The following is a 57,671-nucleotide window of genomic DNA, read 5'->3' on the forward strand; positions in this document are numbered from 1 at the left end:
CCCGGCCGCCCCGGCACCCGCCTGTCCGACGCGCGGGCGCCCCGGCCGAGCCACACCATCGCCCTCCCAGGAGCACCATGACCAACGTCATCCCGGCCCCCGGCACCCAGGGGACGTACACCACCGAAGTGTGCCGACTGACCGTCGCGGGGCCCGCGGGACGCGCGGATCTGGCCGTACCGGCCAACGCGCAGGTCTCCGCACTGCTGCCGGTGCTGTTGCGCCACATCCCCACCGATCCGGCCGCCCCTGTCGGCAGCTGGACGCTGCAGCGCCTCGGCGAACCGCCGCTGGAACTGGACGCCACCCCGCACACCGCGGGGCTGCTCCACGGCGACGTCCTCTACCTGCGCCCCGCCGACGACACGATGCCCGAGCTGGAGTTCGACGATGCCTCGGAGGGCGTCGCGCACGCCGTCGGCGCGCGCGAGGACCGGTGGCGCGCGCAGACCACCCGCCGGCTGTTCCTGGCACTGGCGGCTCTGGCGCTCCTCGCCCTCGCCGCCGGTGTGCCACTGGCCGGCAAGGGGGCGGTCGTGCCGGTGCTCTACGCGGTCGCCGCGGCCGGCCTGAGCATCGGCTGCCTGCTGGAGCGGCGGTGGTCCATCGACCGCGGCGTCGCGGTCGTCACCGGCCTGGGCGCCTGCGTCTTCGCCGCGCTGACCGGGCTGACCGCGCCCGACCGGGACATGTGGCCCACCGTGCCGGGACCCGGCGCCATCGCCCTCGGCGCGGCCTGCGGTGCCCTGGTGGTCGTGGCGGTCCTCCTGCCCACGCGGCGCATGCCCGCGGCGGTGACCGGGACGGCGCTGTTCGTTCCCGCGCTCGCCGCGCTCACGGCGGGGCTGGCCGCGGTGACCGGCTGGGACGCCGCGCACAGCGTGAGCGTGGTCGCGGTCGCCGCCTTCCTCTTCGGGCACCTCGCGCCGCGCACCGCGCTGCGTCTGGCCCGGGTGCGGGTGCCCCTGCTGCCGCACAACGCGGTGGAACTCCAGGAGGCCGTGGACCCGCACCCCGAGCAGTCGTTCAGATCGCGAGCCGCCGCCGCCGACGCCTTCCTGACGGTGTTCACCGTGTCCGTCGCCCTGCTGTGCGCCGCCGACTTCGCCGTGCTCGCCTTCGCCGGCGGATGGATCGCCCGCGTCTTCCCCCTCGTGTTCTCCGGGGCCGCCCTGCTGCGGGCCAAGGGGCTGAACGGCGTGTGGCAGCGCATGCCGACCGCCTTCTCCGGGGGGCTCGGCGTGCTGTCCGTCGTGCTGTCGTGGACCGCCTCGGCGAATGCCACCGGCACCCGCTGCGCCATCCTGCTCGGTCTGCTGGCCGCCGCGGTACTGCTGCTGGCCGGTGCCTGGCGGCTGCCGCACACACGGCTGCTGCCGGTGTGGGGACACACCGGTGACGTCCTGGACGTGCTGGTGCCGCTCGCGCTGCTGCCCCTGCTCCTGCAACTTCTGCACGTCTACGCCCACGTGCGCGCCGCGGTCTGAGGAGAAGCCATGCAGACCCGACGCGACCACCTGCACGCGTACCAGTTCGCCACCGGGCGGCTGGCCTCCGCGCTGATCTCCGCCGATCCCGGCAACGGTGACACGCCCCTGCGCAAAGCCGGTCTCGGCGCCGTGTTCGGCGTACTGCTGGCCGTCCTGCTGGTGCTGGGCGCCGCGGTCTACGGTTTCCTCAAACCGGCCCCCGACAACCATGCCTGGGCCACCAACGGCGCCCTGATCGTGGAGAACGGGACCGGCACCCGGTACTTCTACGCGGACGGACAGCTCCATCCCACCGCCAACTACGCCTCCGCGCTGCTCGCGTCCAACGGCGCCGACGTCCGCGCCGTCGACCGGGCCGCGCTCGCCGACGTGCCCCGCGGAGCCACCCTCGGCATCCCCGGCGCCCCCGAAGACGTCCCCGGTCCCTCGGCGTTGCTGACCGGCAGCTGGACGGACTGCCTGCGGCCCGGCGCGCACGTGGGCGAAACACTGGACTTCGCGCCGGGCACCGTACACGCGCTGACCGGCTCCACCCACGTCCTGGTGGCCGGCCCGGACGGGAAGCGGTACGTGCTGGCGCACAACACCAAGTACCCCATCGACGACCGCTCCGCGGTCCTCGCGCTCGGCATGGACACCGATCGGCCGGTCCTGGCCACACGGGCGTGGCTGGACGCCCTGCCCACCGGGCCCGCGATCGCGGCGGCCCGGATCTCCGGGGCCGGTGGGGCGGGACGCACCGTGGCCGGCAGGCCGAGGAAGGTGGGCGCCCTGTTGCGCACGGTCGTCTCGGGCGCCGACCACTACTACGTACTGGAATCCGACGGGGTCGCCTCCCTGACCGCCACGGAGTCCGCCCTCCTGTCGGCCGCGGGCAGCGGGGAGCCGCTCCAGGTCGACTCCGGTGTCATCGCGGCCCTGCCCTCCTCCGCCGACACATCCCTGCTGCACCGCATCCCGGACCTGCTGGCGGGTAACGACGCGACCGGCGGCCACTCCGCGCTGTGCCTGCGGCAGTACATGAAGGGCTCCGAGCGCCACAGCTCGCTGGTCCGCGAGAGCGGCCGGGCGGCCGCCACCACTGCCGCCGTGCTCCTGCGGCCCGAGGCCGGGGTACTGGCCACTTCCCCCAAGGGGCCGCACGACACGCAGTCCCCGACGCCCTACCTGATCACCGACCGCGCGGTGAAGTACCCCCTGAGCAGCGACGCGCTCGGGGCGCTCGGATACTCCGGCCAGACCCCCCGGGTGCTGCCGCGGGCGGTGCTCGACCAGATCACCACCGGCCCGGGGCTGAGCCGGTCCAAGGCGCTCGTCGCGGTACCCGGAGTCAACTGACGTGAACGGTGCCTCCGACGAGGGTGCCACCGCCCGACGCGACGTCGCCCACCGGCTGTCCGCCCGGCTGGCGCGCGCCGCGCTACGTGCGGCCGGGCCGTCGGTCGAGTCCAGGAGCGTGGGCAACGCACTGCTGGTCCACCCGCGCGGGTTCGTCGACAGCCGGGCGCTGGCCTTCGTCCGGGGGCTTGCGGCCGACCCGCAGCACACCCTGGTGGTCCTGGATCTCCCGGCCAGTCCCGAGGACTCGGTGTGGGAGAGCGTCGCACGGGTCATGGACCGCAGGGGCGTCAGTTTCCGGATACTGCCCGGCCGCGGCACCCGCGACGACGTCCGGCGCGCCGCGCAGTGGCTCGCCGACCGGCTCGACCGGGTCGTGCTCGCCCCGGACGGCTCCGTCGTCCCGGTGGCCGGTGGCGCTCTCTTCGTACCGGCCGACAACGGCGCCGGCTGGCTGCGCTTCCGCCCTGGGCTCTCCGCGGCGCCGGACTCCCGGCGGTTTCCCAAGCCGCAGTGGGAGTACTCGGTGCCCGACCGCCCGCAGCGGATCGGCGCGGGCGCCGTGGCGGAGCCGTTGCCCGGCGGTGTGTGGATCAGGAGCGGCTGGGACGACCCCGCTTTCCCCGGGGACCGGCAGCGCCTCTTCGAACTGCTGGCCGGCGACCCCGAACTGCTGGACATCGTGCTCGGCAGCCCGGGCGTGTCCGGCGCCCTGGCGCTGGAGGAGATCGCGGCGTTCTGGAACACCGTCCCCGGCAGCGCCCGGCATCTGGTGCGGTTCGTCTCGTACGGCCCGGTGGAGGTGCCCGGCGGTGAGTCGCTCGGCCAGGCTCTGGCCGACCGGCTCGGCCAGCGGGTCGTCGTGCACGCGGGCCTCCCGGCGCCCGGCGGCGACGGCGCCTCCCGCGAAATGCGCACCCTGCGCGGCGACGGAAGCCTCGGCTGGCGCCCCTACGCGGATGCGTTCGGTTTCACACCGCGCCCGGCGGCCGGGGACCGCCCGGTGCCACCGGTGGCGCTCGGCACGCGGAAGCCGTCGGCGGCCGTCGCCGACGCCGCCGCGCCCGGCGTCTACCGGTACGCGCCGGACGTGCTGCTGGAGGTGGTGCAGAGCGGGCTGTGGGTCCGGCCGCCCGCCGAGCCCTTCGACGGGTACGCGGTGCGCGCCGCGGCGGCCGATCCCGCGTACCCGGCCATCCTCTACGACCAGGGCGATCCGGCGGCGGCCGACCGCATGCGGAAGGTTGCCCACGACCTGGTGACCGGTCTCGACCCGGCGTTCGCCCAGAGCGGCCGGGTCATGCCGGCCGACGCGGTGGAGCGTGTTCCGCCGGGCGGCGTCATCCCCTACCCCGCGCCGGCGCCCGCACCCTCCGCCGTACCAGCGGTGCCCGTCGTACCGGTGGTGCCCGCTCCGGCGGCCGAGGCCGCGCCGTGCGGACCCGCGATCGCCACGGAGCCGGTGGACGGCCCCGCGCGGGGGCGGCCGGGTCCCGCGGGCGACTGGTCCCTGGAGGGCGGCCCGGCGGCGGCGCGGCCGGCGCCCGCGCCCTCGGAACCCCTGCCCGACTGGACGCCGTACCCCTCGTCACCGCCCCGCGGCGGTGCGAGCGGACCGGGGCCCGGCACGGAGGCCGCGCCCGACTGGACGCCGTACCCGTCCCCACCGCACCCCGGGCCGGGGAGTGCCGCGCCTGGCGTGCCGCCCCGGCCCGGCGCCGCCGCGGCCCGGGGCGCGGCCCCGCCCCGGGCGGGGGGGGGGGGGCCGGCCGGGGGGCCCCCCCCCGGCGCCCCCCCCCGGGGCCCCCCCCCCCCGGGGCCGCACCCCCCGCTTCGCCGGGAGAGACCGCGCCGCACGGAGCCGGCGCGGCCGGACCGGAGCGGCCCGGCACCCCGCCTCCCTCGCCGGGGCAGCCGCAGGGCACCGCCTCGCCCTCCTCTCCGGCCCCGGTGTCGCGCATCCGCCTGGAGGCCCCGGACCCGCAGCACCCCGCCGCGGACCGGGCCGGGACCGAGGGCACGGGGACGGACGCCGGCGGCCTCGCCGCGCCCCCCGAACCGTGGCCGCGGGGCGGGACCGGCCCGATGGACGCCGCCATGCCACCGGAGACGTCGCTGCCCCCGGCGCCGGAGGCGTCCCCGGCGGCACCGGCGCCCGCTCCCGCTCCCGCGCCTACGACCGAGCCCGCGGCTGCGACCGAGCCCACGCCTACGACCTCGCCCGAGGCCGTGCCTACACCCGCCCCCGCGCCAACGACCGAGCCCACGCCCACGACCGCGCCGCGCGACGGCGGGCCGGTCCGGGTGCAGCCAGAGCCCGCGCCCGGCGCCGACGTGCTGCCCCCGGCGAACGGCGTCGACCGGGAACGCGACTGGCTGCGGCGCAACCTTGGCGCGCCCTACGACACCGCGGCGGCCTTCGTCTCGCGTGTGCTGTCGGAGGCACCGGGCCTGCACAGCGGCCCGCGCAGGCCGGTGGGTGACGCCCTGACCGACCTCGCCGCCGTCCGCCTGTACCTGACGGGGAGCACCGCCGCGATGGACGCCGCCATCCGGGCGGCCACCACAGGCCCGCACGTCCCGCTGGCGCGCTGTGTCGCCAGCGGACTGCGCCGCCTGCCGTCCCACCGGGGCGGCGCGGTGCTGCGGGCCGCACTCTCTCCCGCCGAACGCGCCTGGTACCGCGAGGGCTCGGTCGTCGTCGAACGGTCCTTCCTCGCGGCCCTGTCCGCCCTGCGTCCCGCCCTGCCGGGTGACACGGACATCCTGCTGTGGTCGCTGACCGCCCGCAGGACCGCCCTGGTGGTGCCGGAGCTGCCCGACCGGCTGCTGTTCACTCCTGGCACCCGGTTCAAGGTGCTGCGCGCCGTCGGCGGCGACCGCCCGGCCGTGCTGATGCGGGAGATGGCCGCGTCGGAGCTGGACGACGAGGGGCAACCACGCGAGGAGCGGGCGCCGTTGGACGAGATCGCGCTCACCGGACTCGACCAGTTGCACGCCCTCTGGCAGCGGGCCGAGGACCCCGCGGGCGACGGCGCTGTGGGCGATCCCCTCCCTCCGGAGCACGTGAACTCCTTCCGCGCGGCCCCCGGGCTCTTCCAGCCGCCACCCGGCGTTCCGCCCGTGCCGGCCGCCACGTCCCATCCCGGTACCACGCCAGAACGAGGGGGAAATCCGTGAACCGGCAGATCCTGCACGTCTCCGCCACCCGGCCAGGCGCCTACCGCACTGTCTCCCAGGCGCTGGCCGCCGCGGCGGACGGTGCGGTGATCGCCGTCGCGCCCGGCACCTACACCGAGGCACTCACACTCAGCCGGGTGGTCACCCTGTCCGCGGACGGTGAGCCCGGCAGCGTACGGCTCGAATCGCCGATGGGCAGCACGGTCGTGGTGGACGCCGAGGCGGTGCGGCTTTCCGGTCTGACCCTGTACGGGTCGGACACCGGCGCCGCGGTCCTCGACATCCGGCGCGGGCAGGCCACCGTCGAGGACTGCACCGTGGCGGGCGACCGGGCGTGGGCCGCGGTCATCGCCTGGCAGCGGGGCCAACTGGCCGCCCGGGACTGCACGGTCACCAACCCCGGCGGCGCCGGCGTCGTGGTGACGTCCGAGGCAGACAACACACTGGAGGGCACCACCGCGCGGGACTTCGACTCCTCCGCTGTCGTCGTCGCCGAGAACGGCCGCCTGACCGTACGCGGCTGCACCGTCGAACGCTCAGGCGGCAACGGCATCTGCGTCAACGGCCAGGGCGTTGTCACCGTCGAGAACACCACGGTGTCCGACAGCCACAAGCCCGCCGTGGTGGTGGAGCAGAACGCGAGAGCCGAACTGATGCGCACCACGGTGACGTCGTCCACGAGCCTGGACGCGTATCTGACGAGCAAGGGCATGACCACGCTCACCGAATGCCGGCTGACCGGCTCGGGCGGGCAGTCGCTGCACATCGGCGGCGGCGCGGCCCCCGTGCTGCGCGGATGCACACTGGACTCGGCCGCCGCCAGCGGCCTCCAGGTGACCGGCGGTTCCACCCCCCGGCTCGAGGACTGCGAGATCACCGGCACCCCGCTCGCCGTCCTCGTCGAAGAGGGCAGCCAGGCCGTGTTCCACCAGCTGCGGGTCCGGGGCGCCAAGCGGGCCGCCGTACAGCTGAGCGGGGAAGCGACCGCGGAATTCAGGGAGTTGTCCGTCGAGGACGGCTCGGCCGGGCTGCGCGTGTCCGGCGCGGCCCAGCTCACCCTGCGCTCCGGCGAGATCGAGTCCGCGCACGGCGCCGGCCTGGAACTGAACGAGGGCGCGGGCGCACTCCTCACGGACGTACGGCTGCGCGCCACCGGTGACTGGGGCGTCGCGGTGTCGGGAGGAGCGCGCGCCGAGATGTCGGGCTCCACCGTCGCGGGAGCGGGCGTCCTGGTCGGTACCGACGGCGAGGCGCTGCTGCGGGACAGCGAACTGACCGGCGCGGTGGGGGACGGCGCGCGGGTGCTGGGCGGGGGCACCCTCATCGCCACCGGCTGCCGGGTGCACGAGGCCCAGGGGCACGGTGTCAACGTCCAGGTGTCCGGGCGGGCCGATCTCAGCGAATGCCTGATCACCAGCAACGCGGGCGACGGGGTGCGCAGCAACTCCGAGGAGCCGGTACTGGTCCAGTACTGCGACGTCAGTGGGAACGGCGGCTCGCAGGTCAACCGGCTGCGTACCGAGGGCGGCGAACCGGACGCCGTCGGTGTGACGGAGCCCGGCAGCGGACCGGCCGCCGGACCGCACGCCGTGTCGGCGGCCGTGAGCGGAAGCGGGAGCACGGACGGCACCCCCGGCCCGCTGGGCGAACTCAACGCCCTCGTGGGCCTCGAAAGCGTGAAGCGCGAGGTCACCGGCCTGATCAACCTCAACAAGATGGCACAGCGCCGGCAGGAACTGGGCCTCCCGATGCCACCGATGAGCCGGCACCTGGTGTTCGCGGGACCGCCCGGCACCGGCAAGACCACGGTCGCCCGGCTCTACGGCGCGGTGCTGGCCGAACTCGGCATCCTGGCCGAGGGACACATCGTCGAGGTCTCCCGGTCCGGACTGGTCGCACAGATCATCGGCGGGACGGCGATCAAGACCAGCGAGGTGTTCACCAAGGCCATCGGCGGTGTGCTGTTCATCGACGAGGCGTACACACTCACCAACCAGTCCAAGGGCAGCGGGCCAGACTTCGGCCAGGAGGCCGTCGAGACACTGATGAAGCTGATGGAGGACCACCGCGACGAGATCGTGGTCATCGTCGCCGGCTACTCCGAGCAGATGGACCAGTTCCTGGAGTCCAACCCCGGCATGGCCTCACGCTTCGCGCGCACGGTGGAGTTCCCCAACTACGAGGTCTCCGAACTCGTCACCATCGTGCAGGGCCTGTGCGCGAAGCACTACTACGAGATGGACGACTCCGCGCTGGAAGCCCTCACCCGCTACTTCGAGGTCATTCCCAAAGGGGCGACGTTCGGCAACGGCCGCGTCGCCCGCTCGCTGTTCGAGACCATGATCAGCAATCAGGCGTCGCGGCTCGCCTCCGCGCCGGCGTCGGACGACAGCATCGCGCTGAACCGGCTGCTGGCACCGGACGTGCCGACAGCGGACCCCGCGGACACGCCGGACGACCCCGGCCGCGGCGCCCCCGGGACGCAACAGGTGGCCGCCGCGCCGCCGCGCCCCGTCGCCCCGCTGTCGGCCGACCCGCCTCCCGCGATGCGCCGCCTCGCCGGGCTGTGCGGCCTGGGAGAGGTCCGCGCGGCCCTGCTGAAGCGCGTCAACGAACTCGTCGTGGCGGGCCGGGACCCCGTGCCGCCGGCCTGCGCGGCGAACGTCGTACTGGCGGGCGAGACGGGCAGCGGCCGTACCGCCGTGTCGGCGCTGTACGCGAAGTGCCTGGCCGAGGCCGGAGTACTGCGCAACGGAGCCGTCCACCGGGTCGCGCTCTCCACGGTGTACGCACGCCGCGACCAGGAGGCCCGCGCCTACACGGCGGCCCTGTTCGCCGACGCCGACGGCGGTGTACTCGAACTCGACCTCGACGCCTCCTTCACCGCGCGCCCGGCAGCCGAGCAGGAGGCGGTGTGGGGCGCGATCGTCGCCGAGGCGGCCGGAAACACGCAGACCGCGCTCGTACTGCGCGGCCCGCGCGCCCGGCTCGGCGATCTGCTGCGCGAACGCCCCGACCTCGCCGACTGCTTCGCGCTGTTCCTCCGCTTCCCCGCGTACAGCGCCCAGGAGTTGACCGAGTTGATCCGCCGCCGCCTCAAGGCCAGGGGACACGAGGTCGACGAGGCCACCCGCGACGCCCTGGCCGCACGGCTGGCCGACCGGCCGCTCACCGACGGGGCACGCGGAGCACACCGGCTCGCGGACCGCATGGCCGAACGGGCGCCGTCCGGGTCCGGCGGCGGACCGGTGGCCGCTCCGCGCGCGGTGGCTCCGAAGGACCCTCAGGCCAACCCCGCGGCCAGCACGGCGCCCACGCGGACAACACTCCCTGTATCCCCAGGCAACAACGGACCCGCTCCGTTCCGCGAGGCCGGGGCGCCCGTGACGATGGGTTGAGGAATCAGCCGAGAACAGTGCCGTGACCTCCCGTACGGCACCTCAGAGCGAAAGGACAGACCATGGCGGCTACAGGACAGGCCGGACTGACCGGCGTCGACATCCAGGGCATGAAGGCGCTGTTGCCCGACTTCGAGAAGACGCTCAGCGACACCAAGACGGCGATCAACCGCATGACGGATCAGCGCCAGACCCTGGCGGCCAGCTGGACCGGTGACGCGGCCTCCGGGTACATCAGCTCCCTGGACCAGTGGCTTGAGCAGCTTCAGCAGGTTCAAACGCAGCTTCAGTGGGTCACCGAAACCTTCCAGTCCAACACCAACTCCTACGAGCAGGTGCACGGCAACACCGTGGACACCGCGCATGCCATGAGCCAGGCCGTGTCGGCCGGCCTCCCCGGCTTCTGACACCGCCTCGACCGCAGCCTCCCCCGGCACATCCCCATCCAGTGAAGGAGCAGCGCACATGACCACCTATCAAGTAAGCCTTGAGCAGATGTCTTTCGTCGAAGGTGAGATGCAGTCCATCACCACCAGCCTCGGGACTTCCCTCGGTGAGTTGGAGGACGGCGTCAAGACGAAGCTCGCCGGCTGGGAGAACAGCTTGGCGGGTGCGGGGTACCGCCAGCGGCAGGCGAGGTGGCAGGCCGCCTACCAGCAGATGTCGGCGACGCTCGCCAAGGCGCAGGCCGCGATCGGCACCATCGGCGAGTACTACAACAGCGGCGAGAAGTACGGCGCCGGCCTCTGGGACCAGTGAGACAAGTGCATCACGCGCGCACGAGGTGCGGGGGAGGTGAGAACGGGTGAACGGCGCCAGCCCGGTGGAAAGCCCCTATGAGAACGCCGACGGTTCCATGGACACGGGGGGCGACGACTCCGAGGTGCAGCCGTACTCGGGCGACACCTACGATCCCAGCACCCAGGGCACGGTCGACACCGGCCAGAAGATGCCGGAGATGCCCGACACTCCCCGCGTGACCGGTGGCAGCACGACGCACCTGTCCGTGTCCACCTCAGCGCTGAAGGTCTTCGCCGACAACCTGGAGACCATCGCCGACGCCTTGGGAAAGGCCAGGAACCAACTCGACCAGGTGGCGCCCATCCGGGCCGGCGCCTCGGAGTTCGCGGAGGCGCAGGCCCTCGCGAACAAGATCACCGGCGCGGACGGCGATGAGAGTCTGCAGCAGAACTACCTGGGCTCGTTGGCCGCTCTGCGGAACGCCCTGATAGACACGGCCGACGGAATCAGGCAGATCGCGGGCAACTACTCGACGATCGAGGAGGTCAACGAGAAGGCGGGCAGCGATCTGAGCCAGCTTCTCCAACAGGCCCAGGGCGACATCCAGAAGGTCGAGACGGCGACCGGAAACTCGGCCGCGTCGGGCATGTCGGGCGCTGGTTCCGGCGAGTCCAGTGTGGACGGCGCGTCGGGCACCACGGGCGATCCGTACGGTGCGTCGGGTGCCGGTGTGTACGGTGCGTCGGGCACTACCGGCGATCCGTATGGCGCGTCGGGTACCACTGGCGATCCGTACGGTGCGTCGGGTACCACTGGTGATCCGTACGGTGCGTCGGGTACCACGGGCGATCCGTATGGCGCGTCGGGTGCCGGTGTGTACGGTGCGTCGGGTACCACCGGTGACCCGTCCAGTGCGTACGGGGCGTCGGGCACTGCCGGCGACACGTCAGGCACGTACGGCACCGGCTCCGTACCCACGACGTACGCTTCGGGCGGTACCGGATACCCGTCGAACGGTGGCACGCAGACCACGAGTAGTGGTTCCGCGACGCCGGACGGCACTGCGGCAGCCGACCAGTCGGGACAGCCGGTGTCGCCGGGAGACCAGTCGGGACAGCCGGCCGCTCCCGCGAGTTCGGTCGGGGTACAGCCGTTGTCGCCCGGGGATGCGTTGCGGGTGGGTGAGGGTCCTGGTCCTGTGGTGCATCCGTCGCAGCCGTGGGTGAGTTGGCACACGGATGGTGGTTCGGGGGATGCGTTGCGGGTGGGTGAGGGTCCTGGTCCTGTGGTGCATCCGTCGCAGCCGTGGGTGAGTACGCACACGGATGCCGGCTCGCAGGGCATGTCGCCGAGGTTGCCGGCCGAGCCGGCTGTGCAGGGCACCGGCGTGAACGACCCGTCCGGTGAAGCGTCGCCCGACATCGATTCAGAGCCGGCGTCGAGCACGCTGTTGCACAGGGGCGTGGCGCAGCCGTAGGAGCTGGTCGGACTGCCCGGGCCCCAGGCCGTGTCCGCTCGGACGCGCCTGGGGCCGCCACTCTGTGGGGGCGATGAGGGTTTACGGATACGACCTGGACGGTCACGAGATCACAAGCCGCCGGGGGATAGGAGCGCCTAGGGCATGGCCGATGACAGCAGCAGCGACAGCAGCGACAGCAGCGGCAGCAGCAGCACCGGAGCAGACAGCGGAAGCAGCGGTTCCGGCGGCGGCGGTGCTTCTCCTGAGATGGACTACAGCCAGCTGACGTGGAAAGACGCCATGACCTACGTCACCGGTCAGGAGCCGGACCATCCGGAGAACGACGGAAAAGAGTCGCTGATCTCCGACCCGCAGACCATCCAGGACGCCGCGGACGCGTTCTGGTACACGCAGACGTTGCTCCAGGAGGCGGCCCAGAACCTCGGGCAGCAGGCTGAGGCGCTCACGGGGCCGAACGGACCCTGGCAGGGCCCGGCGGCGCAGGCGCTGAACAGTTCCATGAAGACGTTGTCGCAGCAGACGCAGGACATGGCCGACAAGCTGTCCGGCGGCAGCTCCGGCGACATCAATGTTCCGCAGCAGCTGGCGAACAACGCGAGGCACCTCCAGGACGCCATCACCACGCTTCACAAGATGGACGTCTATTACGCCCAGCAGGCGTTGAACAAGGCGCGGAGCGAAGGCAAGGACATCATGATGTCCAACGGGCGCGTCGCGGTCAGCCAGGTTCCCGAAGTCGTGGGCCATTTGAACAGCGACATGCTGGGGGTCCTTGAGTCGTTGGCGGGCCACTACTGGGTCACCACGAACGCCGCCGCCCCGTCGACGGCCCCGCAGAATCCGGTCACCGGCAGTGGGGGTGCGGGCTCTGCGGGCTATGGCGGAAGCGGTGGCACGGGGGACTACGGGCCTACCGTCCCGTATCCCGGCATCGGTTCGTACGGCGGCGGAAATCTGCCGGATTTCGGTGGGGCGACTTCGGGAAGTCCGACGCCGTATGCCGGTACGGGTTCTGGCGGTGACGGCGGGGATCTGCCGGATTTCGGTGGGTCGGTTTCGGGGAGCCCGACGCCGTATGCCGGTACGGGTTCCGGCGGTGACGGCGGGGGCCTGCCGGATGTCGGTGGGTCGAGCTCCGGAACTCCGACGCCGTACCCCGGTGGTGACTCCGGTGGCGCCGACGGGAGTGTGCCGTACCCCGGCGGGTCGACTTCGGTCAATCCCGCGGCGTACGGCGGCGGTCTGCCGGGCCTCGGCACCGGAGGGACCGGCGGGGCGAACGGCGGGGCCCCCTCCACGTACTCGGCCATGCAGCCGTACCCGGGGGACCCGTCCCTTGGCGGCAGTGGGAACCTGCCGGGTGCCGGCACGGCCGACCCGGACATCGACAAGGCCCTGAACCCCCAAGGCACAGGGGTCTCCACGGGTGGTGCGGGCAGCCCGACTCCGTACCCCTCTCTCTCCCTCGGCGGGAGCGCGGGCAGCACCGGTGAGGGGGGCCGTTCCGCCAAGGGCGTCTCCCGGTACCCCGGCGGTGCCAACGACGTCGGCGACGGCTCCGTGGGCGGCCAGGGCGGTATCGACCTCCCCGAAGGCGCCGGCGTCGGAGGATCGGGCACCGGGCCCGCCGTGTCGTCCGGTTCCGGCCTGCCCACTCTGAACACGTCCGGGACCTCCGCGCCGGATCTCGGAGACCAGGTCCAGTCCTACCCGAACAGTGCCGCCTCCGGCGCGGCCGGCCAGGGCGGCGGCGGTACTGGTTCGGCCGGTTCGGGCATGCCGATGATGCCGATGGGGGGCGTGGGCGGCGCGGGAGACGGTGCCGGGGACCGGCCCGCGTCCGAGGCGTCCGGGTTGCTGGGTAGTGACCGGGAGCCCTGGACGGCCGTCCCGGTGCAGCACGGCGTCGACGCCGACTCCTTTCTGGGTGCGGAGCCCGGTGCGGCCGGCGCGGTCGGCCTGGGGCACGCGGGTGGACAGGACGACGTAAGCACGGCGCCTGCCGCGCCGGCGGGAGACTCGGTCGCGGCCCCGTCCGCGGCCCCGGACGCCGCACCAGCCGCCGAGGCCGCGAACGGGCTGCTTGAGGGCCTGCCGTTCCTCGCCGCCGGGGCATGGGGTGCCGCGGCCGGCGGTCTCGGGACAGGCTCGGACGGCCGTCGCGGCGAGACGCGGGCGGCGTGGTCGGACGCGCTGTGGCAGAACCCCCTGGCCACCGGTTCCGGTGCGCCGTCCGCCACACCGGCGCCCGCCACCCCAACGACGTTCGCGCAGGCGGGTGTTGCGGTGCAGGAGGCGCCGCCGCTGCCGGAAGTGGCGCAGGCCGTGGGCGTTGTCTCGCAGGAGGCGCCGCCGCTGTCGGAAGTGACGCAGGCCGTGGGTGTTGCCGCGGAGGAGGCGGCGCCGCTGCCGGAAGCCGCGCAGGCCGCGGGCGCCGTGGCCGGGGCGGACACCGGCGTGCCCGCCGCGGTTCCCGTACGGCTGGAGGCACAGGGTCCGGGCACGGGGACCCACCCCGCGGCCGGGGCCGCCGCCGCGGCGCCCGGGCACTCGCCGGACGGGGCGGCGGCGTACGAGGCGCCCGCCGCCCATGCCGGTGAGGCGGTCGCGACCTCTGACGGCACAGCGGCCGCCACGTCGGACGGCATGGCGGTCGCGACCTCTGACGGCACGGCAGCCGCTGCGGTGTCCGTATCCGGTCCGCTCGCCGGCCCGAGCGGGGCGAGCCGTCCGCTTCAGGAGCCGGCGCAGGCCGTCGCGCGGACACCGGATGACGGGCGGGCCGGGCAGCCTGCGCGCGACACGGCGTCCGCTGCTCGAACACCGGCCGCCGGGGAGCCGGCGGCCGACGACACGTCCTCCTGGGACGTGCCCGACGCCTCGCTCTCGCACCTCCTCGGGGAGCCCGCTTCCGGGCCGGTCGCGGGCGGCGGATCAACCGGCTTGCTGGCGGATCAGGGAGCGGCGGCTCTCCTCGGGGCCGGTGGCGCCTACGCGGCAGGGCGCTCGACCCGCGCGGGAGAGGCACAGTCCTTCGCGGAACCGGTGCGGCCCGCGTGGAAGCCCAAGGCGCCCAGCGCCGGCAGCTCGCGAGTGGCCGAGCCCACCAGTGCGACCGGGCCCGAGGAACCGCTCGCCGCCAGGAGTTCCGAGGTACCCGAGGCGTCCGACGACCGGGCCAGGCCCGGGAGTCGGGGGCGCGGCAGGGCCAAGAAGGAGGGCGACCGCGAGTCCAGCAGCGTCGCGGACCTGTTGCGCCAGAGCCAGGAGATCTGGGGAGCGGGCGCGCGTGCGCGAGGTGCCTTCGGCTGACGTGCCGGGCCACCACCGCGCGGGCTGCGGCGGGCGGTGTGCGCGAGGGCAGACACGGCTGTGCGTGCGGTCAACGACCACGCATTCTCTTGGTGCCCGTCGGCTGCCGGGGTTGACTCGGTCGTGTCCGGCCGGTGGGGGCCACAGCACGGAGGAGGACACCGATGACGTCTTCGTATGACCAGCAGATCGAGGATCTGCTCGCCGACTACCGCACGGCACGGGAGCAGGCGGTGGATGTCCGCCGCCGCATCAACGAGATCGAGGCCACGGCGACCGCGCCGCGGCGTTCGGTGAAGGTCACCGTGGGAGCCCAGGGCCAGGTGACCGCTCTGGAGTTCCCCACCAACGCCTTTCGCACCATGGCGCCCAAGGAGCTGTCGAAAGTGATCGTCAGCACTCTGGAGCAGGCTCGCGCCAAGGCGCTTGAGCAGGTGATGGAGTCGGCGATCGGGCCCCTGCCCGGCGGCCTGACGCCCGACGCACTGGCACGCGGTGACATCGACGCGCGCTCGCTGCTGCCCGAGGACGTACACCTGCCGGACGCCGTCCGGGCGTACATCGAACACGGGCTGGGCGGCACGGAGGCAAAGGACGGTGGACGTGAGTAGCAGCGCCGGGAGCGGCAGCGGCAGCGCCGGGAGCGACGGACAGTCCTCCGCGTCTTCTGCGTCCTCTTCGTCTTCGTCGTCTTCGTCGTCTTCGTCGGACAGCCAGGTCCACGTCGACACCGACAAGCTCCAGCAGGCCGCCGACACCCTGGGCGAGTTGGCGTGGTCGCTGAAACACGCGACCGACTCGTTCCAGGACCAGAGCGACTCCTACGGCGAGCCGTGGGGTGACGACAAGACCGGGAAGAACTTCGTGGGCCAGTACCAGCAGCCGCACTCCGACGCGGTGCAGGCCGGAACCGACGGCAGCAGCGCGCTCACCGACGCCACGGGCCAACTGACCGATCTCGTATCCGCGTTGAAGTCCATCGAGGCGCAGGCCCTGGCGACGGGCCAGCAGGTGTCGGTCGAACCGGCCGACGGTGCGTGAGGGATGAGCGACGTGCCCGAGGACGAAGTGCCCGCGGCCATCGCCGACGCCGGTGTGGAGGAAGCGGAAGGCGCGGGCGCGGGACCGGACATGCCGCCCGTGCCGGACTACATCCGCGAGGCGGCACGGCAGGCGCCCGACCACTGGTTCGGCATGATCGACCCCGCCTGGACGGGGGAGGGCGGCCCGCCGCAGTGGGCGATGATCGGCCAGTGGCGCTCGGACCTCGACGGCGAGATCGTCGAATGGCAGGACAACGAGGAGTACCGTCCCTCGCCCAGGGCGCTCGACTGGCCCGATCCGGCCGACCCGGTGGACGCCGCGGTGCAGTTGGCGGCGACCGGCTACGGCCCGGCCGAGGACGTCAACCGCGCCTTGGCCGGCGCGGAGGTGGCGGTCCTCGTCGCACCCGGAGGCGCACCGCTGGCCGCGGTGGCGCCCGACGACGAGACCCCCGTCATCCCCCTCTTCACCGCGCCGGAACATCTGCACGCCGCCGGCCGGCTGGCCTTCCGGACGCTCAAGGTGCCCGAGTTGCTCGACCAGATCCCGCAGGGCCACCTCCTCTACCTCAATCCGTCGGGCGCCGTGAGCATGACGGTGGAACCCGCCGCCCTGCGCGAGGAGGCCGGGGCCGCGGGCGGCACGGGCCACGAGGACGGGTGGCTCGGCGCCCTCGACGAGCTGCTGCCCGCACCGGTGGCACCGGCCGAGGCCGAGGGCGTTCCCGCCGCCTCGGACGCAGGCGGCCCTGACGCCCCGGCGGCCCCGTCGGCTCCCGCCCGGCCGGAGTCCGACGGGCCCGCCCTCGACGCGGACGCCGCGGGGGACGACTTCCTCTGACCGCGCCCCGGTGGTGTGTGGGCCTCTGATGAGGTGCGTGCGGACGCGGTGGTGTGCGTTGTGTCCTACGGACGGCTGACGGTGAACGGCGGGCGGCGGGCGGCGGGCGGTCAGGTGACGGTCAGGCTGTCGACGTTGACGCTGCCGGAGTCGGCCGGCCCCACGGTGAGGCTGATCGGGGCATCGCCGGCGGGCAGGTCGACGGGGACGGTGACGGTCGACCAGGTGTCCCAGTCCCCGGTCACCGGGAGCTGTACCTGCTGCTGCGCGCCCCCGGCGGCGAGGGTGATCGTGCGCGTGACGTTCTGCAGGGGCGGGCGTTGGCCGCCCAGGGAGTTGGCGTAGCGGATGGTGAGGGTGCGCGGGCCCGCGGCCGGGACGTGCACCGCGACCGTGTCGGCGGCACCGGCGTACAAGTTGGCCACGAAGCCACTGCCGGTGTAGCCGCCGTGGTCTCCCGCAACCTGGGCGCCGCCGCTGAGCGCGCCGGACTCCGCCTCGATCGTCGAGCCGAGCGGCGCCGCCGTCACGACCGGGAGGACGGCGGTGGCCGTCGCCGTGTCGCGGGCGGTCGTGCCGTCCCATCCGGTGGTGGCGGTGAGGCGCGCGGCCGTTGTCGTCTGGTGCGCGGGCGGGGTGACCGTCCACCGCAGGTCGGCGTGGCCGCCCCGAGCGATGGTGACCGCGGCCGGATCGGCGCTGACCTGCCAGCCGGCGGGCACGCGCAGACTGCTCACCACGTGACGGGCGTCGGCGCCGCCGACGGAGTCGAGGGCCAGGCGCACGGTGGCGGGCGTTCCGGGCGAGGTGCCGTCGGCCGTCAGCACACCGGTGAGGTCGGCGGCCCCCGCACGGGGCACCGTGAGCGAGGCCACCGACGCCGGTGCGGCGCCGTCGAACGACAGCCGCACCGCGGTGGCCTCGGCACGGCTCCAGCGCGCCACGAGGTCCCCCAGCGCCGGAACGCCGCCCTGCGCCACCTGGCGCCAGGCCGAGCCCGGGCCGTCCTGGATCTCGACGGTGTAGGAGTCCGGGCGGGTGGCGCCCCACCGCACGTGGAGGTGGTCGACCGCGTCGCGGCCGGCCAACGCGACCTGGAGGGACGAGGAGGTGCCCGCGGCCGTCCACGACGTGGTGTCGTTGCCGTCCACGGCGCCCGCGGCGTACAGGGCCGGCTGTGCGGAGCCGGCGGAGGCCGTCTGGCAGCGGGCGAGGTCGTCGGTCGGGTCCAGGTCGGGGCGGGCCGTCTGCACCGTCACCGGGTGGCCGGTGGTGAGTGTCCTGGCGCCCTCCGGCGTGGTGAGCGCGACGGGCGCGCCGGAGTCGAGGGTCACCGTGGTGGTCCGCGCGCCGATGTGCACGGTCAGCCTGCTGCCGTGGTACGCGAGCCCGGCCAGGGTGATGCCCGAGGCGAGCTGCGGCGGCAGGGTCGGGGCCAGTGCCAGGCTGCCGGTGTTCCACCGCAGGCCGCCGAACCCGTACGCGAACGTCTGGAGGAACCCGCCGGCTCCGGTGGCGAAGGTGAACGCCGGGCCGGAGCCGCTGCCTTGGAGCGGCACGTCGCCCTGGGTCTCCGCGAACTGGCGGAACGGGCCCTTCAGATAAGGCCGGTAGGCGTTCTCGAAGAGGGTGCCGTCCAGGCAGCCGGGCTGCTGGATCTGCGCGGCGACCACCGACTCCACCGAGTACGTCATGGCCGGCCCGTTGACGTCGGTGACCGGCATGTAGCGGTCGAGGTCCGCCGCGGCCGACGACGGGTCGGTGACGTAGCCCAGCGGGTACGTGAGCATGACCGTGTCCGCCTGCTTGGCGGTCTGGTCCGTGTAGCCGGCGTACTCGGGGTGGCTGCCGTCCGCGTCGGCGGGCACGGCGATCCGGTCGGCGATCCGCGTCCACGCCGGGTCGGGGGTCTCGTGCAGCACGGTGGCCGCGGCGGCGGCGTTCCGCAGGGCCACGACGGCGCCGGCGTTGGTGGTGGCGTTGTCGGTGACGTGCTCGTGGTACTCGTCGGGACCGGTGACCCCCTCGATGTGGTACTGGCCGTCCGCGCCCTGCGTGACCCGGCTCGCCCAGAACTCGGCGACGTCCTTCAGCACCGGAAAGCCGTCGTCCTTGAGCCACGTGGTGTCCCCGGTGGCTTGGTAGTACTGCCACTGCGCGAGCGCGATGTCGCTTTCCAGGTGGTCCTCGAAGGTGACGCACATGGGGTGGCCGAGGTCGCCACACGCTCCGCCGGGTCCGTTGTCCCAGGCCCAGATCCCGCCGGCGTAGCCGTTGGTCTTCGCGTCGGCCTCGGCCTGGGCGCGGGTGCGGGAACGGAACATCACGACGGACTTGGCCAGTTCGGGGTGGAAGGCGAGCAGCGAGGGGAACATCCAGGTGTCCGCGTCCCAGAAGATGTCGCCGTTGTAGTCCAGACTGGTCAGGCCCGCGGGCGGGATGCTCCACGACGTGCCGGCGCGCAGGCTGGAGTACAGCGTGTAGTAGGACATGTTGACGTCGGCCTGCAGGTCGGCGTCGCTCCCCGTATCGACGTTGGGCTTCCACAACGCGGCCCACGCGGCATCGTGTTGCGAGACGAGCTTTTCCCAGCCCTGGTCCGCGGCGTCCTCGACGGTGCGGGCCGCGGTGCTGCCCGGGTCGCTCCGGGCCGTCCGGTCCGAGGCGGAGTCGTTCGAGTCGGCGATGCCCACGTACTTGGTCACGGTGTACGTGGTGCCCGCGGTGACGGGGATCGTCCAGTCCTCGCCGGCTGTGGCGGTGTCGGCGGCGGGCTCCGCCGCGGCGCGGGCCGCCACCCGGGTCCCCGGACCGGCCACGAGACGCTGGGTCTCCACCACGCGGGTGCCGTTGCCGGGCGTGCTCAGCCGGACGGTCGCGGTGTCGGTGGCGGTCGTGACGGCGCGGGACGTCGCGTCGATGCCCCGGGCGCCGGAGCCGTCGAGCAGTGCGGACAGTGAAAGGTCGCCGGTCCACCGGGGGGTGACGGTGAGCTGGACCTGCGCGAGGTGTTCGTGCGCGCGGTTGGCGAGCACCTGGACGCGTACGTCGGTGGCCCTGCCGTCCTCGGGCGTCCACGTCATCGAGGTGGTGACGGCGCCGTGTGCGAGGTCCAACTGCTGCCGGTATCCGCCGATCCGGTCCTGCGGCACGGTGGCGTCAAGGGTGTGGCCGTCCACGCCGAGGGCCATCGTGCTCCACGTCGGCAGCGAGGCCATGTACTCCATGCCCGGCACGGACGGCGTCAGGCCCTTGTTGTAGACGCCCGCGACCAGGGAAGTGGTCAGCCGCTGCTTGGGCTGCTGGTCCAACTGGTAGCCGGCCGGGCCGAGATCACCCTCGTACCCCTGGCCAATGGCGGGCAGCCGCTGGGCGAGGTAGCCGTTGCCGACGAAGGGCGTCGTGGTGATGTCCTGGGCCGTGTACGCGGTACTGGTCAGCGTCCACGGGTCGACGGCGGCGGCCGTGGCGCCGTGGGACCGGCCGGTCCCGGCCGCCTGCCCGCCCGCCGGGTCCGCGGCCATCGCCCCGGCGGCGCCGGCCGTCCCGGCGACGGCGACCATGGCGACGCATGCGGCGAAGACCGCTGCCACTCTGCCGGCTCTGCGCATGGTCACGAGGGGTCCTCCGGTGGTGTGGAGGAGGCTTCCGCGGTGGTGCGCGCGGGAGCTGTCCTCGACTCGCGGGTGGCTTGTACAACGATGTAACCCAACAGATTCCGCCACCGGCGCTCGCGTTGCGTCAAGACCGCGGACCAATATTCCTCGGAGGCCACTCCTCTGACCCCGTAGGCAGGTTGACGTGATCCCGGAGTGGTTCGGGCGGTGCTCCTGAGCGGTCCGAGCGGTGTTCCGGAGCGGTTCGGGCGGTACCCGGACGACACAACCGTGCCGCGGGGACAGGCGCCCGCGGCTGCGGGACATGGCCCCGAGCCCTCGGCGGACACGACCTGGGGCAGGGGAGACCACCCGCAGCCCGCGCGGTCGCCGGCCGGTCGCGCGGGAGCGCGGCGGATTCGGGAGGCGGCGCACGCGGCACGGTCACCTCCGGCTTGTGCCTGTCCACCCCTGGCCACCCCCGGCCGCTACCGGGCTGCGGCGGTGGCCGGTGTGCATGCGGGCAGAGACGGCTGTGCGCGCGTTCAACGGCTGCCCTGTGTCCTTGGCGCCCGCCGCCCGCCGGGATTGACTCGATCACGCCCGACCGGTGAAGGACCACAGCACGAAGGAGGCCGCCCAATGGTGTCTTCGTGCGCTCGGCGGACCGAAGGTCCCCCGACCCGGTACCGCACCGCTCGGGAGCAGGCCGTGCCGGAGAAGGCGACGGGCGCGACGCCCGTGCCGCCGCCCGGAGGCCTCACCCACCGCAGCGGGGTGTGGGGCGGGGCCGCCTCGCACCCCGCTGCGGCGGGAAACCGTGGCTGTCGGACGCCGTCCGGGCGTACGCCGGACATGCGCGGGGTGTGGGCGAGGAGCGGGAGCGGAGTGCGGTCTTCGGCGGCTCCGTACGCGCCCGCGTCCTCCGGCGCCCCGCACGACCCGCGGACCGTCCCCATGGCACCGGCGGCGGCCGACGACCTCCCTGCGCCGTCCGCCGCCGGCAAGGACGCTCTGGCTGTGGCCGCTGTGGCCGCTGTGGCCCTCGTGGCCCCCGTGCCGTCGCCTCCCGCCGCGTCGGCGGTCGTCGCGTCGGGCGCCCGGCAGCTCCATCGCCGCGCCCGGTGTGGCGGGGAGCGGCTACCGCTGACCGCGCCCGTCCCGGCCGTCGTTCCGGCGTTCGCACCTCGTGTGCCGGGTGGTGCCGTGCCGCGGCGCGTCCGGAAGGCCGGGTGGCTCGCATGAGCATCATGCTGCCGCCCGAACTCGAATGGGTGGCCGCCCTGGCGGGCGGCACCTGGCCGAAGGCGGACGAGGACAAGCTGTGGGCCCTGTACCAGGCGCACAAGGACTACGCGGAACAACTGCGCTCCATCTCCGCACAGTTCCCGAACGTCCTCGCCAACGTCCGGGCGGGCGTCTCCGGCTCGACGGCGGAGAACTTCGAGTCCTACCTGCAAAAGTTCCAGCAGAACCTCGATGACGTGGCCGCTGCCTGCGACCAACTCGCCAGTCAGATAGATGAGTTCGCGCTCAAGATCGAGTACTCCAAGATCATGATCTTGATGTCCCTGGCCTGGATGGCGGCTGAGATCGCCTTCTTCGCCTGGTGGGCACCGGAAGCGATTCCCGCGATCATGGCCGAGGGTCGGGCGGCCGTCATGATGATCATCCGGCGGCTGGTGGCGGCCACCGTGTTCAGCGCGGGGATGGGCGCCGTCATGGCCGCGGCGGCCGAGGGCATCCAGTACGCCGAGGGGCACCGGCACCAGTTCGACTGGGGAGACGTGGCCGTCGCCGCCGGGTCCGGTGCGATCAGCGGGGCCATCACCGGCGGACTCTTCACCGGGGTCGGGGTGTTCGGAGGCAAGGCCGGACAGGCGGTCCTCTCCTCGCTGCTGGGCAAGATGGCGCTCGGTGGCCTTGGCGGCGCGGCAGGCATGGCGGCCTCGGACGCCGCGTTCGACCTGGAGGGCTCCCCGGGGCTCGGCTTCGTCGCGGGCATGGTCGGCGGCGCGATCGGTCATATCCCGGCCCTGCGCGGCGGCAAGGGCGGCAGTGGGGAGGGCGACGGGTACACCAAGATCCCGGACCTGTCCGAGACACCGCCCGAACTCGGCGAGGATGTCCCGCGCCTGTCCACCGAGGCGTCGGGCCCGGACACCACGACCCCCTCTGCCTCGGACGGGAGCGCCCCCTTCGGCCCCGGCGTCGGCCTCTCGGTCGACGGGCCGGCTCGCGGCGTACCGCAGGAGGCGGGCGAGCAGGACGGCGCGGTACCCAACGGGCAGTACGCCGAGTCCGGTTCGTCACACGAACCGTATGAGCCGTACGAACCTTACGAGCCGTACGCGGGAGCTGCCACGGGCTCCGGCGGGAGTGAGCGCACCCGTCTGCTGGACGGTTTCGGAGACGACGCCGAGCCGGCCACCGGCTCCGCAGGCAGTGGCCCGTCCGTTGCCGGGGGCGTCAACGGCCGTACGGGAGAGGGCTCTTCCTCGTACCCCGGGCAGCCCGGGGGCGGCGGCGACCGCGGCGACGCGATTGCCGGCGTGCCCGGTCAGGCGTACGGGCGTGGCGGTCCGCCGCCCGGGGGGGGGGGCGCCCCCCCCGGGCGGGGCCCCCGCCGGGGGCGGGGGGGGCCGGCGGGCGGGGGGGGGGGGCGCCCCCCCCCCCCCCCGCCCCCCCCCGCGGGGGGGGCCCCCCCCCCCCCCCCCACGACTCGGTGCGCGGTGACAGTGTCGTCGTCTCGGGGATCGACGACCGGGAGCCGCCGCCCTTCTCGGGGTCCGGCGACGCGGCGCGGACTCCGTCCGCCACGCCCCCGGTCACGTCCGATCCGAGCAGGTCCGCCCCCGAGGGGACGGGGCTGACCTCCGGGGCGCTCGACGGGCTCCCGGCCACGGGGGACCGGGTGGGCCCCTGGCTGGAGAGCAACGGTCCCGAGGCGCCGCCGCCTGTGCGGAGCGGCGGCCCGCACGAGCAGGTGCCGGAGGCATCGCAGCCGCGGACCGCCGCGGACGGCGGCCTGCCCGGCCTGGAGGACCCCCAGGGCGCCGGGCAGCAGTCGACGGCGCCCGCGCAGCCGCACCCGGAGGCCTCCGAGGCCGGCGGGCAGTCACGCGGACTGTTCCCCCCGGCCGCCTACGAACCGCCGCCGAGCGCCGGCCCCCACGGCTCCTTCCGCCCCTCTGAAGAACAGCCCGCGGGCGTCGCGGGCGGTGCGCGACACGAGAACGCCCAGCCGGACCAGTTGGACCGGTTGGACCAGTTGGACCACAACAGTCAGTCGGCCGCCGTCGTCCCCCAGGAGCAGGGCCGAGGCGCTCCGGCGTCCGGTCCGGTCGTACAGCAGCCCGTCCCGCGGACCACGGCGGAGAACGGGACGGCTCCGGCCGCCACGCCCCGCCCGGCGCAGAGCGGACCTCACGAGGCCCTGGGACCGGGGGAGCCCAGGACGGTTCCCGGCGGCGAGCACGCTGTCTCCGAGGGGCCGGTCACGACGCCGGGCGGTCCCGCGAACCGGCCCGGCCTCGTCAGGCCGACGCCGGGACCGGCGGGTACGGACCGGGCCGCGGAACCGGTGACGAACGAGGCCGTGTCCGCGAAGGCGCCCGAGGGGATCGCGCCCGCCGGGGGAGCGGCGGCCCGGACCGGCGAGGGCGCGCAGCCGCACACCGGTGACAACGCCCCGCCCACACCCGGGGGTTCGCTGCGGGACCACACGGCCCCGCCCGGGCCCGGCACGCCCCTTTCAGGGCGCGGCAGCGCGCCGGACGGGCCACCGCACGAGAGCGGAACGAACCCCGCGCACGCCGGTCCCGCGCACGTCGGCTCCCCGCACGAGGGTCCCGCGCGCGCCGGTTCCACGCACGACGGTCCCGCGCACGACGCGGACGGGCCGCCGGCGGGCGCGGCCGTCGCGCCGGACCCCCTCGCGGACCGGGCCGCGCGCATCGACCAGTGGAACGACTACCGCGGCGATCGCGACGCCCGCACACAGCAGTTCCTCCACTTCCAGCAGGAGTCCGCGGACCCCGCCGCTCTCCTCGCGGACGGCTACCGGAACTTCACACAGAAAGACCTCTTCGGCGGCGGGTATCTGCCCAAAGGCAGCGTCGGTCACCGGCAGGCGGAGACGGAGATCCGCCGCGCGGTCCTCGACGCCCACAAGGCGCTGTGGCCGACACGGGGTTCCGGGGGATTCGACGCGGAGAAGTGGGCCGCGGAGTACGACCAGATCAAGACGAACGCCGACCGGCATTACGCCCAGGCGTCCGACCGCCACCGCCAACTGACGGACATGGAAAGGGAGTTCGACCAAACACTCGAACAGGCACGCCAGGGCGGCGGACCGTACCTGCGTGAGACGGGGGACCTGCCCACCCGGGACGACTACGAGACCGACCAGTACAAGGACGCGACGTACGACACCGACAACGGCAAGCCGCGTCCCGGTGAGGACGGTTATGTGCCGACATCCGTGTCCCACCTGCGCGCCGACACCTTCGCGCAGGTCCGCTCCATCGTGGACAAGGCGTACATGGAGTTCCCCGACGACCGTGCGGCGCGGCAGGGTGCGATCGACATGCGGGTCTCGCCCATCCGCGAGGGTCTTCCCCGGCGGATCGAACTGATCTCGGACTCGGTCAGGGAAGTCGAGGCCGCCACGCGCCAGCTGGACGGCTACCTCGATCCCGAGGACTTCAGCGGCGGCGAGCCCGGAAATCGGCACGCTCTGGACGAGGACAACCTCGCCAGGCTCCGTCAGGAGTTCCAGGACGATCTGCACACGTACTACCAGCAGGCGCGGGAGGCAACTGGTCCGGGCGAAGAAGTACCGCCAGGCCGGACGGAGTTCGACCAGGCATTCGACTGGGAGCAGACCGTCGGCCGCGTGCTGGGCACGGTGGACGACCGGATCGGACACGCCGAGTTCCGGCAGTTCGCGAACACCGAGTTGCAGGAGCGGCTGAAGGAGGCCTTCGACCAGTACGAGGACGAGAACCTGCGCTCCCTCGACCAGGAGTCCCGGGATCGCCTGACGACAGAGCTGACCCACGCCCACGAGAAGATGGTGGACGAGTACTGGTTCGACCACCAGAACCACCACGACACCCGGGCCCGCGTCCAGCCCAGGTGGGACGGCGACGGGGACCGGCCCGCCCGCCCGTACGAGGACAACCGCGCGCGGCTCGACGCCTCGCTGGAGGCGAGGTTCGACCACGAGACCGGATTGCGGGAAACCCTCGACCACGCGGCCACGGCGTTTCACCCCCTGCGCGAGATCATGGGCGGGGAGGCGGGCGACCGCAACGATCCGACACCCGCCGAAGCCATGGTCAAGGAGGTCGGAGACGACTTCCGCCAGGAGACCGGCCGTACCTTCGACAACCTTTTCGCGCCGCACGAACACAACATCGACGCGTGGCTCCAGCACGAGAAGGACCACGAGAACACCTTCCAGAACACACTGGACTCCCTTCCGCCGTCCGAGCCGCCCGCCACACCTCCACGACCGCCCGAGCGACCGGGCACACCGGAGCCCGGGCAGCAGGGAAGGGCGCCGGAGCCCGAAGCGGCGCCCGAGTCCGCCCGGGGCGCCGGGGACCAAAACGCGGGAGCCGCCGTCTCGGGTGGGGACCGGCACACGCCGGCAACCGGGAGCGGCCACGGAGAGGCTCAGGAGTTCGCCCAGCAGCCGGCCCGGATTCAGCAGGCCGCGCCGTCCCGGGCCACTCCTGTGGTCAACCGTCCTGGCCACGCGACCGAGCAGGCCCCGCACGAGCAGGCTCCGGCGAAGGGGTCCGCGTCGCAGGAGCCCGTGTCGCAGACGCGGGCGACGGCCGCCGCGGAGCCCGAGGCTCGTACGGCTCCGCCGCTCAGTGCGGAGCAGGAGGCGGTGGTGGCACGTCTCGGGCACACGGGTTCGCCGGGTGAGCGAGTGGAGGCGTGGCAGGCGTATCAGGGGGCTTCGGCGGATCTGGCGCGGGCGGAGGAGCAGGCCAACGCGGTCAGGGGCAGTGAGGACCAGCCGCAGTGGGCTGTGCGGCGGGCCGCGTTGGCGGGGGCAGAGGCGTACTTCGCCAAGCAGCGGGCGGAAAGCGGCCTCCACGCACTTGGTATGCGTCCGGAACAGGTCCGGGACGCCCTGGCCGCCGCTTCCGGCCAAGCGGGGGAGCAGGGTCTCGAGCCGGCGCCGACGACCGAGCCCGAGGGCCGGGAAGTGGCCGCGCAGAGCGCCGCCCCACAGCTCGCTGACCCGCAACTCGCCCCGCCGGCAGGGGCTGGAGCCGAGCAGACGGAAGCCCCGCCCGTACAGGCGCCGGCCTCTCGCGCCGAAGGGGCCGCGCAGAGCGCCGCCCCACAGCTCGCCCCGCCGGCGCCGCGAGCAGGGACTGGTGCTGGGGCGGGGGCCGAGCAGACGGAAGCCCCGCCCGTACAGGCGCCGGCCCCCAGCACCGAAGAGGCCGCTCAGTCCGTGGTGAGGCAGGCACCCGAGCGGGACGCCGAGGTGGCGGGGCCGACCGCCGAGACCGCGACCGTCGCGGGCCCCTCTGGTTCCGGCGCCCACGAGGAGCTCCGGCCGGGCACGGCGTACTCGTCGCCTGTGGCCGGGCCGCCGATGAACCACGCCGAGGCGTCCCAGCAGCCCACCGGACACCTCGCCGCCCAGGAGCACGAGCCGCATACGGACTTCCCGCCCGACACACTGCGGGAGTTCAGGGAAGGCGATTACGCGTCGGGCTGGCTGGTGCGCCCGTCCGACCATGAGCAGGCGGCTCTGGAGCGAGTGGCACCGCGGAACGCGGACGGCACGTATGAGCGGTTCCCCGATCCGAGGTCCCGTTTCACCTTCGCCCTGGCAGCACCGATCCGGACACGCAACCGCCTCGTTCCGCGGAACAGGTTTGCCACCGACATGGGGTCGGCGGATTGGGTCCAGCGTGTCAACGGACAGCCTCCCCGGCCCGGTGGGCGCCGTTCAGATGCCCGCCTGGCGAACTGTGTGGAGGTTTCCCGCAGTGTCATCGCGACCTGGCACGGTCGGCCCACGGTAGCCGCCGCTCTGCGGAGTCCGCATGACCAGGAGAGCAGGAGCAGTGGGAACTCCCGGACGGCGCAGTGGCTGAACGCCCGGTGGCGGACGCACAGCGCGGGCGCCGAACGGGCCTGGCAGTCCGTGACAGACCGCTTGAAGGCATCTGGTCACGGCTCTTCCGCTGTCGTCGCCTTCCTGCTGCTGAACGGAAATCCCCACCACGTCACCGCGGTCAACCACGAGGGTCGCGTCTCCTGGATCGACGGCCAGTTCGGGCGGGTCAGCGATCAGCCGCTCTACGACGGCTCTCTTTTCATGTCGATCGAGCTGGACCCCGATCTCCGGCAGATCGACCCGCCACCGGACTTGAGGCAATTGGCCTTCCCGTCCGCGGAGCAGTCCGCCCAGGGCCCGCACACCGCACCGCCGATGACGGCGGGACGCCAGGTGCCGCCGGAACCGCTGGCGGCGCCCGCCGCGGCCCGGGGGCCCCAGGTCGGGTCTTCGCCGGAGGACACTGAGTTCGTCGGCCCCCGGCTCCGCATTCCCGAGGAGGCAGAACAGCCCGCCGGCGCCCGCACCGGGGCGGGCCGGCACTCCGCGCCCGGCACCGGCCGGCTTGCCGGCGACGGGCACGGCACACCGGACGCCTTCAGGACCGATCCCAGCGACGTCGCGGCACACGGCGATTCCCGGACACCCCGATCCGACACCGATCGGCTCCCGGGCGAGGACCTCTTCGCGCCTTCCGAGGCCCCCGCCGCGTCCGCGTTCTCCGGGGACCCCGTGGCTTCCGCCCCCGAGGCGTGCCGACCGGTCGGTGAAAGCGAGACCCGGACCGATCACTCAGGGACAGGACCGGCCGACGCCATCGAGCCCGCCGGCCCCGCCCCCGTCCACGAGGAGCCCGAGCCGGAGGAGGTGCGTCAGGGGCCGCGCTGGGACCCGGAGCTGGTGCGGCGGGTGAACACGGTGTTGCGCGAGCTGGTGCCCGGCCACGGTGAGGTGAGTGTCGAGGAAGTGGCCCGCCGGCACGACGAGTTGTCTCCTGGGAGGCAGAACCGGATCGTCCACGACAAGGGCGAGATCATCGCCCATCTGGTCGCGGGCAAGGAGCCCCCGACGGGTACCGGCTGGGGGTACGGGAGGGAGAAGGAGTACCTCCATGTCATGCATATCGCCGGTGAGGACGTCTCCGAGGTCAGGGGGGTGGCATTGGCCTACGGACCTGATCCGGACTCGGCTCTCATCGTGGTCGAGGAAAAGGGCGTGTACCGGGGGCCGCATGGCGAGTTCTACTGGCGGCGCGAGGACGCGTTGTCGGCGCTGGGCCATCCCTCCGATACCGAGGTCGACGACGAGGACATTCCGGGCTTCAAGGTCAAGGTGGCCGTTCCCGAGCCCATCTTCGGGGTGTCCCGGGTCCATGAGGGAGAGGAGGACCGTGCCGAGAGCGAAGAGCTGTACTCGCTCGAAAAAGATCTTGAGCGCGCTTTCGAGGGCATCACCGACGAGCCGGGAAGCGGACCGAGCCGACCCCTGGCGGACATCCTGCCGCCCGGATGGCGCCTGACGGAGCTGGGCGGGGCCACGACGATCGGCCCGCGGCCGATCGGAGCACCGTCCGGCTCCCACGACCAGCACAACATCGGCGTGCCGTTGGCCGTCACACACCCCTTCCTGAAGTACATCCACGAACACACCTGGCGTGACGAGCGGGTCGGTTTCCACACCCGTGCGCACCTCGGTGACGCCTTGGCGTTCGCCGACGAGGGCGCGGCCCGCTTCATCGCCCGCACCGTCCTCGGGTACGTCAACGCGGAAGTCGTGGCGGATGCCCGCCGCCTTGTCGGCACTCCGGACCCCGCCGTACAGCAACTCCGGGGCCACTACGCGCTCATGTATCTGCTGGCTGCCATGGCCGTCAACACGCAAGTAGGCGATGATTCGGACAAGCGGTACATCGCTGTACTGCCCAGGCATGATCCGTCGGAGTTGTTCGGCGCCCTGCCCCAACGAGCACAGGCGTTTACGGCTCTCGACGCCGACAATTTCCTCGCCGAGTTCGACGCGCGGATACGCGGCAGGATTCCGGACTTGCTGGAACGGTACGAGGCGGTTCAGGGTCGGCAGCCGAGTCCGGGTGCCGAGGCATTCCCTCTGGGGTTCGAGCTGTTCAATACGGAGTTCAGCGTCGAGGACCTGCTGCGCACAGGCCTGGGGACCGGTGGCCGCGAGGTCACCATGGAAGACATCACCACCAGCAACACCGTGCCTGGCCTCGATGACACCAATGGGACCGTCGAACTGGTCGTTCAGGAAGTCCGCTACTACAAGCAGGAGTTCGTGACCGCCGCCGTCTCCTACCAGCACCAGAAGGAGATCACCCAGGTCGCGAGGGACCTCTTCCCGGCAGCTGGTCGCCTCCTGCGTCCGGCCCCCGAGGACATCGAGAGAGTCGGACAGGATTACGGCTCGCTGCGGCGCAGTCACCCAGGACGCCCGTCCAGGGTCCCGGGCGGTACGGCCGATCGCGCTGCCCGGCGCGGCGGGGAACCGATGGGGCCGGACAGTGTGCAGCAGGTGGTGGCCGCACAGAAGGCGAAGGGCATCGCCGGGCCGGTGGACGCGGTGCCCGCCGTGCCGCGGTGGCGGACGGGGGCGCCGGGCGGTGTTCCGCGGGCCGTGCTGAGCGGTGTGGAGGAGTTGGGCGGTGCGCGCTGGTGGGCGGCGCGGAACGCGGCGGTGCCGGTACGGGTGGAGCACCAGTGGACGAATCCCTTCGCCCTGAGCCGGGACGCGTCGGGCGGGCTGTCGCCGACGACGGTGCACGCGGCGTTCGACAGGCGGCAGTTCTCGGTGGACGGTGAGGCGTTCACGGACCTTGAGGTGCGTACGGCGTTCTCCAACGCCGAAGCGTTCCCGCCCGCGGATGTCACCCGTTTGTGGCAGCGGATGGGCGAGGGGATCGAGGAGAGGTTCAACGCGCCCGGTCATCAGCTGCCGAGCGGGGAACAGCGGCCGGACGGCTCCCGGTTGCACGTGACCCCGGTCCGGGTGGCATATACGGAGGACACGGACGCGCACTGGGTGCCGGGGGTGTTCGAACCCGACCCGCAGAGTGGGCCCGCGTCGCACGACTGGCTGCCGCTCCACCTCGTCGGACGCAACGCCGAGGACGAGGCCGTGGACCTGGTTCCCGGCCTCGGCGCGCACGAGTTCGGGCACCAGCTCGGCATGCCGGACGAGTCCCGGCGGCAGGGGGACGCGGACGACGGGCCGCTGCTGCATGTCGACGGCAGCCTCATGGGCGACTTCACCCGGCCCGTCGATCCGGCGGACTTGGCCGCGGAGAAGGAGGAGGCCAAGGGGGGCGGCGGGCAACAGCTGGCCGGCGGAGGTCTGTCCCAGGGCGGCCTGAGGGATCGACACCTGCTCCGTCTGGCGTCGATCATCGACGCGTTCCCGGACTCGGCCGCCTCCGCCTCCGTCACCTCCACCGTCCGGCGGCCGCGGGTCGGCGGCGACCCCATGGCGCCCGACTCGGCCCAGTGGCAGCCGAGCGCGGTGCGGCAGGCCGCGCCTCGGTCCGTCCAGGCCGCTTCGGAGCCGAAGGCCAGGGCGCTCTTCCCCGACCTGTACTTCGGGGACGAGCAGAACCGGGCGGAATGGCTCAGGGCCGCGACGCGGTACGAGCGGGCCGTCGGCCGGGCGATGGCATCCAACCCCGAGTCGCTGGAGGCGGCGCAGGCCGTCCTGCGACGGCTCATGGACCGCGTCCCCCACATGGCCGGGGGCGGCTCCTGGGAACGGCTCTTCTTCTCCCCGCTGGATCAGCGAGAGCCTGATGACCTGGTTACCCATTTGGCGATCTTGCTCGGGGCGGGGGAGGGCGACCCCAGCCTGTCCGCGGTGATGGACGCGGTGCGTGAGGGCGCGGAAGTCTATGCTGCGCTGGGTAATCTGCCGGAAGCGGCTTCCGTTGATGCGGCGCTGACCGGGCGACTGGTGGAGCTGGGGTACCCGATCACTGCCGAGCGCGCGGATGAGAAGACGGCGCTGATCGGCCAAGTCGAGACGCTGATGCGAGTCCATCAGGACCTCGGTGTCGGGGAGTCACCGGAGGCGGTTGGCTACCTGGACAGCTTCAGCCTTCTGTCCTTCCGAAACGCCGTACTGGCGTGGATTCTGCAGAAGGACGACACGCCGGCGCTGGGGCAACTGCTGGGGGCTGCGCAGCGGGGCGGAGCGGTGGACACCGACGACGCGGCGCCGCCGCGATGGATGGAGCCGGATCTCCGCGCGGTCAACGGGGTGGAGGCCGACGCGTCGCAGCTTTATGGCCTGGTGCCCCTTCTGCTTGACCCCGTGCGTCAGGCAGAGAGCTCGGGGGGAGCTGTCCCGGATGCTCTGACACAGACGCCTCACGAGATCAGGTACGCGGCTCGGTGGACCGCGAATCTGCTCGATCCGGAAAACACCGGTGGGTCGGACGCCCAGGCTCTGAGGACGGGCTTCGCGCAGCGCGGTGTGGGCTTCGTAATCAACGACGAGTCTCATGAGGACTGGCTGCGACTCCGATTGGCCTTTGCCCGATGGATGCGGCAGCACCGCAGGGGCTTCCAGGTTCCGTCGGACGCCCACCTGACTGCCCTGTACCTGCTGGGTCGTGAGGACGCGGCGCTGATGGCGAGCGTCACACCCGCCGCGGGTGCGAAGAACCGGGTGAGGCAAGTGATCTTGGACCAGTTGTCAGGACGGGGTCGGGGGAGTGCCTCCAAGTCGTTCTCACTCGTCCTGCTGCGTGAGCCGGCCGTGCGCGAGCTGATCAGGGACCCGGGACTGCGCACAGACGAGCGCCTGTCCGATGTGGCCGACAAGCTGGCCACGGACGACCTGGTGACGGAACTGACCCAGCACGTGGAGATGGCGCAGCAGGCGCTGTTGTTGAACCTGCCCGAGGTCGAAGAGCCGGTACTGTGGGGGGAAACGGCGCCTGGGCCTCTCGACTCGCATCCCGCTACCGTGGGAGTCGGCAGAACGCTCAGCCGGCCGGCGCTGTTCCAGGCGGTCTCCGGCGGCGCTACGGCGGTCGCTGACGCGTTCCGGGCAGCCGACCGCTACGGCGGGCACCCAGTGGTCTACCGTCTGGACAAGCCGGTGGATGCCCGCAACATCGAGCCGTTCGGCAGACTCCCCCGCGGTCAGGTGGTGTTTCCACGCGCCACGACGTTCCATGAAGGAGCTCCCCAACTCCTTCGGGACGTGGCATCGGGCCGCGTGTACGTCCTCGTTCCCGTCACACAGGTCGAACAGGACACGGGGCCGGCGTGGAACCAGCCGGTCATCACCCGGCGGGTCAGCAGCGCGGGTGTCGAGTTCGGCCTCGCCTCCCACAGCGGTCCGGACTGGCAGGGTCGTAAGGCGTTCTACCAAGCGCTGCCCCACGTCACCCGCTACGTCCGCACACCGAAGGACGGGAAGCGTGAGCAGGAATTGCCCACTCCTCCCGTCAGAGTGGGGGCCGACGCCAACGGCAGGCCACGGACCGTTGTATGGATGTCCCATGGCGCACCGAAACGGGTGGAGACGTACACCCCGTACGGGGTTGCGTTCGAAAGCGGTACCGGTGTGGGGCGCCGTGGTGACCAGGCAGCCCGGAGGCTCGGTCTCGACCCGTCCACCACGAGCCAGCTGCTGGTGGTCTGCCACGCAGCCCACGGTGGTGCCGGCGCCCGGTCCGCTGCCCAGAAGGCGGCCGACCGGCGCGCGGGAGGTTCTGTCGTTGCAGCCAACGTCCTAGTTGTCATGAGGACGCACAAAGCCTCGCGGCAACGGTCCTTGGAATTGGCCGGCGAGAAGGGTGGCCCGGACCCCGACTGGTACAGACTCACGGGCGAGGCGGCCGCCACAGTCACCCAGGAACGGGCCCAGCTGCCCTTCGCGGGCCAGGAGTCGGGGCGCCACCTGTGGTACGCGACCCCCCGCTGGGAAACCGTCGCCCTGAGTCACGAGCAGAGCATCGGGGCGGCCCTCGGCGACGATGACGAACGGATCGACTTCGCGGTCCGGTTGGCCGACGCGCTGATCGACAGCGGTTATCCGGTGGACGTTCCGGACATCACCACGCTCGCGAACGTGATGGCCGCGATCGAGACCACGGTCCATGCCGTCGACGGGGAACGGAGGGTCCGTCTGGCCGAGGACGACGACAAGCGGGAGGACTATCTGACCGTGCGCGGCATGCTCGTCCGCGCGGGATCGTACAGCAGTGTGAAACCGTTGTTCGACGCGCAGCGGGCGGCGGTGTTCGACAAGCAGGATGCCAACACGGCCCGGGACGACCACCGGCCGCTGCTGGCGGCGATCATCGGCTGGCGGCTGTCCACCGGCACCGGCACCCTCACCGAGATCCTCAACGACTACGCCGTGAACGTCGCCCAGGACGACGACCGGGGCATCGACGTCGACGGCCTGCGCGACGCCCTGCTGGGCGACGCCGTGGACGTCTACGACTGGGTGCGTACGGCGTTCTCACCGTTCACGGGAGATCACGAGGCGCTCACCGGTATCTACGACGAGGCATGGCTGCCGCCGCACCACCAGATGTACTCGCCGGGATTCACCGCGGAGACGACCGACGGTATCGAGGTGCCGGAGGGGCTGGTCACGGCCGTACGGGCCCTGGCACCGGCCGTGAATCTGCCGCCGGTCCCCGAGGAGGAGGCGGAGGAGGTGGGGGCGTTGAGCTGGGCGCCGCGGCACGCGGCGCTGCGGGCGTGGGCGCAGACGCACTCGGGTACGCCGCTGGACCGCCTGCTGCCCGCCCATCTGACCGCTCTGTACCTGGCGACCCACGAGCTGGATTACCGCCTGTTGCGCACCCTCGGCGCGGACCTTGCAGGCCACGGGACAGCCGCTGCGAGCGACGCCGATCTCGGCAAGAAACTGTCCGCAGTGGTCGCGGGCCTGGTGGACACCGGCTCGCAGGACTTCCCGCTCCTCCTGACGGACAAGCCGGCCTTCCACGAACTCACCCTTCACCCCGCGCTGCGGGAGCCGGCGCACCCCCAGCACCAGGATGTCCGGCAACGCCTGATCCGCATGACCGAGACGATGGCCCGCGACGTGCGCTCGCAGGCCGGGGTTCATCGGGGCATGCTCGCCGAGGCACTGGCCAAGCTGCCGGCGCTGCCCGAGGGGCAGTCGGTGTATGTCGGCTTCTACTGGGACTCGCCCACGAATGGCCAACCTCCCCTCAGGCCCCACCTGATGACGATCCCGGCGTTCCAGATGGCGGTGCGCAGTCTTCCGGACGCGCTGAGCGGACTGGCCGCCTCCTACCCCGGCCGTCATCGTGTCGTGGTCCGCGTCCACGGGTCCGGCGCCCGCGACGTCGCGTTCGCCGCCGGCCGTCCGGAGCAGGGCCAGGCACTCTTCCCGTCGGACACCGAGGTCGCGGTCACGACCTACGGCCTGATGCGGGACGTGGGCACCGGCGAGCCCTACGAGTACCTGGAGGCACGGCCGTCCCGGCAGGGTGTCCTTCCCCGGGAGGAGGCCCTGCGGCTGGAGGTGAGTTCGGAGCTGGCGAAGCTGGGACGGTCCGACCTGTCCCTGCCGGCGCTGGAGGAGCTGCGGCGGGTCGACCACGCCCGGCCGGAGGGCCTGCGGAACGCACGCGAGATCGCCGACCGGCTCGTCCGGAACGACCACGCGCGCCGCGCGGCCGTCGCCGCCCAGGAGCCGACCCCCGGACGGGGCCTGCGCGGCGGGACATACCAGGCGGGCGAGCCGTCGCGGGCGGCACGCACCGAGAGCGAGGAAGGCGCCGACGTGACGGCGTCGGTGTTCCCCGACCGGGAGGAGGTCCGTGTTCCCGAGCCGGTCGCCGGAGCCGAGTTGAGCGATGCGGACGCCGAGATCCTGCTGGCCGACGTCAACGCGGAGCTGGCCAGGAACCATCTGCCCACGGGCGCGTTCAGCGCCGGGGAACTCAAGGAGGGCTACCCGTACCTCCGTGCCCGGCAGGGGCTTAAGAACGCGACGTTCAGGATGCTGGCCCAGCAGATCGTGCTGGACCACATCGCGGACCAGATCGGGGAGAACGTCGCGCGCCGCGCGTCCGCCCGCTCGGACGTCTCGCCGGCGAGTGCGCTTCACACCGGCGCCTCCTCTCCCACGCCGAAGGCCAAGGCGCTGTTTCCGTCGCTGTACTTCGGGGATCGTGAGAACCGGACCAAGTGGCTGGAGACCGCGAGGGGGTACGAACAGGCGCTCGGCCGGGTGCTGGAGGCCGATCCCATGTGGCTGCGGGCCGCACGGGCCACACTGGCACGGCTCGCCGAGAAGGTCGAGGAACATGTCGGGAAGGGCAACCACGCACCGTTCTTCTTTCCCCGGCCCGGCCAGGGCAGTCGGCCGGCGCATCCGCAGGCGGCGCTTGACGCGCTGCTTGATCCCGGAGCGCAGCCGGCTCCCGCTCTGTCGTCGGTGATGGAGGCGGTGGCGCGGGGGGCGACGCTCTACGCCGGTTGGCAGGGCCTGCTGCAGCCGAGGGATGAGGACCCTGCGCTGACCGAGCGGCTGGTGGAGCTGGGGTATCCGATCGCCCCCGAGGACCAGGACGCCAAGGCGGCAATAACTGGCCTGGTCGAGACCCTGCTGCTGGTGCATCAGGAGATCGGTGTCCGCGTCGCTCCCAGCAGGTACACAGTGCCCTTCGACGGCAACGCACTGAATTTCCGGAACGCAGTGCTGGCGTGGGTGCTGGCGGACGACGACGCGCCCGCGTTGGGGCAGTTGCTCGGCGCGGCGCAGCGGGCGGGCGTGGTGGACGTCGATCACGCGGTTCCGCCTCGCTGGATGGAGCCGGATCTGCGTACGGCCGACTCGGTGGAGGCCGACGCGTCTCAGCTGTACGGCCTGGTGCCGTTCCTGTTCGATCCTCAACACCAGATGTGGCAGGGGCCACTGGCAGGTGACAAGGCGCTCGCATACGCGTTGTCGCGGTTCCCGCACGAGGTGCGTTACGAGGAGTGGGCGCGGGACCTGCTGTCCCCGGGCGGAGACCGGGGAGCCGGCATCGAGGGTCTCGCGGAGGACCTCATGGGCGCGGGCGACTTCGTGCCCCTCTCCGGCCGGAGCGACGCCTCCTGGCGCCGTCGGGAGGCATTCGCGCGGTGGAGGCGTGAGAACCGCCGCCACACCAACACCGTGAAGCCCGGATACCTGATCGCGATGTTCCTGCTCGGGGGGGCCGATGCCGCCCTGATGGCCCCGGCCGTCGTCGCGGGCGGCCGGGACGCATTGCGCGACCTGATCCAGTCCCTGCTGGAGAGACTGCGACCGGCACGTGAACACGGAGTGATGCCTGCCACTCTGCCCCTCCTCCTGCTTCGCGCGCCAGAAGTAAGGAAGTTGGTGCACCAGTCCTGGAAATGGACGCAGGAAAGTGCACGGGCCGTGGCCGACACTGTTGCCACAGACGCTTTGCTGGCAGAGATCGCCCAGCATGCGGAGATGGCGCGGCGGGCGGTGATCGCGGGCCTGCCCGAGTACGAGGCACCGGTGCTGTGGGGGGTCGCGGAATCGGGGGATGCGCCCCGCACCGGTGGGAATGTGCAGTTGCCTACGCTGTTCCAGGCAACCACCAAGTCCGGCTCCGCGGTGCGCGACGCCTTCCGGAATGTCGAACGGTCCGGCGGGCGTCCCGTCGTCTACCAGGTGGAGAGGCCGGTTGGCGCCTACGCGTTCGCGGCGTTCGCCCGTAACCCGCACGACCAGGTGGTCTTCCCCGACGCGTCGCGCTACATCGAGATCTCACGCGAGGTCGTTTACGACGCGGCGGTCGGCCGCCCGTACCAGCTGGTCACCCTGGAGCCAGCCGAGCCCGAGGAGGCCCTGGTCTGGCGGCGGCAGACACCCACCAGGGAGATCCGCACAGCAAGGGGCGTCCTCTACGGCGAGGCCGCCATCAGCGGCGACGTCTGGCTCCAGTATCAGGACTTCTACCGGACCATGCCCGAGACGCCGGAGTATGTCGTCAGAAGGATGGACCCCTCGGCCCCTGCCGGCGTCCTGCCGACTCCCGTCGCCACCGGCTTCGACACCGCCGGAGCCCCCCGCTTCGTCGTCTGGACCTCCCACGGCAACGTCGGCACTTACGCGACTTCGACTCGTGAGGGCATCAAGGTCACCAGCGGCCTGTCGGCTGCCCGCAGTGGCGACCGGTTGATTCAGCGGCTCGGCCTCGACCGCGCCACGCCCCGGATGATGATGGTGTGTTGGGCCGCGAACGACGCCCCGGGCGTCACCTCTGTCGGCGAGCAGGTTGCGACTCTGCAGCGTACGGAGAGCAGCGTCATCGCCGGCACCCTCCCGGTCGGCAAGGTCATGCTCGGATCGCCGTGGAGGGACGCGGTCGCGCTGTACGAGCAGGACTCCGGGCCTGCCCCGGAGTGGAAGACGTTCACCTGGGAGCCGTCGCGAGCGGCTCAGGAGCGCACGGGCACGCCGGGACGCCTGGCCGACCAGGAAGCGGCCAGCCGCCAGTGGTACGCGGCGCCCGGGTGGAAGCAGGCGGCCCTCAGACACGAGGCGGCGATCGGATCCGCTCTCAGCCGCCGCTCCGAACTGCTTGACTTCGCCCACCGGTTCGCCCAGCAGCTCGCGGGCTCAGGTGCGTACAACGTCGTCCTGCCTGCCGTCAGCAGGTCGGTGGCCGACGTGATGAACGGGATATACCGGGCGGTCATCCGTGTTCGAGGGACCCGGCAGCATTCCATCGCATACGCCGCCAGTGTCCAGAACGACCTGGCTGTCACCCGTGGTCTGTTCCTGCGCGTCGGTAGTTACGAAAGTCTGAAGCCGTTGTTCGATGCGCACGAGGCAGTCGGGGCCCCCGGCGGGCACATGCGGTTGCTCAAAGCGGTGATCGGCTGGCGGCTGGCGACATCGGCACGAACACTGGCCGAGATCCTCGATGACTACGTGCGGAACGTCGCGTTCCACCGGCGGGACGTCAACGCCGACGAGCTCGAGGAAGCCCTGCTGGCCGGCGCCACGTTCATGTACGACTGGGTGGACAAGGAACTGTCGCCCTTCACGGGCAGCCAGGACGAGCGGAGGCGGAGGTACGGCAACGACTGGCTGCCACCTCATCACTTGGTGCGCTTTGCGCGCATCGGGGAAGACGCGACCGGAGGCATCGCGGTCCCCGAGGGGTTGGATGTGGCCGTCCGAACCCTCGCCCCGGCCGGGGCCCTGCCGCCCGTTCCCGGGTCGCTGGCCTCCCACGTCGGCACAAGTACCTGGGCCGCACGGCACGCGGCGCTGCGGGAATGGGCCGGGCTGCACCCCGAGGAGTCACTGGACGGCCTGCTCCCCAATCACCTGACCGCGCTGTTCCTGGCGACCCACGCGCCGGACCACGCCCTGCTGCACGCCAACCTCGACGACCCCGGAGCGGGCGGGAGCGACAGCGAACTGGCCGAGGAACTCAGCGACACGGTTCAGCAGGCGCTAACCGACGACTCCCACGACTTCTCTCTCATGCTGTCCGCCGACAGAGGGTTCGCGCGGCTTGCACGCACGCTCACGAGCACGGACCCCGACAGTGACGCGCACTCCGCTGCCCGGGCCGAGCTGACGCGGTGGTGCATCGAGCGGGTGTCGTCGCTGAGGCCCTACCTCCGCAGGGTCCAGGGCATGCTCGGCGAGGCGCTGGCGGTCCTGCCGCCGCTGCCCTCGGACCAGCCGGTGTACGTCGCCTTCTGGACGCCCGCGCAGCGGGGACAGGGATTCCACGTGCCCGACGTGCTGAGCCTGCCGAGGTTCCAGCTGGCGTACCGCAGCGCGGAGGACGCGCTGGCCACCATGGAGCCCGCTCCCGGCGAGGGATGGCGCCGGGCGCTGGTGGCGGTCAAGGGCTCGGCCGCGCGTGACGTGTCCTTCGCCGCGGGCGATCCGTCGTTGCGGCGGGCCCTGCTGCCGGGGCGCGCCGATCTTGCCCTCGACCTGCGGAAGACGGCGTACGACGAGGACGGCGAGCCCTACCTTTCGCTCGTGGCCGGCACGCCTCGGTCCGAGACGGTCGTCCCCGAGCCAGTCCTCTCGCAGCAGTCCATCGCCACGGCTGCCCCCTCGCTCGCCGCTCCGCGACAGGCGATGGCCGCGAGCGGCCTCAAGGGCGGCGCGCCGCGTTCCGAACGCAGGGCCGGCTCCCGGGGAGGACCGTCGTCACTGGGCACGCCGTCGCCGTCCGGGCAGCGGTCCGATTCCCGCAGGCCCTCCCCGAGCACGCAGCTCGCGGCCGAACAGCGGCCCAGCTCCAGGCGGTTGTCCCCGAACGTGGCCCCGGCGGCCGAGCAGCGGCCGAGTTCGAGTGGACTGTCCCCGGCGGACGCCGCACGCCGGCCGCGGAGCGGCTCGGCACAGTCGGGCTCCACGCACCGCCGCAGGAGTTCGAGTGTGCGTAGCGCCCTGGAGGCGCTGGGGCTGAGGCGGGCTCCCGTCGCCCCGGAGGAGGACTTCGCCGGGTTCCTGGTGCGCACGCTCGCGCAGATGGGGGCCTCCGCCGCGGGCGTGGGCCGGCAGGTCGCGGTGGAGCCGGAGGGATGGCTTGGCCGGGCCCGCCGGGAGGTTCCCGCGGTGGCCGAGGTTCCCGACGCCACGGCGGTACGGGAGGGGCTCGTGCGCCTGCTCGGCGCGTCCGACGGGGTGTCCGACGCGGTGACGGACCAGGGCATGGGAGACGTGTTCCGGGCCGCGCTCGACGGCTCGGCCCTGCGGATCGCCGGCCGGCGGGTCACGATCGAGGTGGCGGGCATCGCCCCGCCCACCGGGGGCCCGATGGAGTCGACCGGCGAACGGGCCCGCGGCGGTCGGGTCACCTCGGTGTCACAGGAGTCCAGCGACCGGGCGGACCGTACGGCGGTGGACCCGCTGTCGCTGGTGAAGGTGCCGGTGCACCCGGGTGTGACGCTGTCGGCGGGCCTCGCGGGCGACACCCGGGAGCACGGGGTGACCGCCCGCAGCAGCGTCCACGAGGCGGTGTCCGCCTCGGAGTCGGGCGTGGCGGCGGACATCAGCTCCCACGAAGTGACGTTCGAGATGTCCGTGGGCGAGCGCGGGGCCCGGGTGACGGACCGGGTGACGGTGCCGATGGAGCTGTCCTGGCCGAGGCCAAGGACCGGCACCGGTTCCCACGCGGATGTCGCCCTCGGCTATCCGCGGCTGCCCGCCGGAGCGGGGGCCCAGGCACGCGCCGACGTGTTCCGGTCCGCCCAGCGCGTCGTGGAGAAGCTGCGGTACGCGTTCTTCCACGGTCTGAGGGATCTTCCCGGGACGGTGACCGCCGTCGCCGGGGCGTTCGCCACGGAGGAGGACAGGAACGCGTTCGATCAGTGGGTGGCGGGGCTGCGCCAGCCCCAGGTGCACGAGGCGCGCGGAATGCTCAGGGAGCCGGCTCGGGCCACGTTCCGGTTCAAGGGCGGTCAGAGGCAGGAGGTCGTGGTGGCGCTGGCGCCGCCGGGGAGCGCGGTTCCGGGAGACGCCGCACTGCACGGTGAGTTCGCCGACCGGAGCGAGCGCAGCGTGACGTACACGCGCACGGACGAGGCGTCCGAGACGGTCCGCAGTGGTCACCGGCACAGTCTGGGCGGCACGGTGGGAGCGGAGACGGGCGATCCGCTGACGAACCTCGCGCTGCCCGGCATCTCGGTGGAACTGAGCGGCGAGCGGTATACCAAGGAGGTCGACGAGGCGGTTCTCACGTACCGCACGGAGCTGTCCGAGACCTACCACGGGGAGTTCGACCACTACGAGGCGCCGCTGGCCTACGTGGTGTCGGTCGCGGGGGCCTCGAAACGGCTGGAGGGCGGCGCCACGCTGTGGCTCAGCTCCTCCCCCTCGACGCTCGCCAGCCCCGGAGAACTGCCCGCCGGCCTGGACATGGCCACGATCCCCGACCACACCAACGCGCGCCACGAACTGCTCAAGGAAGTGGCGGACGACATCAGCGCCGAGGCCGTCAAGGCCACGGGCCTGCTGTCCGCGAGGGGAGCGACCGCAGAGGCCCGCATCGCCAAGGAACTGGCGGACTTCCTGCGGGCCGAGCGGAACGCGGCGGCGCTGGTGGACGGCGACGAAGGGGTGATGTTCACTCCGTCCGCCGGCGGCACCCACCTCTACCTGCGCGCCACCGTGGACCGCGACAACGGCCGGTACGCCGGTCCGGCCGACGACCTCCTTCTGGGCATGGGAACGGCCACCGGGGCCGCCCGCCACACCGGCCGCGGCCACGGCCGCTCCGCCAGCGCCGAGGTGACCTTCGACGGGCTGCCCGGACCGCTGGAGACCTCGGCCGCGATGCGGCTGTCGATGGATGCCGCGCACCACGACGAGATCGCCGTCGAGGTCGAGCAGGAACGGGCGTGGCAGGGGAACACGGTCCCGCACCGCGTCGTCTACCCGTTCACGGTCCAGGTGCGGGCAGGGGACTCCTCGCGCGGCGACGACTGGCAGGAACTCCGGAGCGATCCGGCCCTGCCGCACCGGGTGCGCATCGTCGTGCCGGGACTGTCCGACAGCGCCGAGCACTTCACCGAGGACATCGCCTCGACCACCGTGGAGACCGACTGGCGGCCCGCGAGCCCCGACGACCTGGTCCGCGAGGGTGTCGCGCTGCCCGCGTCGGCGGACGTGGAGGTGATGAAACCGGTCGGGGCCCTGCGGTCGACCGCCGCGGCCCTGCTGGACGAGCTGCCAGAGGCCGGCGGCTGGCGGAACACGATGCTCCGGATAGCGGCCTACGGGCTGCTGGGGGAGCGGCCGGGGACACTGGGCGAGGATCGCGAGGGACTGCCGGGGCCCATGGCACTCGGCCTGTGGGCGCGTCGGGATGTCCGCCGGGCCCGGTTCGTGGCGACGACGAACCCCCGCGCCGGGACCGACTGGCTGTCGCTGGAGAGCCACAACGAGGGCGGTCCGCTCGGCGGCCGGGACGTGTACGGGCGCGTGAGCATCAGTGAATTCCTGCGCCTTCCCCGCATCGTCGGCCGGCAGGAGGGCCGGACCTTCCGCGTCACCGAGATCACCACCACCAAGCTGCCCTCCTCGGACGAGCGGTCCAAGGGCGTCGAGGTGCGCGCGAAGACCGGGTACACGGCCGAGGCCGGGCACTTCTCGGCGGCCCTCACGGCCAAGGCGCGGGCGGGTTTCAGCCACGAGCACAAGGACTCCTCCGACGGCTCGGTGCGGACCCGGACCGAGACGACGTTCACCGACCGCGCCTACCGCGTCGTGTTCGACACGGCCCGGGTCCTGCAGGCCGGGGCCGACCGGGCATGGACGGGCCCGGCGACCGGTGAGCACGGGAAGACGAGCGCCCCGCATGCCAGAGTCAGGCACGTTCCCGACGCGGTCGTGGTCTGGGTCCCGGCCAGTGAACTCCCGTCGCTGGGCGCCCTGCCGGACGAGCAGGTGGCCAAACTGCACCCCGACGACCAGGACCGCTACCACCGCGCGAGGGAAGCCGCCCGTGCCGCGAGCGGCCTTACCCGTCCGGGGCTGCGCAGGGCCCCCACCCTGCCGCTGTGGCAGCCGCCGGCCGACATCGGGCACGGCATCGGCACGCCCGGCCTGCACCGTCCGGCCGGCCTGACCGCCCTGGTCGAGGCCCTGAAGGGAGCGCTGGCGGCCTGGCGCGCGAAGCACGTGCAGGGCCCCGCGCAGGGCCCGCGGAAGCGGCTGTTCATCGACATGGCCCAACAGCTCGAACGGCAGATCTTCGAGCAGGCGGAGTCGGGCGGCCTGCCGCGCCTGCTCAACCAGGCGCTCAACGGCGGGTTGCCGTTGTCCACGCAGGCGCAGAAGGGGGACCAGGGCGTCACCTGGGAGCAGTTGGCCCTGGTGAAACTCACCCTGGGCCCTGGAACGCACGACTACACACTGGACGACTACGCGACGAGGACGACGCACGCGACGACCACGCAGACGCGCTCCGCGACGACGAACACGCTCCGTGCGGGCGTGTCGGCGGACGTGGCGCCCGCCGTGTCCGGCCTGGGCACGGCCGGCGACTTCGTCGCGGAGCAGCTGGCGGGGGAGGTGCCGTTCGACCCCACGGCGGCCGGGACGGTCTCCCGCACCCGCGGGCCGGTGCGTGAGCAGGGCGGCCAGGAGACCATCACCGTGGATCAGTCCGGCGGCGCCCACCGTTTCGTGCACCCGGTGACCTTGGAGGTCCAGCTGCACACCTGGGCCCACCGGGGGGTCCGCGGCAAGGCCGCCCAGGCACTCGGCCAGTCCACGGCCGAGTCCAGCACCTGGACCTCCGAGCCGCGCGAGCTGGCCGAAGACCTGCGCCTGACGGTGCACATGGGCGAATACCACGCGGCGGCGGGCTCCGATCCCATCGCCGAGCAGTCGGTGTCGCTGCGCGAGCAGTGGAGCCAGGGCGCCACCCGGGGGTTCCCCAGGGACGCCCTGGTCCTCGTACTGCCCTTCCAGGCACCGCGGTTGCACGACTACGTCGGTGGTCTGCTGCTGGACGCCGACCCCGCGCACGCCGGCCGGCCGCTGATCAGCGCCCGCCGTGCCGAGCCGCTGATGCACCAGACCAACGCCGTCCTCCTCGCCCACGCCTTCGTGCTCGCCCTGGCCCGGGACGGACACCACATCACCCTGCACGGCAAGACGTTGAGCGGGGTCACCATCAAGGTGGACCTGTCGGACCTCCAGGTCTACGACACCAGCACCACCACCAAGGGCTCCGGCACGAGTTCCGCGTTCGACCACACCATCCGGCCGGGCGCCACGACCGAGGCGGACGGGAACCTGGCAGCCTTCTCCGGGGAGCCGGTCCTCCCGGGGCTGCTGCCCGAAGCGGTCACCGAGGGAATGGCCGCTCTCGCCGTCGGAGGCGAGCGCACCGGCCGCCGCCCGGGCGCCGCGACCGACAACCTCGGGCCCGGTCGGGCCGGCGGTGGCAAGCGGTCACCCGGGCTCTACCTGGTCCGCGCGACCGTTCCCACCGCCGCCGCCCCCGTCTACCGGCCCAAGGTGCCAGAGGCGAGCCGGAACCAGCCGCTGGCGAGCGCCGCGGACGGGCACGTGTGGCTGTACGCCAACGGCCCCGCGCTCAGCGCGATGGGTGTGACGCCTCCCGGTACAGGCCTCTGGGACACCGGCGCCGTCGTGGCGCACGACCTCTTCTCCGGGAGCGGGCGGTGGTTCGGGTCGGCCCTCCTCAACGGGACGGACTACGCGCGGCTGCGCGGCGCCCTGCCGAAGCTGCCGGAGTTCCAGCGCTACCACCAGTGGTCCACCGACCCCGCGGGCCGGCGGACCCCGGCGCTGCGCCCGATGCCCCGAAGCGAGGCGTGGCTGGTCGGACACGGCGACACGGTCTTCGACGGACCGCGGCTGAAGGCGTTCGCGAGCCGTGCCGCCCGGGAGGGGCTGAAGACGATGGCGGCCGCCGCCTGTGCCACGGCGGCGTCCCTGACCGCCACCACCCCGGTGCTGCAACAGGTCGCTGACGAGACGGGTATGACGATCCATCAGTTCGAGAGCGGTTTCGCTCTCGTTCCCGGCGGACCGGGCGGGAGCCGGACGGCGGTCCACGTCGCCGAGGACGCGCACGGCGGGCCCGCCTGGTACCGCACGTTCGTACCCGGCAGGACCGCCCCGGTACCCGCCGACGGCAGGAACGCGAAGGCCGAATCCGCCCCCGGGGACCTGCGCTACCCGGACCCGGAGTTCTGGCTCACGGCCGACCCGCCCGGCACGCCCCTCCGGCAGACGGCTCCCGACGACGACGCCCGCGAGGTGGCCGGTGCGGGCCCCGTCGCGCCCCCTCTCGTCGCGGTGTACGGGCAGTACGACGCCGAGAACGAGACCGCCGTCATCGAGGGAGAGCCGCTGGACGCCGAGGGCACGGCGGAGTGGATACGCGAGAACACCTCGTGGCAGGCCGGGGAGCCGGTCGCGCTGCTGATGCCGGAGGCGGCGACTCCACGGCCGGAGGACGACACGGTGTTCGCGGAGGAGGTCGCGGAACTCCTCGCCGCACCGGTCGTCGCACCCCGCGGCGCTGTCGAGGACGCCGCGTCCTGGGCCGCCTTCCCCCCGGCCGACGGGACGCGGGCGACGGAGCAGGACCGTACACAGGACCAGGACCAGGACCGTACACAGGACCAGGACCAGGGCCAGGGCCAAGAGCCGGCGCCGGAGCCGTCACCGCACGAGGCGCCCTGGTACATCGAGCGCGGGGCCCTCGGCACGGCGACCGTGGCCGCGGTCCACCCCTGGGCGGACGAAACCCGGCCCGGCCTGGCGGCAGAGCAGGCCGCTCGCGCGACGCTCCTTCCTTCGGACGGGCCGGCCCTGCGCGCCGGCGTCCGGGAAGCGCTCGGAGAACTGCTCGCCACCGACTCCAAGGAGGCCTGGCAGCGGCTGCTCAACCGGGGCAGGACCCTGGTGCTTGACGGGAGACTGGTGTGGCTGCGCCCCGTGCTCACCGCCGTCGTACCGGCCCGGCAGCCCGAGGAGGGCGATGTCCAGGTCTACGGGACCGGATACGCCACCACGACCACGAGCCTCCAACGGGAGCACGAGGTGGAGAAGGGCGTCGACGCGGCCATGCTGGCCGTGCTCTCCATCGCCTCGTCGGCCGCCGGCGCCTTCCTTCCGGTCGTGCCGAGGCTGACCGCGAGCGTCGCCAATACCAGGTCGTCCGGCTGGAAGCGCACTGTCGTCTTCGGCCGCAAGCTCGATGTGAAGAAGCACACCCGCTTCGACGGCGGGGTGCGGGTGCTGGTGTTCGTCGACGGAGTGGAAAGGGCCGGCGCCCCGTCGTTCCCCGGCCGCCTGGCGCTCGACATGCCCCGCGACATCGCGAGCGCGGACGCGCCGCGCCCGGATTCGGCCACGGCGTTCACCGGCGGCACCGGCACCCGCAGGCGCCGGCCCAGCGCGGCCCGCGAGGTGCTCGACGCCATCAACCTGATCCCCGTCGCCGCCGCGCTGCAACGGCGGCTGCTCGGCGCCCGCCTGCCGGCCCCGGCCGTCCGGGCCGTCATGGAGCACGTACTCGACCTCCTCAACGAGCAGGCGGTACTCGACCGCAGCCGTCTCTTCGGCGGCAACGGCATCGTCTCCGAGAAGGTGTCGGTCCGGGCGGGACGCAACGCCGCCGGGCTGCCGCAGTCGTTCGAAGGCCACTTCGTCGTCAGCGGGTCGATCGAGCGGCTCCAGTACCTGGGCGATCTCAAGGCGAAGATCCGCGAGGACTCGGGCAGCACCCTGAGCATCGGACAGGGCCGGCACAGCACGAGCAAGGCGACGATCGGCGTGGGCTTCGACGTGACCGGGCTGCGCGCCCCGGGGAGCGGCTCCACGGCCACCGGACGCGCCCCCCTGCTCACCGTGGCCCTCGGCGGCGGGCGCGACATCGGCCACCGGATCACCGAGCAGTCCGGTCACCAGACGGTGCTGAAGCAGAAGGGCCTGCTGAGCCGCTACCTGGCGGGCCAGCAGGTCACCGTGGAGATCCGCTCCACCACCCACACTGTCGCCCCCGTGCGGGAGGAGGTCGACAGCGAGGTCGCCGTACCGCGCTCGGACGCGGCCGGCCTGGAGCGGCGGCTGCTCGGCGGGGTCCGTACTCCGGTGCTGCGCGCGGCCGTCCCCGCCGACGACGGGCCGGTGAGCGCACAGCCGCACGTACGGGCCCTGCTGCGGGAGGCCGCGCTTCCCCTGCCCGCCTCCGCGTACCGGCGGCCCGCTCTCCTGGACGCCCCGCTGCCAAAGCCGCACGCCAGGGAGCCGCTGGCGCTGGCCGCACGGCGCGGGCAGGGCTTCGGCACGCAGATCGCGCTGCCCGGCGCGGAACTCGTGCACGACCAGTTGCGCGCCAAGCTCGTGGAACTGGACCGGGCGCGTACGCGTACCGCGAGCCGCGGCACCGACTGGTCGCAGGCCGACCTGGACCTCGCCAACTGGTACGGCCGAGCCGCTCTGGAGACCGATCTGCCGGGGCTGATGTACGGCGTCGACCACACGGTCACCGTCGGCGGCCGGGACTACCAGCTCTTCGCACGGGTCCATGTGCGCGAGCGGATCGGAGGCGACCCCGAGAGCTACCCGATGTCCGTCGACGTGCGGGGCCAGCAGGGCGCCCAGGTGTCCGGCCACCGCGGTGGAAAGTGGGAGCTGAAGACCGGCGCGGGCGCCTCGGTCCAGCGCTCGTTCGCGGGCATGGTCCGCATGCAGCTCCTCTCGCTGCGCGGCGCGGGAGGTTACGAGCAGGCCCACAGCCACGACCTGGGCGGCACGGTGAAGTCCGGCTGGCGGGCCAAGACCCAGGGGGATGTCGACGAGCACGTCTACAACGTCGTCTACGAACTCGCCGTGCGGCCGTCCGGCGGTCGCGCACAACGGTGGTGGATCAACAGGCCCGACCCCTCTCCCGGGGAAGCCTGGTGGGTCCCGCGGCCTGACGACACCGTAGCCCGCGTCGTCGTACCGCACGAGTACGTGCCGGCTCAGCCGCCCGACCGGGAGACCGTCCAACTGGCGGGCAGCGCCGAGGAACTCCTCTTCTGGCCGGACGACGACTTCGTCGACTTCGGTGCGGGCAAGACCGCGGGGGTGGTTCCCGCCTTCTCCGTCGCGCCCGAACTCCCGCGGATGGCGGCCGAGATGTACCAGCGGGCGAACGGCCTGCCCGCGCGATGGGCGGACGACCGCTTCAACTGGCCCAGCGCGATCGTGGACGTCGGCAGGCCCTCCGTGCTCGCCGAACATTTCGCCCCCGAGACCGGTACCGGCCGTCAGATCAGCCTGCCGGACGGCAAGGACGGCAGGAAACAGGCCATCCGGCTGCGGCTGCGCGGCTACCGGCCGCGCCTCCTCGAACCCGTCGAGGCCGCCGAGATCGAGTACAACGTCCAGGGCGGTGTGGACCACAAGCGCAGCCGGGAACACGGGTGGAGCGCCGGTCCGGAGGTGGCGGCAGGACCACTGGCCCACATCGGAGAGGGACTGCTCACCAGGTCGGCCGGCGACCACGAGCAGACAGGGACCGAAGAGGCCGAGCACCGCGACAAGCCCTTCGCGAGCTTCGGAGCGCACGTCCACGCCAAGGCCGAATGGCGGTGGGGGCGGCAGAGGGCGCTGGAACAGGCCGGGGTCTTCATCTCCCGGGCCGTGTACAACGGCACCCAGTACGGTTTCCGCCTGGACCCCGTGTTCGAGGTGAGCCTCGTGCGCTGGAAGGGCAGAAGCAGCACGTCGGCCAGTCGCTACCTCCGCGTCCGGGACGCGCTCGACACACTCGTGCCCGAGAGGCTGGTCCACGACCTCGGACTGTCGGCCCCGGCAGGACTCGCACCGCTTCAGACGCCGTCGCGGCACCGGCCGCGCCACGTCCACCCCGCCCTCCTGCCCGGAACCGGCTATCCGGAGCTTCTGGACGGCGGCGACGACGTGCTGGACGGGATCAAGGCGGTGCTGCGCTCCGGCGGAGTCCTGCGGACCGAGAAGGAGCAGGGTGCCGAGCGGCTGAACCTGCTGCTGGACGAACTGGGGAAGTCCTTCGACGACGGGGCGCTGCGCGCCCAGTACGCGCTGCTGCTGAGCGACGCCGGAGTGGTGCGCTGGCTGCCGCTGCCGTGGCCGTTCGGCGCCACCAGGTACCTCGGCGTCAGGGTCACCGCACAGGTCGCGCCGCACACCGCCGACCGCCCGCGTCCGGAGGTGGACCTGACCCTGCGGGCCCAGGGACAGGACGTGCTGTCCCTCAGGAAGTCCCGCACGACCCGTTACGCCGTGGGTGCCGAGGGCCACGTCCAGGGCGGCAGGGACACCGGTCTCGGCGGACTGGAGGGCGGCGTCGGCTACCAGCGGGCCGTCGAGCGCTGGGACGAGGAGGCCGGGAAACACCAGAAGATCTTCCGCGTCAACCCCAAGACATCGCACGAGTTCGAGTATCCGTTGTCCTTCACCGTCCAGGTCGCCCTCAGCACCGAACTGCCCGCGTTGCTCGCCGTCCCGGTGGAGACCGGGAAGTCCCTCGTGCTGCACGGCGCCGACGTGCTGGGACGCGGCAGGGCGGCGGCCGAGGTGTGGTACGGGGCGCGGCCGTTCGCCTGGTCGAGGGAGACGCGCGAGGCCGGTTCCGTCCGGGTCCTCGTACCGGCTCACCTGGTCCAGGACGGACCGGCCCCCGTCGTCGCGCCGGTCTTGGGCACGGACCCCGCCTGGCATTCCTCCCCGGTGGAGCCGGACCTCTCCTCCCCGGACCGCGAGACGCCGCCCAGCGGTCCGCGCGAGGTGCTGGCGCAGGCGCTGCACCCCTTCGCCGTCCCCGCGGCGGCGGCGGTGCACCGGTGGGCGGCGCTGGCCGCCGCGCCGTTCAAGCCGGCGGCCGACCTGTCGGCCCCGGACGCCTGGCGGATACCGGGCCTGGACTTCAGCACGGTGCGCGGCCTGCGCTACCAGAACTTCACCAGCGCCGCCATGCTGCTCCCCAACGTCCTCGAACTGCTGGCCCACGTCTACGAGGTGCCGGTGGGACGTGACGACATGATCACCCGCGGCACGGGCAGCGGCAGGCTTCGGGCGGGCGACCGCACCGCCCGCGTGGGCATGAACATCCGCAGGGCGGAGGTGATCGGACCGAGGGACGGCGCCGTGTTCAAGGCGCGGCGGCACGCCCAGCTGGACGAGGAGACCGCGAGCGCGGTCAAGAACAGCGGCGGCTTCGTCCTCGACCTCGGCCCGCAGGCCGCGGGCGGCGAGCCAGGGGAGGAAGCCTTCCTCGTCATGCTGCCGGCCGAGGTCTCGACCGACGACTCCACCGAGTTCGAAGGCCGCAGGGACGGCATCGAGACCGACAACCGGATCGAGACCCGCCGCTTCCGCTACTACAGCTTCGACGTGGAACTGCAGTTCCGGGGCCCGCGCGGCATCCTGCGGGTGCAGGCGCCGGGCGGCCTGTACGGCATGCTCCCGCTGGAGAAGGAGCCCGACGCGAGCGGTGCCTACCGGGTGGCCGACGACCTGGAGGAGCGCCTGCCGGACGTCTTCGGGCCGGCGACGGCCACGGCCCCTGCTTCCGGGGAGGTGCTGACGCCGGAGCAGCCGACGTCATCCGGGACATCCTCCGAGGTGTCCGACGCGTCCGAGGCGTCGGCCCGGGACTCCAGGGCGCTGACGCCGGACCAGTTGCGGGCGGCGGTGCGACGGGTGTCCGCGGCGGTCGCTCCGGCCGACGGCGCGCTCCAGCAGGACTGCGTGCCGCGGTTGGCCGCGTTCCGGGACGCGTTGTTCCCTCGGGGCGTCCGGACGGCCGGTGCGGCGGACGACTCGGCCGCGGGGCTCGCGGCGGTACGCGCGGGGCTGGTGCAGGGCCCGGGCTGGCGACGTGTGCCGTCGTGGGAGCCGGTGCGGGCAGCGGTGCGGGAAGCCCGGCCGGGCGCGGTCGCCCTGGTGCTGGCCCTGCGCCAGGGCGAGGCTCTCGGGCACGCTTTCGGCCTCTATCACCTGCCGGGGCCGGACGGCGGCCCGGCGTGGGTCGACCTCCAGGCGCGCGCCGGAAGCGAGTTGCGGCCCTCGCCGGCGGTGCCGGCCAACGACGCCTACGCCATCGTGATCGACGCGTCCGGCCGCGTCCTGCCGGAGGCGCTAGCGGAGTTCCAGGAGTCGTGGTCCGACGCCCATGCCGTGCTCGACGCGCCGCTCGTCCACGAATATGGTGCGCTCGGTTTCGAGATCGAGGACGAGCACATCATCGAATTCCCGCCGGATGGGCCGGAAGGTGAGATAAGGGGGGTTCTTGCCAGGGGGCCAGGGATTGCTGTGGTGCTCGACGGTCGCACATTCTGGCCGCACCCCGATGCCGGTCGGTTCTACACGCAGGAGCAAATCGCCCGGATGCCGGAATTCCCGCGCTCCGTCCAGCCGGTGCGGAAGTTGATCTCAGAGGTCGTTTCGGTTCCGATGGGGGCCCTGCCGGACGAGAAGCGGCCCTCCGCCCGGGAAATCCTTGAGCGGCAGGCATGGGTGCGAAGCCGCCTGGGTGTCACAGACGAACAGGGCATTCCCCTACCGCTCGCGGAGCTGCTGGGCGGCAGGGAAGGGTGGACCGTCACACCACTCGGACAGCGGGCCCTGGTTCACCCGAGCACGGCGGGACCGAGTCACCCTGCCTACACTCAGTGGACCCTGGGCGTACCCACGGCCGGTCTGCGCGCTGCCCTCGATGCGGTGACACAGCGCAAGGACCAGCACCGGGCGGTCCCTGTGCCGGTCCCTCTGAAGGTGCGGCTCCTCCGCTGGGCGCGACGTGAGGCGCGGCAGATCACGGCGGAGTTCGTCAGAGACCTGCTGGGCTGGGAGGCTGCGCCGAACCCGGCACTGCCGTTTGTTCTCGCGCTGCCGGACATCGACGAAGTCATGGGGTATCACTGGCTGCTCTTCTATCACGTAGCCGCTGTTGAGGCACAGCGTGTGCTGGATTACCAGGGATTGATAAAAAATCTGCTCCTGGCTCCTTCCCGGTACGGGTTCGGTGTCATCCACCAGGCTCTCCGAGACCGTACCCGTGCGTTCATGGACAGGTATCACGACCGGATCGTGCGTTACTTCACGGATGCTCTGCGGCGCCACCTGGAGGAGTGGCGGATCAATCTCAACATGCCCCCGATCGACTACGCGGACCTTATGCAAGTGAGCGCAGAATATGTGGATTTCGCGCTGAACCCCGCGGAGTCGGGCACGTCGGCCGACTATCTGAGCACGGGGCTGCGTGGTCGTGCGGCGAGCGGCACTGTCGTCAGCCAATGGGAGACGGTGGGCATGGCGGACTTTCCAGAATTGGACAGCCACGACGGTATCGATCTTGTTCTGCTCGAATTCCGGAATTGGACCAAGGACGGCAGGAACCGTCGCCCGTCCGGCGAGAACAACCTGCTCGGCAATGACGACCTCGCCAAGGTGGCCACGGACCTGTCGGGGCTTGCCCGGGAGGTCTTCACGCGGGTCCGAGGAGACGGGGGAGAACCTCGCACGGACAGCGATCTGCAGGCCGCAGTCCGGCAGATCGTCACCCACCCCGTGGTCGCGGGATTCGCGCCGTTCCTGTCGATGGCCGCCGAAATGCCGCTGCCGCACACCGGCGGCGGCGCGGACGTGCCGCTGAGCTCCTACCAAGCGAGTTCGGTGGCCACGGTCCTCGGACACTTCGCCCTCGGGAAGCCGCCCACCCAGGTCGGTCTTGAGCGTATTCACCGTCTTGTGAAGGCCGTGGGTTCCAGAGTCCGGGTGAGCGACCACCCGCACGCCCTGACCGGCGAGCTGCGCCGCAAGGCCCTCGCGGCCGTGGAGTCCGCCGAGGCGGTGCTGCCCCTGCTCCGGGCGCCCGTCCCGCAGGAGCAGCCGGTGGTCCCCAGCTCCGCGCGGTTGCTCTCGGTCCAGCCGTCGTCGAGTGAGACGTTCACGTTCGACGGCCCGGACGGCATGACCGCCGAGGAGCTGGACCGGTTGCAGCGGGCGCTGCGCAGCCAGGACCCGGAAGTCGTGGCGGACGGGGAGGGCTACGCCGGACGGCTCGGAACCCAGGTGGCCGAGGTCATCAAGTCCCGCTGGACCGCCGAGGGCCGGAGGCCCGCCGACGTCCGGCTGGAACTCCACATGGAGAGCGCCGAGCACATGGCCGCGGCGATGGTCCTCTCGCGCGTGGTCGCCAATGCGCTGCGCCATCGTGTCCACGTGACGGTCGACCGGATGAGCCCGATCGAGATCTGCCCGACGGAGGCCACCGGCGCGTAGCGCCTTTCGTCTGGATCAGGTCGGATCACTGAGCGGGGTCCGGTGCTGAGGGCACCCCCCAGCCGGGGGCTGGGGGACATGGCGACCGACGACAACGCCGCGAAGTACGGCACCGGCTGCCGTACGCAACCACGGCAGTTCCGGCCTGGCGGAGGGCGGCGACCGTCCGCCCAGGCCCCTCAACTCGTCTTCGGCCCGGGGCGTGAGCGCGCGGCGGGCAGTGCCGCATGGCCTGCGGCGACGCGGATTCCGTCGAACACCAGGGCCAGATGCCGTTCCCAGCCGGTGTACGAACGGCTGTCGATGGACGCGGACATGCCGCACAGGATCATGCCGAGGTCGCTGACGGTGATGTCCGCGCGTGTCGTGCCCTCCGCCTGCGCCCGCGCCAGGGCCGTCCCGAGCGTGTCGAGGAAGTTCCGCAACGCGGTCTGGACGCCCGTGTGGTCGAGGTGGGTCGAACCGGCCATGGCCGCTCGCGCGCCGGCGTCACTCTCCAGCTGCCCGAGGGCCCGGCGCAGCGCCTCCTCCAACGCCGCCTGCCCGCCTGCCCGCTCGTCGGCCGCGCTTCGCGCCGCGAGCGCCATCGTGTCGAACTTGTCCGCGATCAGCTCCGCCGCGAGGGCGGCCTTGGTGGGAAAGTGCCGGTAGACCGTGCCGAGTCCCACGCCCGCGCGGGACGCGACCTCGTCCATCTGCGTGTCGAGCCCGCGCTCGGCGAAGATCTCCCGCGCCGCCGTGAGTACGCGTTCCCGGTTCCGCCGGGCGTCCGAGCGGGTGGGGACCGCGCCGTTCCCCGGGCGCGCCGTTCGGTCAGCAGACATGTTGACACCCTATCCGGCCGTGTCTAGCCTGAAACGGAATCGGATGTCCGCTTCCGAAAACTGTCCGCTGCCAGAATCGAGGACGACCATGCCGGTCCCATCCGTCTCAGATCTCATCGTTCGCGCGGACCGGGTGCCCAGTGTGTGGGCCTGGGGCGGGCGCTGGAGCCCCCTTGTCTCCTCCGACGACTCCGGGGGCGGCTACTCGGTCCTGGAGCAGACCATGCCGGAGCAGGCCGGCCCCCCGCCGCACGTGCACGAACACAACGACGAGGTCTTCTACATCCTCGACGGAGAAGTCCGCCTGCAGATCGGTGACGAGACCGCGGTCGGGACGGCCGGGGACCTCGTCAGGATTCCACGCGGTGTGCCGCACGGGTTCGCCGTGAAAAGCCGGACCGCCCGCTTCTTGAACCTCTACGTCCCCGGCGCCCTCGACGTGGTCATCTCCATGCTGGGCACCCCCGCCACCGGTGACGGCCTGCCGCCGGAGGGCTCCCAACAGCCGCCGGACGCCGAGCGGGTCGCCGAGCTCGGGAGGCGGCTGGAGGAGCTGGCGGCCCAGCGGTGGACGGGGCAACCGGACCTGCTCGCGGGATTCAGGACCGGCTCGGACGAGGGCACCGTGAGCGGCCCCACCGGTTGAACCGGGACGTGTCCTGGCCCCGTCGGGTCCGGTCCGGTGCCGCGAGACCCCGCGTCCCGCCGGCGCCCGCGGCCTCGCCCCACCGTCACGTCCCGTGTGTCGTGCGCTTGCCGCGCCCGCCCGGCCGGGGGCTCTGGACGCGTGCTTCCTGCCCCTCCGTCCGGGAGCCGTCAACGATGTGCTGCAACGCCGTGACCTGGCGCTCCAGGGCTTCGCGGCCCGTGGCGGTGAGGTTGAGCCATGTACGGGGGCGCTTGCCCACGTAGCCCTTCTCCACTTCGACGTATCCGTGCGAGCCCAGCGTGGTGACCTGTTTGGACAGCGCGGACGCCGACAGCCCCGCGGCCTCGCGCACCCAGCCGAACTCCGCCCACTCCGTGCCGACGAGCAGTGACACGATCGACAGGCGGGTCGGGTCCAGCAGTACCGGGTCGAAGTCAGGACGATCCATCGAGCGCCCCGGATCGTCCGTGCTCCGCGCCTGCGGCGAGAGAGGCCAGAGCGCTCTGGAGACGGTCCCCGAAGAGGATCAGGACCGCGCCCAGTACGGCGCCGGCGATCGTCCGCGCGTACGGGAAGGGCAGGCTGGAGTGCGGCAGGAAGGCGGCGACGATGCCGAGGGCCATCACCGTCAGGATGACCACCCTGCTCCACAGCGCGAACCGCGGCGAGACCGCGTCCCGCCGCACCCTGGTCCGCCGCCCCAGCACGGCGGACCCGCGCCTGCTGCGCAGCAGCACCGCGTAGAGAACGACGACGGCGGTGAAGACGATGTTCACCACGGACTCGACGCCCTGTCCGAAGAAGTCGGGCGCCGCGAGCAGAGCGAAAACGGCGACACCGAAGAGGATCGCCACCCAGCGCGAATCCCGCGCGGAGCCGAGTGACTCCTCCCGCCGCCGCTGGACGTCCTGGAGGGCGCGGGCTGCCTCGGTGGGTGTGGGGTTTCGGGTCATGATGGCCTCCTTGGGGTTGCTCGGTCAGAACTTGTTTCCTTCAAGGAAAGTAGTTTCCTGGAGAGGGGCTGTCAAACGGTGGAGAACGGCGCGCGATGCTCGCCGAACAGTGGACGGGCGCGGGCCGCCCGGCGCGCGGTGCGGGCCGCCCACGTACCGCGGCACCGGCGACGCCCTGGCCCCCGCACGGCCCCAAGCCATCGCTCCACAAGGGGTATTGACGCGTCAACGGCACGTATCGCGTCTCGGTCCCAGGACTCTCCAGGGCCCTCACGACATCAGGCGGTGGCCAGGGCCACGGCCCTCGGCACGTGCACTGCCCGCTGCCCGCCAGGGGTGTCCTGTGACGTGGTGGATGGCCATGGCGTCACGAACACCGCACCCCGCGACCACGCCGACGCGGCCGTCCCGGCTGCCCGGCGTGCGCTTCCACGTGCTTCGACATCATGAACTCACGTGCTGACGTCGCCCATCCGCCTTTTTGCCCGTACGTACCAGGAAACGATGTGCGCACGGACCAATCGCCCACCGTACGCACGGCCTGCCGCCCGGCGAGACCGTGTCTTCGGTACGGTGCGTGGGCAATGACGTGGCGACAGGCCCAGTGTGACGGTGGTATCCGGACAGTGTGAATCGACGGTGCCCCCGCACGGTCAGGAGGCCGGGGGAGGCGCCGCACACACTGATGGGGAAGAAGTGTCCGCGAGATGAACGGCTTCGTGAGGCAGTACGGCGCGGCGAACGGCGCGGACCTGCCCGGGATCGCGGCGTCGCTGGCCGAAGACCTGCGCGCGCGTGCGCCCGAGGCCTCCGCCGTCGGCACGCTGCCGGAAGAGGTCGTGGGATCGCTTGAGTCGGCGGGCATGTTCCGGCTGGGGCTGCCGAGGGGCCTCGGCGGCTTCGAGGCGGACCCCGTCACACTGATTCACACGGCTGAGACACTCGCCCACGCGGACGGGTCCGCGGCCTGGGCGGCCATGATCGGCAACAGTTCGATGTTCTTCGCCTGGCTCGACCAGGATGTCGCGGGTCGTCTGCTCGAAGACCGGCCCGGCCGGCCGGTCTCCGCCGTGTTCGCGCCTTCCGGGCAGGGCGTCGAGGTGGACGGGGGATACCGCGTATCGGGACGCTGGTCCTATGCCAGTGGCGCACCGCACGCGACGATGATCGCAGTGGGTTTCGTCGTCACGGGGCCGGACGGTGCGCCCCGGGTCGCCGAAGGGCGGCCGGTGACGCGCTGGGCGGTCCTCGACGCAGCCGATATCCATGTCGAGCCGACCTGGAAGGACGCGGCCGGGCTGCGCGGGTCCGGGAGCCACGATGTGGTGGTGCGGGACGCGTTCGTCCCCGCGGAGCGGACGTTGATGCCGTACTCCGAGCCACCGCGGGCCGAGGGGGCGCTGTACCGGATGCCCTTCTTCACGGCGGTCCGTTCGCTGCTCGTGGGTATTCCTCTGGGAGTGGCTCGTCACGCGTTGGACGAGCTGACCGGGCTGATCCGGCACAAGTCCCGTGACGGGGCTGCCCTGATCCAGGACCAGGACGTGCAGATCCGGCTCGCGGAGGCCGAGGGCGCCTTGCGCGCCGGCCGCAGCTTCGTCATCGAGGCGACCGAAGCGATGTGGGCGGTTGTGCGGTCGGGTGAAGCGGTGTCCGTGGCGTCGCGCGCGGACTGGACCCTCGCGGCCCAGTCCGCGATGCGCGGAGCCGTCCAGGCGGTCAATGTGGCTTTCGAGATCGCGGGGGCGTCCGCCTCTCTCGCCGACGACCCGATTCAGCGGTGCTGGCGTGATGTGAACGTCACCGCACAGCACTTCGCCTTCGCGCGAGGCCGGTCGCGGGGCGCCGGGCAGGCACTGCTCGGCCTGGACGTCGACGTATTCGTCTGAGGTGGATCGGTCTCTCGTGCGCGAGGGCGAATCACCGTCCGATACGAGGTCCGCCCGGC

General features: G+C 72.6%; 20 protein-coding genes. 15 read left to right on the top strand and 5 right to left on the bottom strand.

What is annotated here, in order from left to right; genetic code table 11:
- Positions 1-77 precede the first annotated feature (77 nt).
- Together eccD and eccB are read left to right on the top strand one after the other, a co-directional pair.
- The gene (gene eccD / locus LCE31_RS00935; RefSeq protein WP_225011948.1) at positions 78-1,487 is read left to right on the top strand and encodes a type VII secretion integral membrane protein EccD; all 1,410 of its coding nucleotides are present in this window, start codon (positions 78-80) and stop codon (positions 1,485-1,487) included.
- Between the two features lie 9 nt (positions 1,488-1,496).
- Positions 1,497-2,828, top strand: a complete 1,332-nt coding sequence (gene eccB / locus LCE31_RS00940; RefSeq protein ID WP_225011950.1) for a type VII secretion protein EccB — start codon at positions 1,497-1,499, stop codon at positions 2,826-2,828.
- 82 nt (positions 2,829-2,910) lie between these two features.
- Here eccB and LCE31_RS00945 read toward each other — a convergent pair whose 3' ends face one another.
- Positions 2,911-3,696 carry a hypothetical protein gene (locus LCE31_RS00945; RefSeq protein WP_225012014.1) on the bottom strand — a complete coding sequence of 262 codons (786 nt, stop codon included), beginning with the start codon at positions 3,694-3,696 and terminating at the stop codon, positions 2,911-2,913.
- 1,361 nt (positions 3,697-5,057) lie between these two features.
- On the opposite strand from LCE31_RS00945, the gene LCE31_RS00950 reads away from it, so the two are divergent.
- From LCE31_RS00950 to LCE31_RS00990, 9 genes are all read left to right on the top strand, one after another.
- Positions 5,058-6,008 (top strand): hypothetical protein, encoded by a 951-nt coding sequence (locus LCE31_RS00950; RefSeq protein WP_225012015.1) that lies wholly within the window; start codon positions 5,058-5,060, stop codon positions 6,006-6,008.
- Positions 6,005-9,406, top strand: a complete 3,402-nt coding sequence (locus tag LCE31_RS00955) for a right-handed parallel beta-helix repeat-containing protein (protein WP_225011951.1) — start codon at positions 6,005-6,007, stop codon at positions 9,404-9,406. Before LCE31_RS00950 ends, LCE31_RS00955 begins: the two co-directional genes overlap by 4 nt.
- 62 nt (positions 9,407-9,468) lie before the next feature.
- Positions 9,469-9,813 (top strand): WXG100 family type VII secretion target, encoded by a 345-nt coding sequence (locus LCE31_RS00960; RefSeq protein ID WP_225011952.1) that lies wholly within the window; start codon positions 9,469-9,471, stop codon positions 9,811-9,813.
- Positions 9,814-9,871: 58 nt separating this feature from the next.
- Positions 9,872-10,165, top strand: coding sequence for a WXG100 family type VII secretion target (locus LCE31_RS00965; RefSeq protein WP_225011953.1), 294 nt, complete (start codon positions 9,872-9,874; stop codon positions 10,163-10,165).
- Between the two features lie 46 nt (positions 10,166-10,211).
- Entirely contained in the window at positions 10,212-11,624 is a 1,413-nt protein-coding gene (locus tag LCE31_RS00970) for a hypothetical protein (RefSeq protein ID WP_225011955.1), read from the top strand.
- A 144-nt stretch (positions 11,625-11,768) separates the two neighbouring features.
- On the top strand, positions 11,769-14,939 hold the full coding sequence (locus LCE31_RS00975) for a hypothetical protein (RefSeq protein WP_225011957.1): 3,171 nt from the start codon (positions 11,769-11,771) through the stop codon (positions 14,937-14,939).
- Positions 14,940-15,103: 164 nt separating this feature from the next.
- Entirely contained in the window at positions 15,104-15,550 is a 447-nt protein-coding gene (locus tag LCE31_RS00980) for a YbaB/EbfC family nucleoid-associated protein (protein WP_225011958.1), read from the top strand.
- On the top strand, positions 15,543-15,980 hold the full coding sequence (locus LCE31_RS00985; RefSeq protein ID WP_225011960.1) for a hypothetical protein: 438 nt from the start codon (positions 15,543-15,545) through the stop codon (positions 15,978-15,980). The genes LCE31_RS00980 and LCE31_RS00985 overlap by 8 nt, the downstream gene beginning before the upstream one ends.
- A 3-nt stretch (positions 15,981-15,983) precedes the next feature.
- Complete coding sequence (locus tag LCE31_RS00990) at positions 15,984-16,823, top strand: type VII secretion system-associated protein (RefSeq protein ID WP_308042160.1); 840 nt, start codon at positions 15,984-15,986, stop codon at positions 16,821-16,823.
- A gap of 110 nt (positions 16,824-16,933) precedes the next feature.
- Here the strand turns inward: LCE31_RS00990 and LCE31_RS00995 are convergent, their stop codons facing one another.
- On the bottom strand, positions 16,934-20,434 hold the full coding sequence (locus tag LCE31_RS00995; protein ID WP_225012011.1) for a carbohydrate-binding protein: 3,501 nt from the start codon (positions 20,432-20,434) through the stop codon (positions 16,934-16,936).
- Between the two features lie 1,226 nt (positions 20,435-21,660).
- Here LCE31_RS00995 and LCE31_RS01000 point away from each other — a divergent pair.
- Together LCE31_RS01000 and LCE31_RS01005 are read left to right on the top strand one after the other, a co-directional pair.
- A complete protein-coding gene (locus LCE31_RS01000) occupies positions 21,661-23,292 on the top strand; it encodes a WXG100 family type VII secretion target (RefSeq protein WP_225011962.1) in 1,632 nt (543 codons plus the stop codon).
- Between the two features lie 4,049 nt (positions 23,293-27,341).
- A complete protein-coding gene (locus LCE31_RS01005) occupies positions 27,342-53,297 on the top strand; it encodes a toxin glutamine deamidase domain-containing protein (RefSeq protein WP_225012012.1) in 25,956 nt (8,651 codons plus the stop codon).
- Between the two features lie 179 nt (positions 53,298-53,476).
- On the opposite strand, the gene LCE31_RS01010 is transcribed toward LCE31_RS01005, so the two are convergent.
- Positions 53,477-54,121, bottom strand: coding sequence for a TetR/AcrR family transcriptional regulator (locus LCE31_RS01010; RefSeq protein ID WP_225011963.1), 645 nt, complete (start codon positions 54,119-54,121; stop codon positions 53,477-53,479).
- Positions 54,122-54,209: 88 nt separating this feature from the next.
- Here LCE31_RS01010 and LCE31_RS01015 point away from each other — a divergent pair, with 88 nt between their 5' ends.
- Complete coding sequence (locus LCE31_RS01015; RefSeq protein WP_225011964.1) at positions 54,210-54,767, top strand: cupin domain-containing protein; 558 nt, start codon at positions 54,210-54,212, stop codon at positions 54,765-54,767.
- An 85-nt stretch (positions 54,768-54,852) separates the two neighbouring features.
- On the opposite strand, the gene LCE31_RS01020 is transcribed toward LCE31_RS01015, so the two are convergent.
- Together LCE31_RS01020 and LCE31_RS01025 are read right to left on the bottom strand one after the other, a co-directional pair.
- On the bottom strand, positions 54,853-55,218 hold the full coding sequence (locus LCE31_RS01020) for a winged helix-turn-helix domain-containing protein (RefSeq protein ID WP_225011965.1): 366 nt from the start codon (positions 55,216-55,218) through the stop codon (positions 54,853-54,855).
- The gene (locus tag LCE31_RS01025) at positions 55,205-55,723 is read right to left on the bottom strand and encodes a hypothetical protein (RefSeq protein WP_225011967.1); all 519 of its coding nucleotides are present in this window, start codon (positions 55,721-55,723) and stop codon (positions 55,205-55,207) included. Before LCE31_RS01025 ends, LCE31_RS01020 begins: the two co-directional genes overlap by 14 nt.
- A 707-nt stretch (positions 55,724-56,430) precedes the next feature.
- On the opposite strand from LCE31_RS01025, the gene LCE31_RS01030 reads away from it, so the two are divergent.
- On the top strand, positions 56,431-57,612 hold the full coding sequence (locus tag LCE31_RS01030) for an acyl-CoA dehydrogenase family protein (RefSeq protein WP_225011969.1): 1,182 nt from the start codon (positions 56,431-56,433) through the stop codon (positions 57,610-57,612).
- Positions 57,613-57,671 lie beyond the last annotated feature (59 nt).

The sequence above is a fragment of the Streptomyces sp. 8L genome (assembly GCF_020176795.1).
GTDB lineage: Bacteria > Actinomycetota > Actinomycetes > Streptomycetales > Streptomycetaceae > Streptomyces.

What these genes read in the sequence shown, in the direction of transcription:
- eccD (WP_225011948.1), top strand. Translation starts at nt 78, where the DNA reads ATGACCAACGTCATCCCGGCCCCCGGCACCCAGGGGACGTACACCACC.
- eccB (WP_225011950.1), top strand. Translation starts at nt 1,497, where the DNA reads ATGCAGACCCGACGCGACCACCTGCACGCGTACCAGTTCGCCACCGGG.
- LCE31_RS00960 (WP_225011952.1), top strand. Translation starts at nt 9,469, where the DNA reads ATGGCGGCTACAGGACAGGCCGGACTGACCGGCGTCGACATCCAGGGC.
- LCE31_RS00965 (WP_225011953.1), top strand. Translation starts at nt 9,872, where the DNA reads ATGACCACCTATCAAGTAAGCCTTGAGCAGATGTCTTTCGTCGAAGGT.
- LCE31_RS00975 (WP_225011957.1), top strand. Translation starts at nt 11,769, where the DNA reads ATGGCCGATGACAGCAGCAGCGACAGCAGCGACAGCAGCGGCAGCAGC.
- LCE31_RS00980 (WP_225011958.1), top strand. Translation starts at nt 15,104, where the DNA reads ATGACGTCTTCGTATGACCAGCAGATCGAGGATCTGCTCGCCGACTAC.
- LCE31_RS00990 (WP_308042160.1), top strand. Translation starts at nt 15,984, where the DNA reads ATGAGCGACGTGCCCGAGGACGAAGTGCCCGCGGCCATCGCCGACGCC.
- LCE31_RS00995 (WP_225012011.1), bottom strand. Translation starts at nt 20,434, where the DNA reads ATGCGCAGAGCCGGCAGAGTGGCAGCGGTCTTCGCCGCATGCGTCGCC.
- LCE31_RS01000 (WP_225011962.1), top strand. Translation starts at nt 21,661, where the DNA reads ATGAGCATCATGCTGCCGCCCGAACTCGAATGGGTGGCCGCCCTGGCG.
- LCE31_RS01005 (WP_225012012.1), top strand. Translation starts at nt 27,342, where the DNA reads ATGGGGTCGGCGGATTGGGTCCAGCGTGTCAACGGACAGCCTCCCCGG.
- LCE31_RS01010 (WP_225011963.1), bottom strand. Translation starts at nt 54,121, where the DNA reads ATGTCTGCTGACCGAACGGCGCGCCCGGGGAACGGCGCGGTCCCCACC.
- LCE31_RS01015 (WP_225011964.1), top strand. Translation starts at nt 54,210, where the DNA reads ATGCCGGTCCCATCCGTCTCAGATCTCATCGTTCGCGCGGACCGGGTG.
- LCE31_RS01020 (WP_225011965.1), bottom strand. Translation starts at nt 55,218, where the DNA reads ATGGATCGTCCTGACTTCGACCCGGTACTGCTGGACCCGACCCGCCTG.
- LCE31_RS01025 (WP_225011967.1), bottom strand. Translation starts at nt 55,723, where the DNA reads ATGACCCGAAACCCCACACCCACCGAGGCAGCCCGCGCCCTCCAGGAC.
- LCE31_RS01030 (WP_225011969.1), top strand. Translation starts at nt 56,431, where the DNA reads ATGAACGGCTTCGTGAGGCAGTACGGCGCGGCGAACGGCGCGGACCTG.